Source organism: Caulobacter sp. 602-2, assembly GCF_011043625.1.
Classification (GTDB): domain Bacteria; phylum Pseudomonadota; class Alphaproteobacteria; order Caulobacterales; family Caulobacteraceae; genus Caulobacter.
The window spans coordinates 1-53,519 of sequence record NZ_JAAKGT010000016.1 but is presented as its reverse complement, the minus strand read 5'-3'; the positions used below and the strand labels follow the sequence as shown (position 1 = coordinate 53,519).

At 69.5% G+C, this 53,519-nt stretch carries 55 protein-coding genes and 1 pseudogene (1 of these 56 running past the window's edge); 28 read left to right on the top strand and 28 right to left on the bottom strand.

Annotated elements, in window-relative coordinates:
- From G5B46_RS22360 to G5B46_RS22345, 4 genes are all read right to left on the bottom strand, one after another.
- Positions 1-753, bottom strand: the 5' portion of a protein-coding gene (locus G5B46_RS22360) for a hypothetical protein (RefSeq protein WP_165262601.1). Its footprint begins 615 nt before the window's first position; 753 of the gene's 1,368 nt are visible here — the first part of the coding sequence; its start codon is at positions 751-753; the stop codon falls past the left edge of the window.
- 102 nt (positions 754-855) lie between these two features.
- A complete protein-coding gene (locus G5B46_RS22355) occupies positions 856-2,364 on the bottom strand; it encodes a phospholipase D-like domain-containing protein (RefSeq protein WP_165262599.1) in 1,509 nt (502 codons plus the stop codon).
- A 103-nt stretch (positions 2,365-2,467) separates the two neighbouring features.
- Positions 2,468-2,812, bottom strand: coding sequence for a P-II family nitrogen regulator (locus G5B46_RS22350; RefSeq protein WP_058348648.1), 345 nt, complete (start codon positions 2,810-2,812; stop codon positions 2,468-2,470).
- A gap of 28 nt (positions 2,813-2,840) precedes the next feature.
- Complete coding sequence (locus tag G5B46_RS22345) at positions 2,841-3,656, bottom strand: methyltransferase domain-containing protein (RefSeq protein WP_165262597.1); 816 nt, start codon at positions 3,654-3,656, stop codon at positions 2,841-2,843.
- A 90-nt stretch (positions 3,657-3,746) separates the two neighbouring features.
- On the opposite strand from G5B46_RS22345, the gene gloB reads away from it, so the two are divergent.
- Positions 3,747-4,493 carry a hydroxyacylglutathione hydrolase gene (gloB, locus tag G5B46_RS22340; protein WP_165262595.1) on the top strand — a complete coding sequence of 249 codons (747 nt, stop codon included), beginning with the start codon at positions 3,747-3,749 and terminating at the stop codon, positions 4,491-4,493.
- The gene (locus G5B46_RS22335; RefSeq protein ID WP_165262593.1) at positions 4,490-4,951 is read left to right on the top strand and encodes a cupin domain-containing protein; all 462 of its coding nucleotides are present in this window, start codon (positions 4,490-4,492) and stop codon (positions 4,949-4,951) included. Before gloB ends, G5B46_RS22335 begins: the two co-directional genes overlap by 4 nt.
- Positions 4,952-4,987: 36 nt before the next feature.
- On the opposite strand, the gene G5B46_RS22330 is transcribed toward G5B46_RS22335, so the two are convergent.
- A complete protein-coding gene (locus tag G5B46_RS22330) occupies positions 4,988-6,349 on the bottom strand; it encodes a glutamate--cysteine ligase (RefSeq protein ID WP_165262591.1) in 1,362 nt (453 codons plus the stop codon).
- A 259-nt stretch (positions 6,350-6,608) separates the two neighbouring features.
- Between G5B46_RS22330 and G5B46_RS22325 the strand changes: the two genes are divergently transcribed.
- A complete protein-coding gene (locus G5B46_RS22325) occupies positions 6,609-7,373 on the top strand; it encodes an SEL1-like repeat protein (RefSeq protein WP_165262589.1) in 765 nt (254 codons plus the stop codon).
- Here G5B46_RS22325 and G5B46_RS22320 read toward each other — a convergent pair.
- A complete protein-coding gene (locus tag G5B46_RS22320) occupies positions 7,370-8,089 on the bottom strand; it encodes a 16S rRNA (uracil(1498)-N(3))-methyltransferase (protein WP_165262587.1) in 720 nt (239 codons plus the stop codon). The two genes, G5B46_RS22325 and G5B46_RS22320, sit on opposite strands and share 4 nt — an antisense overlap.
- Positions 8,090-8,136: 47 nt before the next feature.
- On the opposite strand from G5B46_RS22320, the gene ppk2 reads away from it, so the two are divergent.
- Positions 8,137-8,913 (top strand): polyphosphate kinase 2, encoded by a 777-nt coding sequence (gene ppk2, locus G5B46_RS22315; protein ID WP_165262585.1) that lies wholly within the window; start codon positions 8,137-8,139, stop codon positions 8,911-8,913.
- A gap of 172 nt (positions 8,914-9,085) precedes the next feature.
- Here ppk2 and G5B46_RS22310 read toward each other — a convergent pair whose 3' ends face one another.
- Positions 9,086-9,640 carry a redoxin family protein gene (locus G5B46_RS22310; protein ID WP_205691825.1) on the bottom strand — a complete coding sequence of 185 codons (555 nt, stop codon included), beginning with the start codon at positions 9,638-9,640 and terminating at the stop codon, positions 9,086-9,088.
- Between the two features lie 233 nt (positions 9,641-9,873).
- Between G5B46_RS22310 and G5B46_RS22305 the strand changes: the two genes are divergently transcribed.
- Positions 9,874-10,500, top strand: coding sequence for an AraC family transcriptional regulator (locus G5B46_RS22305; RefSeq protein WP_165262583.1), 627 nt, complete (start codon positions 9,874-9,876; stop codon positions 10,498-10,500).
- Between the two features lie 74 nt (positions 10,501-10,574).
- The gene (locus tag G5B46_RS22300) at positions 10,575-11,324 is read left to right on the top strand and encodes an SDR family oxidoreductase (protein ID WP_165262581.1); all 750 of its coding nucleotides are present in this window, start codon (positions 10,575-10,577) and stop codon (positions 11,322-11,324) included.
- 63 nt (positions 11,325-11,387) lie between these two features.
- On the opposite strand, the gene G5B46_RS22295 is transcribed toward G5B46_RS22300, so the two are convergent.
- On the bottom strand, positions 11,388-13,790 hold the full coding sequence (locus G5B46_RS22295; protein WP_165262579.1) for a TonB-dependent receptor: 2,403 nt from the start codon (positions 13,788-13,790) through the stop codon (positions 11,388-11,390).
- 206 nt (positions 13,791-13,996) lie between these two features.
- A complete protein-coding gene (locus tag G5B46_RS22290) occupies positions 13,997-15,442 on the bottom strand; it encodes a S10 family peptidase (RefSeq protein WP_165262659.1) in 1,446 nt (481 codons plus the stop codon).
- Positions 15,443-15,873: 431 nt separating this feature from the next.
- Between G5B46_RS22290 and lpdA the strand changes: the two genes are divergently transcribed.
- Positions 15,874-17,277 (top strand): dihydrolipoyl dehydrogenase, encoded by a 1,404-nt coding sequence (gene lpdA / locus G5B46_RS22285; protein WP_165262577.1) that lies wholly within the window; start codon positions 15,874-15,876, stop codon positions 17,275-17,277.
- A gap of 78 nt (positions 17,278-17,355) precedes the next feature.
- Here the strand turns inward: lpdA and G5B46_RS22280 are convergent, their stop codons facing one another.
- Entirely contained in the window at positions 17,356-18,168 is an 813-nt protein-coding gene (locus tag G5B46_RS22280; protein ID WP_165262575.1) for a hypothetical protein, read from the bottom strand.
- A gap of 261 nt (positions 18,169-18,429) precedes the next feature.
- Between G5B46_RS22280 and G5B46_RS22275 the strand changes: the two genes are divergently transcribed.
- Positions 18,430-18,750 (top strand): hypothetical protein, encoded by a 321-nt coding sequence (locus tag G5B46_RS22275; RefSeq protein WP_165262573.1) that lies wholly within the window; start codon positions 18,430-18,432, stop codon positions 18,748-18,750.
- A gap of 119 nt (positions 18,751-18,869) precedes the next feature.
- Here G5B46_RS22275 and G5B46_RS22270 read toward each other — a convergent pair whose 3' ends face one another.
- Positions 18,870-20,873 (bottom strand): methyl-accepting chemotaxis protein, encoded by a 2,004-nt coding sequence (locus G5B46_RS22270; RefSeq protein WP_165262571.1) that lies wholly within the window; start codon positions 20,871-20,873, stop codon positions 18,870-18,872.
- 276 nt (positions 20,874-21,149) lie between these two features.
- Between G5B46_RS22270 and G5B46_RS22265 the strand changes: the two genes are divergently transcribed.
- Entirely contained in the window at positions 21,150-23,105 is a 1,956-nt protein-coding gene (locus G5B46_RS22265) for a sulfatase-like hydrolase/transferase (protein WP_165262569.1), read from the top strand.
- A gap of 77 nt (positions 23,106-23,182) precedes the next feature.
- Here G5B46_RS22265 and G5B46_RS22260 read toward each other — a convergent pair whose 3' ends face one another.
- From G5B46_RS22260 to G5B46_RS22240, 5 genes are all read right to left on the bottom strand, one after another.
- Positions 23,183-24,370: an acetyl-CoA C-acyltransferase gene (locus tag G5B46_RS22260; protein WP_165262567.1), complete on the bottom strand. Its 1,188-nt coding sequence runs from the start codon at positions 24,368-24,370 to the stop codon at positions 23,183-23,185.
- 106 nt (positions 24,371-24,476) lie between these two features.
- On the bottom strand, positions 24,477-25,196 hold the full coding sequence (locus G5B46_RS22255; RefSeq protein ID WP_165262565.1) for a TPM domain-containing protein: 720 nt from the start codon (positions 25,194-25,196) through the stop codon (positions 24,477-24,479).
- Positions 25,196-25,897, bottom strand: coding sequence for a TPM domain-containing protein (locus G5B46_RS22250; RefSeq protein WP_165262563.1), 702 nt, complete (start codon positions 25,895-25,897; stop codon positions 25,196-25,198). The genes G5B46_RS22255 and G5B46_RS22250 overlap by 1 nt, the downstream gene beginning before the upstream one ends.
- A complete protein-coding gene (locus tag G5B46_RS22245) occupies positions 25,897-26,706 on the bottom strand; it encodes a TPM domain-containing protein (protein ID WP_165262657.1) in 810 nt (269 codons plus the stop codon). The genes G5B46_RS22250 and G5B46_RS22245 overlap by 1 nt, the downstream gene beginning before the upstream one ends.
- A 37-nt stretch (positions 26,707-26,743) precedes the next feature.
- Entirely contained in the window at positions 26,744-27,391 is a 648-nt protein-coding gene (locus tag G5B46_RS22240) for a LemA family protein (protein ID WP_165262561.1), read from the bottom strand.
- 144 nt (positions 27,392-27,535) lie between these two features.
- On the opposite strand from G5B46_RS22240, the gene G5B46_RS22235 reads away from it, so the two are divergent.
- From G5B46_RS22235 to G5B46_RS22190, 10 genes are all read left to right on the top strand, one after another.
- Positions 27,536-27,961 (top strand): hypothetical protein, encoded by a 426-nt coding sequence (locus tag G5B46_RS22235; protein ID WP_240903615.1) that lies wholly within the window; start codon positions 27,536-27,538, stop codon positions 27,959-27,961.
- A 421-nt stretch (positions 27,962-28,382) separates the two neighbouring features.
- Positions 28,383-28,703: a hypothetical protein gene (locus tag G5B46_RS22230; protein WP_165262559.1), complete on the top strand. Its 321-nt coding sequence runs from the start codon at positions 28,383-28,385 to the stop codon at positions 28,701-28,703.
- 149 nt (positions 28,704-28,852) lie between these two features.
- Entirely contained in the window at positions 28,853-29,104 is a 252-nt protein-coding gene (locus G5B46_RS22225; protein WP_165262557.1) for a hypothetical protein, read from the top strand.
- A gap of 218 nt (positions 29,105-29,322) precedes the next feature.
- On the top strand, positions 29,323-29,877 hold the full coding sequence (locus G5B46_RS22220) for a F0F1 ATP synthase subunit delta (RefSeq protein WP_165262555.1): 555 nt from the start codon (positions 29,323-29,325) through the stop codon (positions 29,875-29,877).
- A gap of 61 nt (positions 29,878-29,938) precedes the next feature.
- Positions 29,939-31,471, top strand: coding sequence for a F0F1 ATP synthase subunit alpha (atpA, locus tag G5B46_RS22215; protein WP_165262553.1), 1,533 nt, complete (start codon positions 29,939-29,941; stop codon positions 31,469-31,471).
- Between the two features lie 35 nt (positions 31,472-31,506).
- Positions 31,507-32,382 (top strand): F0F1 ATP synthase subunit gamma, encoded by an 876-nt coding sequence (locus tag G5B46_RS22210; RefSeq protein WP_165262551.1) that lies wholly within the window; start codon positions 31,507-31,509, stop codon positions 32,380-32,382.
- A 52-nt stretch (positions 32,383-32,434) separates the two neighbouring features.
- Positions 32,435-34,057, top strand: coding sequence for a F0F1 ATP synthase subunit beta (gene atpD, locus G5B46_RS22205; protein WP_165262549.1), 1,623 nt, complete (start codon positions 32,435-32,437; stop codon positions 34,055-34,057).
- A complete protein-coding gene (locus tag G5B46_RS22200; protein ID WP_165262547.1) occupies positions 34,057-34,308 on the top strand; it encodes a hypothetical protein in 252 nt (83 codons plus the stop codon). The genes atpD and G5B46_RS22200 overlap by 1 nt, the downstream gene beginning before the upstream one ends.
- The gene (locus tag G5B46_RS22195) at positions 34,308-34,571 is read left to right on the top strand and encodes an ATP synthase F1 subunit epsilon (RefSeq protein WP_165262545.1); all 264 of its coding nucleotides are present in this window, start codon (positions 34,308-34,310) and stop codon (positions 34,569-34,571) included. The genes G5B46_RS22200 and G5B46_RS22195 overlap by 1 nt, the downstream gene beginning before the upstream one ends.
- Positions 34,572-34,902: 331 nt before the next feature.
- A complete protein-coding gene (locus tag G5B46_RS22190) occupies positions 34,903-35,589 on the top strand; it encodes a hypothetical protein (RefSeq protein WP_165262543.1) in 687 nt (228 codons plus the stop codon).
- A gap of 208 nt (positions 35,590-35,797) precedes the next feature.
- On the opposite strand, the gene G5B46_RS22185 is transcribed toward G5B46_RS22190, so the two are convergent.
- Genes G5B46_RS22185 through G5B46_RS22170 form a run of 4 tightly spaced genes read right to left on the bottom strand, consistent with a single transcriptional unit; the run spans position 35,798 to position 39,687 of the window.
- On the bottom strand, positions 35,798-36,547 hold the full coding sequence (locus G5B46_RS22185; protein ID WP_165262541.1) for an alpha/beta hydrolase: 750 nt from the start codon (positions 36,545-36,547) through the stop codon (positions 35,798-35,800).
- A gap of 56 nt (positions 36,548-36,603) precedes the next feature.
- Positions 36,604-37,971 (bottom strand): alpha/beta hydrolase, encoded by a 1,368-nt coding sequence (locus tag G5B46_RS22180; RefSeq protein ID WP_205691824.1) that lies wholly within the window; start codon positions 37,969-37,971, stop codon positions 36,604-36,606.
- Between the two features lie 49 nt (positions 37,972-38,020).
- Positions 38,021-38,512 carry an RNA pyrophosphohydrolase gene (locus tag G5B46_RS22175; protein ID WP_165262539.1) on the bottom strand — a complete coding sequence of 164 codons (492 nt, stop codon included), beginning with the start codon at positions 38,510-38,512 and terminating at the stop codon, positions 38,021-38,023.
- Positions 38,509-39,687 carry a divergent polysaccharide deacetylase family protein gene (locus G5B46_RS22170; RefSeq protein ID WP_165262537.1) on the bottom strand — a complete coding sequence of 393 codons (1,179 nt, stop codon included), beginning with the start codon at positions 39,685-39,687 and terminating at the stop codon, positions 38,509-38,511. Before G5B46_RS22170 ends, G5B46_RS22175 begins: the two co-directional genes overlap by 4 nt.
- A gap of 199 nt (positions 39,688-39,886) precedes the next feature.
- On the opposite strand from G5B46_RS22170, the gene G5B46_RS22165 reads away from it, so the two are divergent.
- Positions 39,887-40,030: a hypothetical protein gene (locus tag G5B46_RS22165; protein ID WP_165262535.1), complete on the top strand. Its 144-nt coding sequence runs from the start codon at positions 39,887-39,889 to the stop codon at positions 40,028-40,030.
- Positions 40,031-40,278: 248 nt separating this feature from the next.
- On the opposite strand, the gene G5B46_RS22160 is transcribed toward G5B46_RS22165, so the two are convergent.
- Positions 40,279-41,670, bottom strand: coding sequence for a S41 family peptidase (locus G5B46_RS22160; RefSeq protein ID WP_165262533.1), 1,392 nt, complete (start codon positions 41,668-41,670; stop codon positions 40,279-40,281).
- A 145-nt stretch (positions 41,671-41,815) separates the two neighbouring features.
- Positions 41,816-42,862, bottom strand: a complete 1,047-nt coding sequence (locus G5B46_RS22155) for a peptidoglycan DD-metalloendopeptidase family protein (RefSeq protein ID WP_165262531.1) — start codon at positions 42,860-42,862, stop codon at positions 41,816-41,818.
- A 67-nt stretch (positions 42,863-42,929) separates the two neighbouring features.
- Here G5B46_RS22155 and G5B46_RS24615 point away from each other — a divergent pair.
- Positions 42,930-43,017: pseudogene (locus tag G5B46_RS24615) on the top strand (hypothetical protein); the annotation flags it as partial.
- A 1-nt stretch (position 43,018) separates the two neighbouring features.
- On the opposite strand, the gene rlmH reads toward G5B46_RS24615, so the two are convergent.
- Both rlmH and rsfS read right to left on the bottom strand, forming a co-directional pair.
- The gene (gene rlmH, locus G5B46_RS22150) at positions 43,019-43,483 is read right to left on the bottom strand and encodes a 23S rRNA (pseudouridine(1915)-N(3))-methyltransferase RlmH (RefSeq protein ID WP_101717025.1); all 465 of its coding nucleotides are present in this window, start codon (positions 43,481-43,483) and stop codon (positions 43,019-43,021) included.
- A 67-nt stretch (positions 43,484-43,550) separates the two neighbouring features.
- A complete protein-coding gene (gene rsfS / locus G5B46_RS22145; protein WP_165262651.1) occupies positions 43,551-43,991 on the bottom strand; it encodes a ribosome silencing factor in 441 nt (146 codons plus the stop codon).
- 155 nt (positions 43,992-44,146) lie between these two features.
- On the opposite strand from rsfS, the gene G5B46_RS22140 reads away from it, so the two are divergent.
- Both G5B46_RS22140 and G5B46_RS22135 read left to right on the top strand, forming a co-directional pair.
- Complete coding sequence (locus tag G5B46_RS22140; RefSeq protein WP_165262529.1) at positions 44,147-44,698, top strand: hypothetical protein; 552 nt, start codon at positions 44,147-44,149, stop codon at positions 44,696-44,698.
- Between the two features lie 7 nt (positions 44,699-44,705).
- Positions 44,706-45,377, top strand: a complete 672-nt coding sequence (locus G5B46_RS22135; RefSeq protein ID WP_165262527.1) for a hypothetical protein — start codon at positions 44,706-44,708, stop codon at positions 45,375-45,377.
- On the opposite strand, the gene G5B46_RS22130 is transcribed toward G5B46_RS22135, so the two are convergent.
- Positions 45,374-46,027 carry a nicotinate-nucleotide adenylyltransferase gene (locus tag G5B46_RS22130; protein ID WP_165262525.1) on the bottom strand — a complete coding sequence of 218 codons (654 nt, stop codon included), beginning with the start codon at positions 46,025-46,027 and terminating at the stop codon, positions 45,374-45,376. The two genes, G5B46_RS22135 and G5B46_RS22130, sit on opposite strands and share 4 nt — an antisense overlap.
- Positions 45,993-47,267 carry a glutamate-5-semialdehyde dehydrogenase gene (locus G5B46_RS22125; RefSeq protein WP_165262523.1) on the bottom strand — a complete coding sequence of 425 codons (1,275 nt, stop codon included), beginning with the start codon at positions 47,265-47,267 and terminating at the stop codon, positions 45,993-45,995. Before G5B46_RS22125 ends, G5B46_RS22130 begins: the two co-directional genes overlap by 35 nt.
- 194 nt (positions 47,268-47,461) lie before the next feature.
- Between G5B46_RS22125 and G5B46_RS24870 the strand changes: the two genes are divergently transcribed.
- The 4 genes from G5B46_RS24870 (at position 47,462) to G5B46_RS22105 (ending at position 49,960) form a co-directional block, all read left to right on the top strand.
- Positions 47,462-48,310 carry an alpha/beta fold hydrolase gene (locus tag G5B46_RS24870; protein ID WP_165262521.1) on the top strand — a complete coding sequence of 283 codons (849 nt, stop codon included), beginning with the start codon at positions 47,462-47,464 and terminating at the stop codon, positions 48,308-48,310.
- 103 nt (positions 48,311-48,413) lie between these two features.
- A complete protein-coding gene (locus tag G5B46_RS22115) occupies positions 48,414-48,818 on the top strand; it encodes a hypothetical protein (protein ID WP_165262519.1) in 405 nt (134 codons plus the stop codon).
- On the top strand, positions 48,815-49,015 hold the full coding sequence (locus tag G5B46_RS22110; protein WP_165262517.1) for a helix-turn-helix transcriptional regulator: 201 nt from the start codon (positions 48,815-48,817) through the stop codon (positions 49,013-49,015). Before G5B46_RS22115 ends, G5B46_RS22110 begins: the two co-directional genes overlap by 4 nt.
- Positions 49,016-49,048: 33 nt before the next feature.
- Positions 49,049-49,960 (top strand): alpha/beta hydrolase, encoded by a 912-nt coding sequence (locus G5B46_RS22105; RefSeq protein ID WP_165262515.1) that lies wholly within the window; start codon positions 49,049-49,051, stop codon positions 49,958-49,960.
- Positions 49,961-50,121: 161 nt separating this feature from the next.
- Here the strand turns inward: G5B46_RS22105 and proB are convergent, their stop codons facing one another.
- Entirely contained in the window at positions 50,122-51,255 is a 1,134-nt protein-coding gene (gene proB, locus G5B46_RS22100) for a glutamate 5-kinase (RefSeq protein ID WP_165262513.1), read from the bottom strand.
- On the bottom strand, positions 51,252-52,316 hold the full coding sequence (gene obgE / locus G5B46_RS22095) for a GTPase ObgE (RefSeq protein ID WP_165262511.1): 1,065 nt from the start codon (positions 52,314-52,316) through the stop codon (positions 51,252-51,254). Before obgE ends, proB begins: the two co-directional genes overlap by 4 nt.
- Before the next feature lie 215 nt (positions 52,317-52,531).
- Here obgE and G5B46_RS22090 point away from each other — a divergent pair, with 215 nt between their 5' ends.
- Positions 52,532-53,491 (top strand): hypothetical protein, encoded by a 960-nt coding sequence (locus tag G5B46_RS22090; RefSeq protein WP_165262509.1) that lies wholly within the window; start codon positions 52,532-52,534, stop codon positions 53,489-53,491.
- Positions 53,492-53,519: the final 28 nt, after the last annotated feature.

Genomic DNA, 53,519 nt, shown 5'->3' with positions numbered 1-53,519 from the left:
GTAGAGGCGCGTGATGATCCTGCCGCCGAAGGAAAGGCCCGACAGCATCATCCTGTCTTCGGGATAGGCGGGGTCGTTGAGCGTCTTTGAAAGCTCGTCCAGGGCGGCGTGCAGGGAGGGGCGGCCCTCGCCGTCGTAGCCGCGCTGGACGCCGATGGCGTTTGCCGTGCGGCCCCGGCTCAGGAACGACGCGGGCGCCGACAGCCCGATCGGGTCGCGATAGTCGCGACCTCGCCAGCCGACCCAGACGCCGATGACCAGCGGCTTGCGAGCGATCAGCTTGGAGTCGTGCAGGCGTTGGACCGTATCGGTCACGCGCCCCATCTGGGCGTAGAACAGGTTCACCTGTCCCGACTGCGCCTGGCAGTCCTTCAAGGGGCGCTCGTCGGCGTTGCCGTTCCAGCCGTGCACATAGGCCGCAAGCAGCACGGGAACACCGCTCGCATGGGCCCGCTGGATACGTCGCTCGATCGCCCGCAACTGGGCCGGCACGGCGAGATAGCCGTCTTCGTTCACCTCGAGCCACGCCTGGTCGTAGGTCATCGGAAAGTAGGCCGAGCGAGCGCAGGGCTGGGTCAGCCAGCCGTCGCCCCGGACTTGAACGGTCCTGGAGCCGGTAGCCAGATCCAGTTCCTCGGGCGTGCAGTCCTTAGAGCCGCAGGCCACGGGGTGATAAGGCTTGTCCGGAACAGTGGTGCAGCCGGAAATCGAGGCCGCTACCAGAACGCCACAGGCACTAGCCGACAGTCGCATCGGTCCCTCCCTGGCAGATTTTGCAAGCTTGAGCTTACATGATCCCGGAAGGGTTGAATTGAACTAATTATGCACCTTTGAGGGTATTTTCGGCGGCGCCCTCTAAAGCTGCAGGTGTTCCGGCGGCTCCGGCGGCGGCGCCGTCAGCCTGGCCAGGTCGTGCTTGAGGCGCTTGCGGCGGCCCCAGGGGCGCCAGGCGTCGTCGGGGGCGATGGCGTCGCCCAGGCTCCAGTCTGCGACGAACTTCTTCATCCCCTTCAGCGGCATGACGCCCACCGGCTCCAGCCGGCGCGGGCCGGTCTTGCCGTCCAGGGCCTCGATGGCGGGGCCAAGGCCGCCGTGCTCGATGAAGGCCTCCAGCACGCTTTCCGTCTCGACCCCCAGGAAGTGGCCGATCAGCCGGCCCAGGAACGCGGCGATGGCCAGGCGCTGGTCCTCGTCGCGGGCCTCGAAGCCGATGTCGCACTCGGTGTCGAGGCCGATCGAGCGGTTGTTGAGGTTGGCCGAGCCCAGGCGCAGCACCCGGTCGTCGGCGACCGCCACCTTGGAATGGACGATGATCGGCGCGCCCTTGGGCGTGCGGGCGCTGAAGGCGAAGAAGCGGCCGTGGACGTCGACCTCGCGCAGGCGGTTGATGGCCGCGGTGCGGGCGCTGTCCATGGTGACCTGGTCGAAATAGCTGGGGCTGCGGGCGGGGCCCACCGTCACCACCTCGGGGCCGTCGGGTTCGGCCAGGCGCTCGGCCAGGGCTTCGACCACGATCGGCGAGGTCAGGTACTGGTTCTCGATATAGATCAGCCACTGGGCCGTGCGGATCATCTCCAGGTGCAGCAGCAGGCACTCGTTGATCTCGGCGTCGCGGCGCCAGTGCGGTTGGGTGCGGGCGATGGCCACCGGCAGGCGGCGCAGCAGCGGCGCCAGGTGTTCGGGCCAGGGCGTCGTCAGCGGGCGCTCGGGCGGATCCAGGGTCTCGCCGGTGGCCTTGCGCCAGCGCTCGGCGAAGAGTTCGGCCAGGGCGCCGGCGACCGGCCCGTCGACCAGGGCGGCGACCTCGTGGCGGGCCGGATAATGGTGGCCGGTCGGCAGGCGGCGGCGCGGATCGTTGTCGAGGTGGGCGGTGGTGTCCCAGCGGTCGACGCCGATGTCGCCGCCGCTGACCAGCGCCGTGACGCCGTCGACCACGACCACCTTCTGGTGGTGGCTGGCGCTGGCCGGCAGGGTGTTGTCCAGCCGGTACTTGACCTTGGAGCCGGCGAAGAAGGCCGCGCCCCGCTGCGGGCCGAACAACTGGGAGGCGGCGATCGGGAACGGCATGTCCCAGGCCAGCACCCGCACGTCCAACGCCGGGTTCAGCGCCGCCTGCCGCCGCAGCAGCAGGCCGATGCGGTCGGCGTGGACGGGGTCCCGGCTCCTCTTCACCCGGTCGGGGTCCAACCGCGTGAGCGGATCGAACACCCAGGCCAGGATCCAGATCGAGTGCTTGGCCGACAGCAGCAGGGCCTTCAGGGCGTCGAAGGCCTCGTCGTTGTCGATGAACAGCGCCAGGCGTTCGGCGGTCTCGACCCGCCAGCAGGTCGAGCCGGGCGTGAAGACGGTTTCGATCTCGGCCATGTCGCCCCTACGCCCGTACTGCCACTGAAACGCACGGGGCAGTGTAAGGCTCCGCTTGTGGCCGCGGCTTGTCCCAAATCATCCCGCCGCGCGTCGCGGCGGATCAGCCGGCGATGGCGGCCGCGTCGCGCTCGCCCGTACGGATGCGCAGGGCCTGTTCCAGGTCGAGGACGAAGACCTTGCCGTCGCCGATCTTGCCGGTGTTGGCGGTGCGCTGCAGGGCCTCGATGACCGCGTCGGCCACGTCGGTGGGCACGGCGATCTCCAGCTTCACCTTCGGCAGCAGCTTCACCTCGTACTCGGCGCCGCGATAGACCTCGGTCTTGCCCTTCTGGCGGCCGTAGCCGCGCACCTCGGTCACCGTCAGGCCCGACGCGCCCGCCTCGGTGACCGCCTCCAGCACGGCGTCCAGGCGGCTGGGCTTGATAACGGCGACGATCATCTTCATGGCGCGAATTCCCCTTTACGCGGCCGGTTTACGGCTGTGTCGGCGACTCAAGGCTAGGCCCTGGCGCCACAGCTTCCAATAGTATTCCGGTCCTTACGGTTCCCGGCGCCTTTCGAACAGGCGCCACGCCGGCCGGCGCGGGCGGCATGACCGGGGCGAACACCCGGGCGCGGGCCCGGCTGCCGCGCGGCTTGACCGCGAAGGTCTGCTTGACCGCTTCCATCAGGATCAGGCCGGCGAAGCGCGGCCAGAGGCGCGCGCCGACCTGCTCGAAGCCCTCGGCCCAGCCGACGGTGAAGCCGGCGGGCGGCGCATAGAGCGCCCGGGTCCAGCCGGCGGGCTCCAGGTCGGCCTCGCGCAGCAGGCTTTCCAGCTGACCGCGGCTGAACGGGCGGCCGTGGCCGAACGGGGTGCCCTCGGCGCGGGCCCAGACGCCGTCGCGCGAGGCCACCGCGACGATCAGGCGGCCGGACGGGGCCATCACCCGCCACAGTTCGCGCAGCACGGCCAGCGGATCGTCGGCCTCTTCCAGTGCGTGGACGGCCAGGATCCGGTCGAACATGGCGTTGGGAAAGGGCAGGGCGGTCTCTTCGACCAGGGCGGCCTGGTTACGCTCGCCCACGGGCCAGACTTCCACGCCCTGCGTCGCGGGCATGGCGGCCACCACCCGGCGGGCCTTGGCGCGGCACTCGTCGAGGAAGGGCGTGGCGTAGCCCAGGCCCAGCACGTCCAGGCCGTTGGCGTCGCCCCAGGCCTCGGCCACCTTGCGGCCGAGCATCTCCCGCGCCACCCGGCCCAGCGGGGCGGCGTAGAAGGCTCTGAGGTCGAGCACGTCGCGGCGCATTGTCTCTCCGTGGCGTCGAGGCCATCTATGTAGGCGGGCGAATCCTCCGCGTCACGCCCGCCGACCCAGTCCGTGACCGAGGCCGATCGCATGCCGCTGCAAATCCACCAGTTTCCCTGCCTCTCCGACAATTACGGCTTTCTCGTGCGCGACGTGGCGACGGGCAAGACCGCCTGCATCGACACGCCGGACGCCGAAGCCATCCTGGTGCAGCTGGAAAAGCTGGGCTGGGAGCTCGACTTCATCCTCAACACCCACTGGCACCCCGACCACGCGGGCGGCAACGAGAAGCTCTATGCCGCCACCGGCGCGACCATCATCGGTCCGCAGGAGGTGACGCGCATCGCGCCGGTGCATCACGAGGCGCGCCCGGGCGAGACCGTTCTGCTGGGCGAGACCCAGCTGGCGGTGATCGACAGCGGGGGCCACACCTTGGGCCATCTTGCCTATTACGACGCCGAAGGCGGCGTGGCCTTTGTCGGCGACACCCTGTTCGCCCTCGGCTGCGGCCGGATGTTCGAGGGCGACCCCGAGCAGATGTGGGCCTCGCTGTCGCGGCTGGCGGCCCTGCCCGACGACACGGTCGTCTACTGCGCCCACGAATACACCGCCTCCAACGCCCGCTTCGCCCTGTCGGTCGACGACGATCCGGCGCTGCGGGCGCGGGCCGACCAGGTGTTCGCCGCCCGCGAGCGCGGCGAGGCCACCGTGCCCACCACCATCGGCCTGGAGAAGGCCACCAATCCGTTCCTGCGCGCCCCGGCGCTGCGGCCGGGCCTTGCGCCCGCCCAGGCCTTCGCCGAGATCCGCGCGGCCAAGGACAGTTTCAAGGGATGAGTGCGATGAGCGTTGCGGGGATTTCGGGCGATCTGGGGGCCAAGGAGATCGTACGCCTGCTGGGCATGCAGCCCCACCCCGAGGGCGGCTGGTACGTGCGCATGTTCGAGGACGCGCCGAACGCCGAAGGCCGCCCGGCCTCGACGGCGATCTACTACCTGCTGGAGGCCGAGCAGATGTCGGCCTGGCACCGCATCGATGCGGTCGAGGTCTGGCACTGGTACGCCGGCGCCCCGATCCGCCTGACCCTGTCGCCGCCCGACGGCGTCGGCGCGACGCCCCACACCCTGGGTCCGGACCTGCGCGCCGGCTGCCGCCCGCAGGTGGTGGTGCCGGTCGGCTGGTGGCAGACGGCCGTGTCGCTGGGGGCCTGGACCCTGGTCGGCTGCACCGTCGCGCCGGGCTTCCGGTTCGAGGGCTTCGAGCTGGCGCCGGAAGACTGGCGGCCCAAGGTCTAGGGCGGAGCCCCCCCTCGGGGGAGGGGGCCTGCCTTCTCAGTAGGCGCCTTCGTCGAACAGCTTGCCGATGTCGCCGCCCCACGGACCGTGGAACTTCTCCAGCAGGCGTTCGGCGGGGGTGACGCCGCTGTCGGCGATCTCTTCCAGTTCGCCCAGATAGATCGTCTCGTCCAGGAAGCCGCCGTTCAGCTGGGCGCGGGCCTTCAGGCCCTGCTTGGCGATGGCGACGAAGTCCTTGGCGACGTCCTGCACGCTGCGGCCGGCGACCTGCGCCTTGAGGCCCAGCTTGGGCACGTCGCGGCGCAGGCCCTCGCGGTCTTCCACCGTCCAGTCCTTGGCCAGGTCCCAGGCCGCCGCCAGAGCCGCGTCGTCGTAGAACACGCCGGTCCACAGGGCCGGCAGGGCGCACAGGCGGCTCCACGGACCCGCGTCGGCGCCGCGCATTTCCAGATAGGTCTTCAGGCGCACCTCGGGGAACGCCGTGGTGGCGTGGTCGGCCCAGTCCTTGAGGCTGGCGCGCTCGCCGCCGACTTCCTCGATCTTGCCGTCGATGAAGTCACGGAACGAGCGGCCGGCCAGGTCGATGTAGCGGTCGCCGCGCTTGGCGAAGTACATCGGCACGTCCAGCATGTACTGGGCGTAGCGCTCGAAGCCGAAGCCGTCCTGGAACACGAAGTCGAGCAGGCCCGTGCGGTTGGGATCGGTGTCGGTCCAGACGTTGGCGCGGGCGGAGAGGAAGCCGTTGGGCTTGCCTTCCGTGAACGGAGAATTGGCGAACAGCGCCGTGGCGATCGGCTGCAGGGCCAGGCTCATGCGGAACTTGGCGACCATGTCGGCTTCGCTCTCGAAGTCGAGATTGGCCTGCACAGTGCAGGTGCGCAGCATCATGTCGAGGCCCAGATTGCCGACCTTGGGCATGTAGTTGCGCATGATCACGTACCGGCCCTTGGGCATGACCGGCACCTCCTCGCGCTTCCACTGCGGCGAGAAGCCGACCCCCAGGAAGCCCAGGCCCAACTCGTCGGCCACGGCCTTGACCTCGTCGAGGTGGCCGCCGGTCTCCTCGCAGATGTCGTGCATGGTCAGCAGCGGGGCGCCGGAAAGCTCGAACTGGCCGCCGGGCTCCAGGCTGACATTGGCGCCGTTGCGCTCAAGGCCGATGATCACATCGCCTTCCATCACCGGCTTCCAGCCGAAGCGCTGCAGGCCCACGAGCAGGGCGTGCACGCCCTTGTCGCCCTCGTAGGGGACCGGCGCATGGGAGCCGAGATAGAAGCCGAACTTCTCGTGCTCTGCGCCGACGCGGAAGGCCGACCTTGGCTTGCAACCCTTGGCGAAATAGGCGGTCAGGTCTTCGAGGGTCAGCGGGCGCTGATCCAGGCTGGCGGTGTCGGCCATCGCCGTCTCCCCTAAAATCGAACGCCACAGGAGGGGAGGGGCCCAATTCCCCCCGACCGCCACGAAACGCGTGGAGCGCAGTTGGGCGCTGTCTTAGCCGACCTCAAGAGGGTCCGCTACAATTAGCGTTACCGTTCGGTCTCGCCGCGACGGGGCGCGGGACGGGCGCGACAAAAATCCTTGTTCTGGGACGGGGCGAAAAACCCTAGACATGGGCCGTGGGCGAGCCTGCCGCGAGGCAGGGGCCGGGAGGGGAAGAATGAAGTTCGCAACGTTGCTCGTCGCCGCGGCCGTGGCCGCCACGCCGGCCCTGGCCCAGGAAGAGACGCCCGGGGCCCAGTACATCGCCGCCGCCCAGGAAGCCGCCAAGGCGGGAAACAAGGACGAGGCCTTTCGGCAGATGGACCTGGCGGCCAAGGCCGGCAATGTGCTGGTCGCCTATTTCCTGGCGCGCGCCTACGAGAGCGGCGGCGACGTGCCCAAGGACGACGGCCGGTCGCTGGCCTATCTGCGGCAGGCGGCCGACGGCGGCCACATGGACGCCGAGTATCGCCTGGGCCTGCGCTACCTGAACGGCCAGGGTCTGCCCGCCGATCGCGACGAGGCCGTCGACTACCTGGTCAGGGCCGATCGGCACGGCTCGATGCCCGCCTTCAACGAACTGGCCAGGATCGCCAAGGCCGAGGACCAGAAGCTGGCCTGCGCCAAGGAGGCGATCGAACGCCTGGGCTACGAGCGCGCCAAGACCACCACGGCCATGTTCGGCAAGGCCAACGAGTATGTGCGCGCGGCAGGCTCGGGCGGCGACTTTGTCGCGCTGTACGGCCCCGACGACGGCGGCATGATCGCCGCGACCCGGTATCGCGCCGTCCGGCTCAAGATCGACGGCTACAGCGTCGCGCGGCCCAAGCAGGTGTCGGGCGGCGCCTCGAGCGTGACCTTCTACGAGTACGAGGGCCGCGGCGCGCCGTCGGCGCAGGGCGCCAAGGACGGCGAGTTCGTGCGCAAGGCCTGCGGGCTCTAGGCGCGCCAATCCCCCGCCGCGGCCTGCCACAGGGTCATGGCGCTGATCGCGGCCGTGTCGGCGCGCAGGATGCGCGGGCCCAGCGACACCGGGGTGACGAAGGGCAGGGCGCGAAGGCGCTCGCGTTCTTCGGGGGCGAAGCCGCCTTCGGGGCCGATCAGGATGGCGGCGGGGCCGCCCGTGCCGGCCAGGGCCTCGATGGCGGGTTTCGCATCGCCGCCCTCGTCGCAGAACACCAGGCGCCGGCTCTCGTCCCAGCCGTCGAGGATCTTGTCGAGCTTCTCGGGATCCAGGATGGCCGGCACGTCGAGGCGGCCGGTCTGCTCGGCGGCCTCCATGGCGATGGCGTCCAGGCGGGCCAGCTTCATGTAGTCGACATTGGTGCGGCGGGTGACCGTCAGGCGCACGCGGCGGGCGCCCAGTTCGGCGGCCTTTTCGACGATGGTCTCGACGCGGCCGCGCTTGACCATGGCGACGACGAGGTCGAGGTCGGGGGGCGTGGTCTGCTCGCGGGTCTGTTCCTCGGCCTTCAGGAGGCAGCCGCGCTTGCCGGCGTCGACCAGGCTGGCGCGCCACTCGCCGTCGGTCCCGTTGAACACGAGGATCTCGTCGCCGACGCCAAGGCGCATGACCTGGACGAGATAGCGCGACTGCTCCTGGGTCGGAGCGATTCCGGCGTCCTTGGACAGCGGCTGGGGCACGAAAAGACGGATCATGCGCTCCTTCTAGCGCAGGTTTCGCTTTCGGGGGTAGGCTCGTTCCCATGAGCAAGGACCGCGACTACGACGAAGAGCTGCGCGACCTTCAGATCGCGCTGATCGCCCTGCAGAAGCACGCCATGGACAAGCAGTGGAAGCTGCTGGCGATCTTCGAGGGGCGCGACGCCGCCGGCAAGGACGGCGCCATCGCCCGCATCACCGAGCACCTGCACCGCCGCCAGACCATCGTCGCGGCCCTGCCCAAGCCAAGCGACCGCGAGGCCAGCGAGTGGTACTTCCAGCGCTATGTGGAATGGCTGCCGGCCTGCGGCGAGGCGGTGATCTTCAACCGCTCCTGGTACAACCGCGCCGGGGTCGAGCGGGTGATGGGCTTTTCCACGCCGCAGCAGCAGGAGCAGTTCCTGCGCGATGTGCCCGGCTTCGAGCGGATGCTGGTCGAGAACGGCATGCGGCTGTCGAAGTTCTGGCTCGACATCGGCAAGGACGTGCAGGCCGAGCGGCTGAAGGCCCGGCGCGACGATCCGCTGAAGGCCTTCAAGACCAGCCCGCTGGACGCCGTCGCCCAGGAGAAGTGGGACGACTACACCGCCGCCCGCGACGACATGCTGACCCGCACCCACACTGAGGCCGCGCCCTGGGTGTGCGTGCGCGCCGACCACAAGAAGGCCGCCCGGCTGAACATCATCCGCTGGCTGCTGCACGCGGCCGCGCCCAGCGGGGCGGCGGGCAAGAAGATCCTCAAGGGCGTGCCCGAGCCCGATCCGGAGGTGATCTTCCGCTTCGAGCCGGCGGCGCTGAGCGACGGGCGGCTGGCGCGGTAGGGGGCGCTTCCTTGGGGACGGCGAGAAATGTGTCATCCCGGCCGGAGGAGCGCGCCAGCGGTCCGTAGAGCCGGGACCTCCCACGCCCGCGGGTTCATCAGCTGCAGGAGATCCCGGCGCTCCGCTTCGCTGCGGCCGGGATGACAATGAAAACGATGAAGCGGAAACCGGCTCAGCCCACCGGCGCGGCGCAGAGGCCGTCCGCGCAGCCATCCGCCGCATCGGCCGATCCAGCGGACGTCGCGACCGCCCCCGACTGCACCAGGGCCTGGACGGCCGCGCCCAGGGTCAGGTCGGGCGGATGGCCGAACAGCTTGTGCACGAGGCGCCCCTGGCGGTCGAACAGCAGCAGGCTGGGCGTGCCCTGCAGGGCGTAGGCGGCCATGGTCTGCGGGATCGGGCCGCCTTTCGGGTCGGGCGCGTCGATCCCGACCGGGAACCTGATGCGGTACTCGTGCAGGAAGGCCTGCAGCGCCGCCGGGGTGTTGGCCTCGTGGTGCTCGAACACCGTGTGCAGGCCGATCACCGCCAGGTCGGACTCGGCGAAGGCTTCGCGCAGGCGCTGGGCCTGGGGCAGGGCGTTGGCCACGCAGCCGGGGCACAGCATCTGGAAGGCGTAGACCGCCACCACCCGGCCGGCCAGGGCGGGCAGGTCGAGCGGGGTCTTGCTGTTGAACCAGCGGCTGGTGGTCAGGGGCGGGGGATTGGTCGTCATCGGGGGCGTCATGGATGGCCTCGTGGCTTGTCGCCGATAGATGGGCGCCTCGCCACGCCGGCCCAGGCCGTGATTGGGACAGGCCGGCTGTGAAATCGACGACCGGAATGTCCAAGACCTCACGGTTATGATGCAATAATTGGAAAAGATAACTTTCCATCATTTCCATTTCGCGATCATTCGAGCCCCGCCATTCTCTCCTTCGACGCCGCGGCCGCCGGGCCCGCCAGGGGAGATTTCAGACCATGTTCGCCACTTCGACGATGACCGCCCGCGCCGCCCAGATCGGTGAAACCTCGCGCAGCTTCGCCCCTCGCGAGGACGTTCAGGCCAGCGCCCTGCCCAAGCGCATCGCCGACCTGCTGCGCGACGCCCAGCGCACCGCCCGCGAGGACCGCGGCCAAGCCGAGCGCCGCATCCAGGAAGCCATGGCCCTGGTCCAGCGCGAGGGCCTGCGCCTCTTGGAAGCCGCCGCGCCGGGCGAGCTGGACCGCGGGGGCCTGGCGCCCTGGCAGATGCGCCGCATCGACGCCCACCTGGCCGCCAATCTCGACGGCTCGGTGCGGGTGACGGATCTGGCGGCGATCGCCAAGCTCAGCGTCAGCCACTTCTCGCGCGCCTTCGCCGCCAGCTACGGCATGGCCCCGCGCGACCACATCCTCAACCTGCGCCTGGAACAGGCCCGCGCCATGATGCTGGACTCGGCCGAGCCGCTGGGCCGGATCGCCATCGCTTGCGGGTTCTCCGACCAGGCCCACCTGTCGAACCGCTTCCGCCGGGCCTTCGACATCAGCCCCAACGCCTGGCGCCGCCAGAACCTGCGCGGCGCGGCGCCTGCCGACATCAATGCCGCCGATCCGGCCTACGCCTGAGCCGACAGCAGGATCCGGGTGGCCGCCCCGCGCCGCCTTTTCCTAGACCTTGGCCTCCCAATCAGGAGGCAAGCATGTCGATGTTGAACAGCAAGGTCGCGATCGTCACCGGCGCGTCGTCGGGGATCGGTCGGGCCACCGCCCTGCGGCTGGCCGCCGAGGGCGCGGCGGTGGTGATCAACGCCCGGGGCGGCCACGCCCTGGAGATCGTCGCCGAGGAGATCCGTGGTCGCGGCGGACAGGTCCATGCGGTCGCCGGCGACGTCGTCGACCCCGCCACCCACGAGGCCCTGGTCGCCGCCGCCGTCGAGCGGTTCGGCGGGCTGGACATCGCCATCAACAACGCCGGCGCGGTCGGTCCCTACGCGCCGCTCGCCGACATCGCGCTGGACGACTGGAACGCCGTGCTGGCCGCCAACCTGACCTCGGCCTTTCTCGGCGCGCGTTCGCAGATTCCGGCCATGCTGGCGCGCGGCGGCGGCAGCTTGGTTTTCGTCTCGACCTTCGTGGGGACCAGCGTCGGCATTCCCGGCATGGCCGCCTACGGCGCCTCCAAGGCTGGGCTGATGGGCCTGGTGAAGGGGCTGACCGCCGACTACGCCGCGCAGGGGATCCGCGCCAACGCCCTGCTGCCGGGCGGAACCGACACGCCGATGGGCGGCGATGCGGCGCAGAAGGAATGGGCTGCGGGCCTGCATGCCCTCAAGCGCATCGCCGACCCCGACGAGATCGCCAGCGCCGCGCTGTTCCTGGCCAGCCCCATGGCCAGCTTCGTCGCCGGTTCGGCCCTCTTCGCCGACGGCGGCAACGCGGCTGTGAAGTAGGGGCCAGGAAAAAGGGGCGGCCCCGCGAGAGGCCGCCCCCGATCTTCGCTTCGAGCCTGGCGCCTAGTAGCTGGCGCGCAGGGTGAAGGCGACCGCGCGGGCGTCGCCCGGGGTGCCGACGACCAGGCCCGAATTGCCCGAGACCACGGTGATGTTCTGCAGGTACTCGGCGTCGAAGGCGTTGCGCACCGACACGAAGGCCTCCCAGCCGCTGTCCGACTGGAAGCCGGCGCGCAGGTTGACGATCTCGTAGGCCTTGATGCGGGTGTACTGCGAGTCCGAGCTGTCGGCGTAGTAGGCCGAGCGGAAGCTGGCGTCGACGCCGGCATAGGCCTCGCCGGTCAGGCGGCCGAGCCTGGTCTTGGTGCGGTACTCGGCGCCGGCCGAGCCGGCCCACTTCGACAGGCCCGGCAGCTCCTTGCCCGACAGGTCGCAGGCGGCGGTGGACGTGCCGATCTTCTCCAGCGGGCAGGGGCCGTTCTTGAAGCTGGCGTACTTGCCGTCGGTGTAGGCCAGGTTGCCGTAGAACTTGAAGCCGCCGATCGAGCGGGTCGAGGCGTCCAGCTCGACGCCGCGCACTTCCACCTTCTCGACATTGGCCAGGTAGCCGCGCAGGGCCCCGGGGCCGCTGTCGACGACGTTGGCCTGGAAGTCCTTCACGTCGGTGGCGAAGGCGGCGAGGTTGGCGGTGACCAGGTTCTCGAACCACTGGGTCTTCAGGCCGACGTCGACGGTGGTGACCTTCTCGGGACGGATCACCGCGGCCGCCAGCGAGGGCGTGCCGGCGCTGGTCAGCGGCAGGGCCGTCATGTTGATGCCGCCCGACTTGTTGCCGCTGGAGACGGTGGCGTAGGCGTTGACGTCCTTGGTCAGCTTGTAGACCACGGCGATCTGGCCCGACCACGCGCCGTCGTCGGTCTTGGCGGTGAAGTTCTGCGGCCGGGCGATGCCCAGGCGGCGGTTGAGCAGCACGGTGTCGGTGGTGACCGAGCCGCCCGTGGTGGTCTGGATGTAGGTCCCGTCCTTCTTTTCCTGGGTGTAGCGAACGCCGGGCGTGACGCTGAGGCGATCGTTGACCTTCCAGGTCAGCTGGCCGAAGGCGGCGTAGCTGGTGGTGTCGATCGTGCTGTCGTTGAACACCGTGTAGCCCTCGAGCAGCGAGGCCGGGGTGTTGGTGGCGGGCAGCAGCCAGTAGGAGGCGTCCGAGCCGTACTCGGTGACGCCGTGGGTCGTGACGTTCTGGTCGAAGTAATAAAGGCCGGCCGTCCAGTCGATCGGGCCGCCGCCGTTGTTGGACAGGCGGAACTCCTGGCTGAACTGCTTCTGGTGCGAGGGGTTGTTGGAGCGGCGGGTGACGTCCAGCGCGGTGTAGTCGCGGTCGTTGCGCGGCTCCCAGTCCCATTCGCGGTGGGCGGTGACCGAGGTCAGGGTGACCGGGCCGAAGTCGTAGTCGGCGACGGCCGACAGGCCGTTGACCCACTGGTCGGCCTGGATCGGGTCGTCGATGTCGGAGATGCGGTCGTAGGGGTTCTTGCTGGCGACCGTGTAGTTCTTGCCGGCGGCCAGGGCCGCGTACTGCTGGGCGACGGGCTTCAGGGTCGTGCCGACGGTGACATAGACCTGGGTGCAGCACTCGGGCTGCTGGACGGCGTAGTCGCCGTAGACCCTGACCGTCAGCTTGTCATTGGGCGTGAACTTCAGCTGGCCGCGATAGCCGGTGCTGGCCCGGGCGTTCTGGTAGCTGTTGCTCTTGGGATTGTAGAGGTCGCCGTCGCGCCAGGTGCCGACGAACGACAGGCGGGCGGCCAGCTTGTCGTTGATCAGGCCGCCGGCGACCGTGGCCTTGAACTGGCGGAAATTGAGGCTGCCGTAGCTGGCCTCGACGTCGGCCTCGAAGTCCTGGGTGGCGTCCAGGGTGGTGATGTTCAGCGCGCCGGCGGTGGTGTTCTTGCCGAACAGCGTGCCCTGCGGGCCGCGCAGCACCTCGATCTGGCGGATGTCGATGAAGTCGAGCGTCGCGGCGCCCGGACGCGAGTTGTAGACTTGGTCGACATAGATGCCGACGCCCTGCTCAAGGCCGTCGTTGGCCAGGCCGTAGGAGGCGCCGAGGCCGCGGATGGTCAGGGCGGTGTTGCGCGGGTTGGGCGACAGCACCTGCAGGGTCGGAACCAGCTGGGTCAGGGCGACGATGCTGTTGACGCCGGTCTGGGTCAGGGTCTCGGCCGAGGTCACCGTCAGGGCGATCGGCACCTCCTGGGCGCTTTCCTCGCGGCGGCGGGCGGTGACGAAGATCTGCCCGACCAGGCTGGCGTCGTCGTTGGCGGCGGGGTCGGCCGCCGGATCGGCCGGGGGGGCGGCGAGCGGCGCGGCGGGCGCCTCGGCCGCCAGGGCCAGGCCCGCGGTGGTGGACAGAAGCGCGCCCAGCAGGGCGGCGCGGCCGAGCCGCTTGGCCGAAAGTGCGATCATCAGAGAGCCCCCTCAATTCGAGATAACGCCATTCGGCGATTGGGCTGCGGTGATATCTACCTATTCCTATCGGTGAAATGGAGAATGGCTCCGCGACCGGCCAGTTTTTCTACGAGGCGGGATGCGGGCCTGCTCGCGGAGCGGACAGGCAAAAGGCCGCCCCGGTTTCCCGGGACGGCCCTGCGAAGTCTCTGAAAGTCGACGACCTAGTTGGCGCCGTACAGCTTCTTGACGTCGGCGCGGAAGGCCGCGCCGCTGTCGGGGCGGCTGTAGAACATGTGGCCGCCGGGATAGTTCGACAGCGTCACGCGGCCGTTGGCCGTGGCCGGCATGGCGTCGACCACCAGGCGCGAGGCGAAGAACGGGCACGACAGGTCGTTGTAGCCGTGGACGATCAGCACCTTAAGCTTCGGGTCGACCGAGACCGACTTGCGCAGGTCGGTCACCGACTCGGTGTCGGGGCCGCGGCCGCGATCCCAGGCCTGGTTCACCTCGCCCGACAGCGCGTCGTAGCGACCCTCGACCTTCCAGCCGACGGTGCGGGTGGTGAAGTCGACGATGGCGCTGGTGGTCGGCGCGATGATCGAGTCGAGGATCGGGTCGTTGATTTCCTGCTCGGGGGCGAACGGGAAGGGGTCCAGCGAGGTGACGTTGCTGTCGTAGCGGCTGCCCAGGCGGCCGGTCTGGCGGAACACCTCGCGCAGGAACGACTGGGTCTCCAGACGCCCGCCGGCGCGGCGCACATAGGTCGGGTCAAGGCCGGTCATGGCCGAGACCTTGGTGGTCAGGCGATCCAGCGCGGCCGGGTCGCTGCCCTTCATCAGGTCGACCATGTATTCGCCGCGGGTGTAGTCCTCGACCTCCTTGATGGCGGCCGGGGTCAGCTTGCCGTCGCGCTCAAGCTTGGCGGCGGCGATCGACGGCAGGGTCCACATCGACGGCAGGGGCGAGATTTCCTGGGCGGTGCGGCCGGCGCTCGACAGCAGCGGCGAGACGAGAACCAGGCCGTTGATCCCGACGCCGTAGTCGGTCTGCAGGGTGTAGGTCAGGCGCGGGCCGCGGAAGCCGCCGTAGCTTTCGCCGACGATGTACTTGGGCGACTGCAGGCGCTCGTTCTTGACCAGCCAGTCGAAGACGATGCGCGACAGGTAGTCGATGTCCTGCTTGACGCCGTAGAAGCGCTTCTTGGTCTCTTCGGGCGTCGTCAGGCTGCGCGAGAAGCCGGTGCCGACGGCGTCGATGAACACCATGTCGGTGAAGTCCATCCAGCTGGCCGGATTGTCCTGCAGGCGGGTGGGGGCCGAGGGGCTGTCGCCCTCGGCGCCGAACTGCACGCGCTTGGGACCCAGCGCGAAGTTCAGATAGACCGAGGCCGCGCCGGGGCCGCCGTTGAAGCCGAAGGTCACCGGACGGTTTGGATCGCGCGGGCCGTCCAGCGTGTAGGCGGTGAACACCACCTCGGCGATCTTCTTGCCCTTCTCGTCGCGCACCGGCAGCGAGCCGACGGTGGCGGTGTAGGACAGCGTCTTGCCGGCCAGGACGGTGGTCTGCTTGACCGACTTGTCGGCCGGGAAGGCCGGCAGTTCGGCGGCCGGGGCCTTTTCAGGCGCGGGCTTGGCTTCCTGGGCCATGACGTTTCCGCCGGCCATCATGCCGATCGCGAGGGCCGCCCCCGCGGTCCACGACTTCCAAGTGCTGAGCAATGTCGCCTCCCGAGCGCCGCCCGGTTCGACCTGAACCGGGGCGCCTTGCCGTCTTGAATTTGGAGCGCGCGCGGCATGGCGGGCTCCGGTGAAGGACGAAATGGCTAGAGCATGGCCAAGCTGTCGGCAAGGACGACGCGGAAAAGTGGGCGGGCGGCAAGAACGTGCCCGCCGGCCGAGCAGGGCGCGCCTGTGCAAGACGCGGGCTGCAAGGCGGAATTTCCCTTTCTGGATCACGCATAAGGGCGAAAAACGGGTTCCGTTTTGTCCCCCGCCGCACTAGGAGTAGCCCCGCCTCGGCAAGGCCTGCCAAAGCGTCTTGCCGACACCATATTCTGTCCGGCGCCGTTCCTGGCGCGTTGCTGCAAGGCGAAGATCCCATGGCCCAATACGACGTCGTCATCATCGGGGGCGGCCCCGGCGGCTACAACGCGGCGACCCGCGCCGGCCAGCTGGGCCTGAAGACGGCCATTGTCGAAGGTCGCGGCAAGCTCGGCGGCACCTGCCTGAACGTCGGCTGCATGCCCTCGAAGGCCCTGCTGCACGCCTCGGAATACTATGAAGCCGCCGCCGGCGGCGAGTTCGCCAAGCTCGGCATCGAAGTGAAGCCGAAGCTGAACCTCGACCAGATGATGGCCCAGAAGGCCGAGAGCGTCGAAGCCCTGACCAAGGGCGTCGAGTTCATCATGAAGAAGAACAAGGTCGAGTACGTGAAGGGCTGGGGCCGCATCGACGGGCCGGGCAAGGTCGTCGTGAAGGCCGAAGACGGCAGCGAACGCATCCTCGAGACCAAGAACATCGTCATCGCCACGGGTTCGGAGCCCACCCCGCTGCCGGGCGTGACCATCGACAACGCCGGCCGCATCGTCGACTCGACGGGCGCCCTGTCGCTGCCGTCGGTTCCCAAGAGCCTGATCGTGGTCGGCGCCGGCGTCATCGGCCTGGAGCTGGGTTCGGTGTGGCGTCGCCTCGGCGCCGAAGTCACCGTCGTCGAGTACCTGGACCGCATCGTCCCGGGCACCGACACCGAAGTTGCCACCGCCTTCCAGAAGATCCTCACCAAGCAGGGCTTCAAGTTCAAGCTGGGCGCCAAGGTCACCGGCGCGGCCGACAAGGGCAAGCAGGCCGAACTGACGCTCGAGCCGGTCGCCGGCGGTCCCGCCGAGACCCTGCAGGCCGACTACGTGCTGGTGGCCATCGGCCGTCGCCCGTTCACGCAAGGCCTTGGCCTGGAAACCGTGGGCATCACCCCCGACAAGCGCGGGATCATCGCCAACGACCACTACAAGACCGGCGTCGACGGCATCTGGGTGATCGGGGACGTGACCTCGGGTCCGATGCTGGCCCACAAGGCCGAGGACGAGGCCGTGGCCTGCATCGAGCTGATCGCGGGCAAGGCCGGCCACGTGAACTACGACATCATCCCGGGCGTCATCTACACCAAGCCGGAAGTCGCCACCGTCGGTAAGACGGAAGACGAGCTGAAGGCCGCGGGCGTCGCCTACAAGGTCGGCAAGTTCCCGTTCCTGGCCAACAGCCGCGCCAAGATCAACCACGAGACCGACGGCTTCGTGAAGGTGCTGGCCGACGCCAAGACCGACCGCATCCTGGGCGCCCACGCCGTGGGTCCCAACGTCGGCGACATGATCGCCGAGATCTGCGTGGCCATGGAGTTCGGCGGTTCGTCGGAAGACGTCGCCCGCACCTGCCACCCGCACCCGACCCGCTCGGAAGCCCTGCGCCAGGCGGCCATGGGCGTCGAAGGCTGGACGATGCAGGCCTAAGGACGGGGCAGGCCTAACGGGCCGCACATCGTCCTGGAGATCGGAAAGCCCCGCCGGCGACGGCGGGGCTTTTTTCGTTCAGCCGACGGCCTCGGCGGTGACTGAAAGCGGCAGCGGCGGGGCGTCGAGCATGCGGGTGTACAGCATGCCGACGCTGGCGTTGCCCTTCGTCAGCGGCGGCATGTGGTCGCCCTGGTAGCCGGTGATGTATTGGCTGACGCCGCTCCAGTCCAAGCCGGCGGGCATGTGCTTGTTGCTGAAGTAGACGGCGACCTCGACGTTGACCCTGAGCGGCTCCGACGAGTGCGGACGGCGCACCAGCACCTGACCCAGCAGGGGCGTCGCGCCCTGCGCCTCCAGCGACTTCGCCGCGATGATGTACTCCCAGGAGCCGGCGGCGCTGCCGTTCACGCCCGAGAGGTTGAGGACCTCGAGGCTGGCGATCGAGCTGGTGGTGGTGTTGGTAATCGTCTGCGAGCTGCCGATCGAGACGCTGGGGCCCGACGGCGAGAAACCGATGCTGCCGTTGAAGGTGTAGCTGATGCTGTCGGTGTAGGTCGTCGTGGTCACCGTCGTGTCGGGCGAGCTGAGGACCAATTCCACGGGCGGCGGCGGTTCGTTGGGCGTGATGAAATCGATGTTGAGGCTGTAGCCGGCGGGCGGGCGGTTGCCCTGGTTGACGCCCAGCGAGCTCTGGCCGACCAGTTCGATCAGGAAGTAGTCGTAGACGTCGGTGCTGTGCGACTGCTGGACCGACATCGACTTGCCCATGACGGAGATCTCGGAGTTCCAGACCCCGACCTGGGCGTTGCCTACCCAGGTGTCGCTCAGAACGTAGCTGATGGCGGCGATGTCGGCGAAAAGGTTGTCGGTCGTGGTCCCGGTCGTCATTGGCGTTTCCCCCAGTGCATGGCGTGGTCAGTGAATGGCGCGGATCGGCGAGCGGCCAGCGTGTGCCGCCCTTCTGATCAATCTCAAATTGCGCCACGGCCTTGGCGACGCAACAGCATCGGCTGGGGACGGCTCAGTTTGAGACGCCTGGTCGAAGTCAGGCCGAACGCATCGCGTCTCGCCGTCACCCGATCCGGTAAGTTGAAGACGCATCCAGGCAATCGGACGTAGAGTGGCGGAGTTCGGCAACGGAGACCCGCCATGCTCTTGTCCACCCTGCTGCTGGCCGTCGCGGTGCAGGCGGCGCCCGTCGATCGGGTCTACACCCTGCCGGAAACGTCTGGCCCCGCGCTCCAGGCCGACGCCCCGCCGCCGCCCGCCCGCATCGAGGACGGCCGCGTGATCCGGCCCGCCAAGCCGGGCTGCCCCCTGAGCAAGGTCACGCCCGCCGACGACGCCAAGGGCGAAGATCGCGCCCGCCCGCTCTCCAAGGAACCCCGCTCGGGCCTGCGCTACGCCGTGATGCGCAGCGTCGATGGCTGCCCGGTGGATGCGCCGATGGCGGTCAGAGACGTCAAGTAGCCCTTCTGCCGTCGGGGGAGAAGGAAGCCTCCTGGCAAACAAAAACCCCGCCGGCTTTCACCGGCGGGGTCTTCAGTTCAGGGAGGATACGCCCCCGATACGCGGGGCGCGTTACGCGATCAGAATTCTTCCCAGTCGTCGCTGCTGGCGGCCGGGGCCGACGAGGCGAAGGCGGCGAGCTTGGCCTGGGCCGAGCGGACCGGATTGACGCCCGGGCGGCTGTCGGCGCCGGCCAGCGACACGGCCGGCTTGGCGGCGGCGGGCGCCGGACGCGAGACCGGCGGCGGCGCGGCGCGGCGGGTCGAACCGCCGCCGGCGGAGACGCGGCGGGCTTCGGCGCCCGAGACCTGGAAGCGCGAGATCATCTGCATCAGGCCGTTGGCCTCGCCCTTGAGCGAGTGGCTGGCGGCCGTCGACTGCTCGACCATGGCGGCGTTCTGCTGGACGGTCTGGTCCATCTGGTTGACGGCGGCGTTGACCTGGTTGAGGCCGGTGGCCTGCTCCTGGCCCGAGGCCGCGATCTCGCTGACCAGGGCGTCGATCTCGCCGACCTTGCTGACGATGGCCTGCAGGGCCTCGCCGGTCTGGCCGACCATCGACACGCCCTGATTGACCTGCTGGCTCGAGGTAGAGATCAGGGTCTTGATCTCCTTGGCGGCTTCCGCCGAGCGCTGGGCCAGGGCCCGCACTTCCTGGGCGACGACCGCGAAGCCCTTGCCGGCGTCGCCGGCGCGCGCGGCTTCGACGCCGGCGTTCAGGGCCAGAAGGTTGGTCTGGAAGGCGATCTCGTCGATCACGCCGATGATCTGGCTGATCTCGGTCGAGGACTTCTCGATCTGCTGCATGGCGTCGACCGCGCCCTTGACGACGACGCTGGAGCGTTCGGCGTCGGTGCGGGTCGAGCTGACCACGCGCGAGGCTTCCTGGGCGCCGGCCGAGCTGCGGCGGACGGTGGCGGTGATCTCGTCGAGGGCCGCGGCGGTCTCTTCCAGGCTGGCGGCCTGCTGCTCGCTGCGGCGCGACAGGTCGTCGGCGGCCGAGGCGATCTCGTCGCTGCCGGCGCCGATGCCGTTGGCGGCGTGGACGATGGTGCGCATCGCCTCTTCCATCTGGGCGATGGCGCCGTTGAAGTCGGACTGCAGGCGCTTGTAGTCGGCCGGGAAGTCGGCGTCGACGCGGTAGGTCAGGTCGCCCTCGGCCAGGCGGTTCAGGCCGGTGGCGATCTCTTCCATGACGAAGGCCTGCTCCTTGGCGGCGGCTTCGCGGACCTGCTCGTTACGGCGGCGCTCGGCCTCGGTCTCGGCGGCGGCGCGCTGCTGGGCGGCCTCGGCGGTGCGCAGGGCCAGGGCGTTGTCCTTGAACACCTGGACCGAGCGGGCCATGGCGCCGACTTCGTCGCGGCGCTGGGCGCCGTTGACGTCGACGTCCACCGAGCCCTGGGCCAGGATCTCCATGGTCTTGGACAGCTGCACCAGCGGGCGCGAGATCTTGCTGCGGCCGATCCACACGGCGAAGACCATGGCGGCGGCGGCCGAAATCAGGCCGAACAGCAGGCTGACGATGATGCCGGCCTGGGCGTCCTTGCTGGCCTTGGCGACGATGGCCTTGGTGTCGTTGGTGTGCTTGTCGGTCCAGTCCGACACGTCCTTGGTCAGCGCGGTGATGTCCGGATCGATCACGGCCATGACCATGATGCCGGCCTCGTTGGCGTCCTGCAGGCCCAGGTCAGCGCCCTGACGGCCGCTGTCGTAGACCTTCTTGAAGCGGTTGCGGAAGCCGGCCACGTCCTTGGCGGTCGAGGGGTCGGCCTTGACCACGGCGTCGAGGCGCTCGTTGCCGCTCTTCAGCGCGTCGTCGATTTCCTGCGAGGCCTGCTTGGCCGCGTCGGACGCGCCTTCGTTGGCCACGGTGCGGTAGGCGGCGTAGCCGATGCTGGCGACGCGGCGGTTGAAGCGGGCCATTTCCAGCTCGGCCGGGGCGCGCTGCTGCACGATGGTCGAGGTGGTGGCTTCCAGCTTCTTCTGCTGCCACACGCCCATGCCGACGCACGCGACGGCGACGACCGCCAGCACGATGGCAGGCAGCATCACCTTGGTGGCGATCTTCAGATCGTCGAGCTTCATCAGGACTGTCCCGCTTTCAGCGTCCTCTCGTGCGCACCGAGCGCGGCGGAGGTGTTTCATCTTTGGATCCACAAAGCAGGGCGCGCGGTAAAAGCGTGGTTAAGCGCGGCGTTTTCGCCAACCCGCGCGACTCCTTGTCGCAGGGTGAACGACGGTTTCTCGGTTCGGCGAGACATCAGCGAAAGCGCCGTTCTGTGAAGGCGAGCACAGTCCTGTCACAACTTCGGCGTCAGCTTCCCGACATTCGGGCCGTCACGTGTCCGAGGGGAGGCCGACATGACCACGCGACCCAACATCCTGCTGATCACCTGCGACCAGTATCGCTTTCCGCGCTTCTGCTACGGCGCCGCTCACGGCCTGGCCGAGGGTCTGAAGGACGTGCTGGGCTTCCAGCCGCTGAAGCCGGGCAACGACTACATCCAGCACTTCCCGGGGCTTGCGGCCCTGCGCGACAACGCCGTGCTGCTGGCCAACCACACCATCGCCGCCAGCGCCTGCACGCCCAGCCGCACGGTGATCTACACCGGCCAGTACGGCACGCGCACCGGCGTCACCCAGACCGACGGCCTGTTCAAGAGCGGGGACTCGCCGAACTTCCCGTGGCTGGCGCAGGACGGCATCCCGACCCTGGGCGACTGGATGCGGCAGGCCGGCTACACCACCCACTACTTCGGCAAGTGGCACGTCAGCGACCCGGCTCGCCACACGCTCGAGGACTACGGCTTCGACGACTGGGAAGAAAGCTGGCCCGAGCCGCACGGGGCGGCGATCAACAACCTGGGCCTCTATCGCGACGCCGGCTTTTCCGACACCGCCTGCGCCTTCATCCGCCGCCAGGCCCTGGCGGTGAACTACGACCGCGCCGTCGCCACCGCCCAGTCGCACGACCCCTACGCCTCGGGTCCCGATCCGGCGGACCTGAAGCCGTGGTTCGCGGTGGCCTCGTTCACCAACCCCCACGACATCGCCACCTATCCGGCCGTGATCGGCCAGGCCCTGCCCAAGCCCGACGACAGCGGCGTGCAGGGTATCTTCCAGCCGCTGACCGTGCCGCTGCAGGGCCAGCGCACCCCGCCGCCGACGGCGGGCACGGCGACCATCCCGCTCAATCCCGGCGGTTTCGACCCGGACTGCGGTCACGTGCCGCCGACCTGGGACGAGGACCTGTCGACCAAGCCCTCGGCCCAGCACGACTACGCCTGGAAGATGGGCCTGGCGCTGAACGCCAAGACCGGTTTCAACGTCGCGCGCGGCATGGGGATCACCGATACCGACAAGGCCCTGGAGGCGGCGGCCGACATCGCCCTGCAGGGGCCGATCCCGTTCCAGCTGACCAGCGACCCGCGCGGCGGGGTCAAGGCTTTCGTCCAGCTCTATGGTTGGCTGCACAGCGTGGTCGACGTGCACATCGCCGCGGTGCTGGAGACGCTGGAGGCCACGGGCCAGGCCGACAACACCATCGTCGTCTTCCTCACCGACCACGGCGAGATGGCCGGCGCCCACGGCATGATGCTGGAGAAGTGGCACACCGCCTATCAGGAGGTGCTGCACGTGCCGGTGGTCGTGCGCTTCCCGCCGGGCCTCGCGCCCCAAGGCCTGCCCGACGGGGTCCCACTGGCCAAGGAGGCCCTGACCAGCCACGCCGACATTGTGCCGACCATCCTTGGCCTGGCCGGGGTGGGCGAGGCCGAGCGCGACGCCATCGCTTCCGTGCTGGCCAAGACCCGGCCGACGCCGCCGCTGCCGGGCGCCAACCTCGCGCCGCTGATCCGCGGCGAGACCGACCGGGTGATCGAGCCCGACGGCAACGAGCGTCTGGGCGTGCTGTTCATCACCGACGACGAGATCACCGCCCCCTCGCCGCCGCTGAACAACCCGCACAACACCAAGTGCGAGAAGGAGTACGCGGTGTTCGACGCGGCGGTGGAGAAGGTGCGCAAGGGCAACCCCGCGCGGCCGCCGGTCGATATCGCTCCCGGCTCGGTGCGCCAGCCCAACCACGTGCGTTCGGTGCGCACCCTGACCCACAAGCTGACCCGCTATTTCGACCCGTCGGGCCGCGTTGGCCAGGAGTGGGAGATGTACGACCTGGTCGCCGACCCCAACGAGACGACCAACCTCGTCCATGTGCAGGCCGACCCGCCCAAGGCGCGGCTAGACCCGGCGCTGCAGCCGCAGGTCGACCGCCTGGCGGCCCTGCTGGCGGCGCTGGAGGCGCGCGACCTCAGCTGAGGACGCCCCGAAACGACATCACCCCGGAGGCGGACCTCCGGGGTGATTGAGCTCTCTTCTCTATGTTCCGATCGAGATCAGAAGATCTCGAACAGGCCGGCGGCGCCCATGCCGCCGCCGATGCACATGGTCACGACGCCCAGCTTGGCCTTGCGGCGCTTGCCTTCCAGCAAGAGGTGGCCGGCGCAGCGGGCGCCGGTCATGCCGAAGGGGTGGCCGATGGCGATTGAGCCGCCGTTGACGTTGTACTTCTCGGGATCGATGCCCAGGCGGTCGCGGCTGTAGAGGCACTGGCTGGCGAAGGCCTCGTTCAGCTCCCAGATGTCGATGTCGTCGACCTTCAGGCCGTGGCGTTCCAGCAGGCGCGGCACGGCGAACACGGGGCCGATGCCCATCTCGTCGGGCTCGCAGCCGGCGATGGCGAAGCCCTTGAACAGGCCCAGCGGTTCGAGGTTGCGGCGGGCGGCCTCCTTGGCCTCCATCACCACCACGGCGGCCGCGCCGTCCGACAGCTGGCTGGCGTTGCCGGCGGTGATGAAGTTGCCCGGACCCTTGACCGGCTCCAGCTTGGCCAGGCCTTCGAGGGTGGTTTCAGGACGGTTGCACTCGTCCTTGGTGACGACGTAGTCGACCAGGCTCTCTTCCTTGGTCTCCTTGTTGACCACCTTCATCTTGGTGGCCATCGGCACGATCTCGTCGGCGAACAGGCCGGCGGCCTGGGCGGCGGCGATCCGCTGCTGGCTGCGCAGCGAGTATTCGTCCTGGTACTCGCGGCTGATCCCGTAGCGCTTGGCGACGATGTCGGCGGTGTCGATCATCGCCATCCACAGGGCCGGCTTTTCCTTCATCAGCTTGTCTTCGGTGATGTGGAAGCGGTTCATGTGGCCGCCGCCCTGCACCAGCGAGATCGACTCCACGCCGCCGCCGATCGCCACCGGCGCGCCGTCGTTGCGCACGTAGTTGGCTGCGGTCGCGATGGCCTGCAGGCCCGACGAGCAGAAGCGGTTGACGGTCTGGCCCGAGGTGGTGACCGGCAAGCCGGCCCAGATGGCGGCGTTGCGGGCCACGTTCATGCCGGTGGCGCCTTCGGGACCGCCGCAGCCCAGCACCACGTCCTCCACTTCCGGGCCGTCGAGGCCGGCGCGGCTGACCGCGTGCTGGATGGCGTGGCCGGCCATGGCCGCGCCGTGGGTGTTGTTGAAGCCGCCGCGATTGGACTTGGCCAGGCCCGTCCGGGCGTAGGAGACGATGACCGCTTCGCGCATGGCGCTTCTTCCCTGTTTAAACGTTAGTTTGAATTGCCGGCACCGTAGGCCGGAAATTCGCCGGGGGGAAGATCACGTAAGCGTAAGGCGCCGCGCGGGCTCGGCCTCAGTAGCGGCCCCATTGGATTCCGGCCTTGTGCTTGCGCCGCAGGTGGGGCGGCAGCCGGGCCTCGATGCGGTTCAGCCAGATCCCGCCGCCGATCAACAATAGCAGGCAGGCCGCGATGACGCCGGCGCCGACGCCGCTGGCCGCCTCGTCCTCGTTGACGCGGGCCTGGAGGCGTTCGTCGGCGGCCTGGGACAGGCGGCGAGCTTCCTCGTCGGGCAGGGACAGCTGGCTCAGCGCGGCGTCGGCGCCGGCCAGCACGGCCCCGGTGGCGTCGGCCTGGCTCACGAGCCCGTCACCCACCCTCTTGCGATGGACGGCGTCGAGCAGTTCGGCCCCCACGCCCTCGCCGAACACGTCCGCCAGGTCGTGGCCGACGACGATCGCTTCGCCGCCGTTGTGGGCGCCGATCACCAGGATGACGCCGTTGGCCTTGTCCGCCGGCGAGATCGCCCAACTCCGCTCCAGAAAGTCGGCATGGTCTTCGATCGAGAAGCGGCCGGGATGGCCCAGCACCACGACGGCCAGCCGGCGGCCGGTGCGCCGTTCCAGGTCGGCGATGCGATGCTTGAGGTCATCGGCCTGTTGAGGCGACAGGACCTCCACCTGCTGGACGAGCGATCCGTTCCAGGTTTCGAAGCGAACGTCGTCTGCGGCATGGGCGCGCGACGCCAGGCTCAGGACCGCGACGGCGGCCAGGGCGAGAAAAGGTCGGATCATCAGTTCAGTATGGTCGGGGCGTCAGGCAGTTCGTTGCGGTTGTCGCCGCCCGTGCGCGGCGCGTGCTCGGCCAGGATCGCGCCGGCGCGGCCGACGGCGGCGACGAAGCCGTCGGCGGTCCGGCCGGCCTTCAGGCCCGCCACGAGGTCGGCGACGACGCCGGACCAGGCGTCCTTGGGGGCCAGGCCGTGGACGCCCTCGTCGGCCAGCACCTCGACGCGATGCTCGGCCAGGGCGGCGAAGATCAGCACGCCGGTGCGGCCTTGCGTGGCGCGCAGGTCGCTGGACAGGAAGTAGTCCATGGCCGCTCGCCGCACCCGTTCGGCCGGGCTCTCGCCGGTGGGCAGCCGGGCCCGCAGCGGCGGGATCGACAGCACGGCCGCCGCCAGGGCGAACACGGCCGCCTGCAGGGTCAGATAGACCAGCAGGGCCGACAGGATCGCGCCGTCCTGGGCGGCTGCGTGGCCGACGCTCCAGCCGCCGAACAGGCGGGTCAGCCACTCGGGCCGCAGGCCGGCCAGCAGGCCGAAGGCCGGCAGCAGCAGGGCCGCGCCCGCCGCCCACGCCAGGACGGGAGCGGGGCGGTCGGGCTCGATGCGCGGCGCGATCACGCAGCGGATCTCGCCGATCGTGCCGGCCTCGGCGGCGCGCACGGCGTCGGCGATCCGCAATTGGTCGGGGCGGGAAAGAATGTCGTTCATCACCAGCTCCCCGAGGATCCGCCGCCGCCGAACGAGCCGCCGCCGCCGGAGAATCCGCCGCCACCGCCGCCGCTGCTCCAGCCGCCGCCTCCGCCGCGGTTGCTGCTGGTCAGGGCGTTGATCAGGATCCAGGGCAGGGCCTCGCCCACCGCCGAACCCAGGCCGCTGCGGCGATAGCGGCGACGGCCGAACATCGCCCGCAGGATCATGACGGCCACGATGAAGACGATGAAGATCGCCACCACCGGCACGCCGCCGCTATCGTCCTGTCGCTCCGCATCCGCCGCCTGGGCGACCTGGGCCCTGGCCTCGCCGTCGGGCAGCGACAGCTGCTTCACCAGGGCGTCGGTCCCGGCGACGATGCCGCCTTCCATGTCGCCGGCCTTGAAGCGCGGCAGGATGGCGCTCTGGATGATGACGCTGGACAGGGCGTCGGTCAGCACCGGCTCCAGGCCGTAGCCGACCTCGATGCGGACCTTGCGCTCGCTGGGCGCGACGATCAGCAGGGCGCCGGTGTTCCTGTCCTTCTCGCCGATCCCCCAGGCGCGGCCCAGCTGGTAGCCGTAGTCCTCGATCTCGTAGCCCTGCAGGCTGGACAGGGTGGCGACCACCAGCTGGCGGCCGGTCTGCTTCTCCAGCGTCGCCAGCTCGTCGGCCAGCTTCTGCTCGGCCGCCGGCGACAGGATGCCGGCCTGGTCGACGACCCGGCCGCTCAGCGGCGGAAAGGTCGGGGCGGCGAAGGCGGCGGCGGCGAGAAGCAGGACGACGAGAAAGGCCAGGGGAGCGGCCAGCCAGCGCCTCCCCCGCATGCGGGGGAGGCGCTGGGCCGAGGCGAGGTTCGTCACCCTAATGCGCCGGCGCCGGCTGGGCCGGGGCGGCGGGCGCGGCCGGGGCGTCGAAGCTGACGGTCGGGGCGGTCTGGGCCGCGGCCGAGGCCTCGAACAGCTGGGCGGGCTTCTGGCCGCCATAGACGGTCTTGGCCCAGAGGATGGTCGGGAAGGTGCGCAGGCTCGTGTTGTAGACCCGCGCGGTCTCGTTGTAGTCGCGCCGCGCGATCGTGATGCGGTTCTCGGTGCCTTCCAGCTGGCTCTGCAGGGCCAGGAAGTTCTGGTTCGACTTCAGGTCCGGATACTGCTCCTGGATCACCATCAGGCGGCCCAGCACGCCGGTCAGCTGGTCCTGGGCGGCGGCGTACTTCTGGAAGGCGGCCGGGTCGGTGATGGTCGAGGCGTCGACCTTGACCTGGGTGGCGCTGGCGCGAGCGGCCGTGACCGAGGTCAGGACGTCCTTTTCCTGGGCCGCGTAGCCCTTCACGGTGGCCACCAGGTTGGGGATCAGGTCGGACCGGCGCTGATACTGGTTCTGCACCTCGGCCCAGGCGGCCTTGGTCTTCTCGTCCTGGGTGGGGATGGTGTTGATCCCGCAGCCGGCCAGGGTCACGGCCAGGGCGGCGGAGGCAAGGGCCAGGCGGGCCGGCGAACGCAGCTGCGACATGAAGGCTCCCTCGTGGGGCGGCCCGCGGCCGCCGATCGCATTTATATGGCCCCGTCTCCGGCTCTCGTCATCCGCGTATCGGATTAACTCGCGTCCATCCGGGGCTTAACTTCCTTTTGAGGAGACGGGCGCAGGATCGCCGCCATGATCCTGATGGTCGCCTTCGCCCTGGTGGGAGCCCTGCTCGGGCTCTTCTGGCGCCCCCGCTTCCTGGGGGTGGTCATCGCCGTGGTCTTGGCCGCCGTCATCCAGGGCGTGGCCGCCTGGTCGCTGCAGATCCTGTCCGAGCAGGTCAATCGCGAGCATATTCTGGTCCAGCTGCACGCCGTCTTCGGCGAGACCGCCATCGACTTCGCCGGGCCGGTGCTGGCCGCCGCCGTCGGCGCGGTGTTCGCCGCCCTGCTGGGCGGCCTGACCGACGCCCGCCGCCCGCCCGTGGTGGTCACCGCCGACGGCATCCGCCGCCAAGCCGGCAAGGACGGCCGTTTCGCCCGCATGGACGGCATGGTCCAGGATCGGGCCATCCACGCCAAGGCCGAGAGCCGGATCGACTCCATCCTGGGGCTGTAGAGCGCCGAGCGCGCTCTCTTCTCCGCCCGTCATTCTTTTCTTCCCGTCATTCCCGCCCTCGTGGCGGGAACCCCTCTGTCAGCCGCAAGGACGGGAGGGGCGGCGCGCCGAGCACGCCGTTGGCGCTTCACGTGCGAGCGGAGCCAGGGTTTCCCGCCACAAGGGCGGGAAAGACGGGATATCGGGGGCCTCTCGGTCGTCCCCACACCCCCAAAAATCTCAGTTTCGAAAAAATATGCGCACGCGAACGAAAATCGGCTTGCGCGATTTCTGAACGCTGATATCTAAGCAGTGCTTAGTTCGGTTTCGCGACGCCGGTGGGGATAACTGGCGTCCACATCCCACGGGACCGACCGGCCAGTACAGCTTAAGCCGCGATCATCGATCTTTCCATCATCCCCGAAGCTGGAGGGCTTTTCCCATGAAGCTCCGCGCCCTGGCGGCTGTCGCCGCCCTGTCCGTTTCCGCGCTCGTCGCCGCGCCCGCCCTGGCCGATGGCCGCCTGGCGGTCACCCTCGAAAAACCCGTCTCCGCCAAGACCAAGATCGTCGCCGGCGGCGCGGTCTTCGTCTGCGAGGACGCCGCCTGCGTGGCCACCTCGGCCCCGTCGCGGGCCCTCAGCGTCGCTTCGTGCAAGGCGCTGGCGAAAGAAGCCGGCCGCGTCTCGGCCTTCGGCGGCGACGCCAAGGCCCTGGCCGCCGAAGAGCTGGAGCGCTGCAACGCTTCGGCCAAGGCGGCCTGATCCCGCTCTATTCGTAAGCGTACCCGGAGACGTCTTTCTCTCTGGCTGTTTCCTCGACCATTCGCCTGATGGGGCGGCGGATCGCTTCCGCCGCCCTTTTTCTTTGTCCTGTCTTTCGTCTTCGTCCGCGCAGGGATTAGATCGTCGCCATGACCCAGCCGCTGACCGTCCAACTCGAAGACGCCCTGCGACAGGCCGCCGGCGCCGACGCCGCGCCGGTGTCGGTGACGATCGACTATGCAGGCCGGGGCAGGGCAGGCCAGGGCGGCGCGGGCCTTTCGGCGCGCGGCTGGATCGAGCGGGCCACTCGCAGCCTGGTGTTCGCCCAGGCCGAGGCGCGCGCCGCCGACGGGACCCTGGCCGGGGCGGCCTCGGGCGTGTTCCGCCGCGTCAACGTCTGACGGATAAACACATTTTTTCGCGAACTTGGCCGAACACGATCACCTCGGCTTGGTTGCGACTGCGAACACCCCGTGTTATCAGGCGCCGGGCTTCGGGAAGGGCAGCGTGAATGCGCGGGCCGCCCGTGCGCTTTTCTCAAGCGCGATCAAGTCTTTAAGCCGGGGAGAGGGGGGAGCTTCTCTTCCGCGGCGATTGCAACGCACACCGGGCGGAACAAGTGGCGGACGAAACCAAGGCGACGGATGCGGGTCAGCGTTATGCGCAGTCCCTGTTCGAACTGACGATCGAAGGCGGCAACCTGGCGAAGGTCGAAAGCGACCTGAAATCGCTGAAGGGCATGATCGCCGATAGCGCCGACCTGCGCCGCCTGCTGGATTCCCCCGCGTTCTCGGCCGAGGACAAGGCCAAGGGCCTGACCGCCGTCGCCGTGAAGGCCGGTTTCGACCTGCTGACCGCCAAGTTCCTGGGCCTGATCGCCACCAACGGCCGCGCGGTCGAACTGGTCGGCGCGATCAACGCCTTCGTGGCCCTGTCGGCCAAGCACCGCGGCGTGGTCGCCGCCGAGGTCACCTCGGCCGCCCCGCTGAGCGCCGCCCAGCTGAAGGCCGTCACGGCCGCCGTGTCGAGCGCGCTCGGCCAGACCCCCGAAATCTCGACCCGCGTCGACCCGTCCATCCTGGGCGGCGTCAAGGTGCGCGTCGGTTCCCGACTGTTCGACGCTTCGGTTCGTTCGAAGCTCGATTCCCTGAAATTCGCCCTCAAGCGCGCCTAAGCGTATAACCGCGCAAAAACGTACGTACGCAGAGAGCCTCAAGAAAGAGCCCGACCCAGCCATGGATATCCGCGCCGCCGAAATCTCGGCCATCCTCAAGTCGCAGATCGCCAACTTCGGCGAGGAAGCCGCCGTCTCGGACGTCGGTCAGGTCCTGTCGGTGGGTGACGGCATCGCCCGCATCTACGGTCTGGACAACGTCCAGGCCGGTGAAATGGTCGAGTTCCCCAAGGCCGGCGTGAAGGGCATGGCCCTGAACCTCGAGCGCGACAACGTCGGCGCCGTGATCTTCGGCGCTGACGCCGAGATCAAGGAAGGCGACGAAGTCCGCCGCCTCGGCGAGATCGTCGACGTGCCGGTCGGCAAGGGCCTGCTGGGCCGCGTCGTCAACCCGCTGGGCGAGCCGATCGACGGCAAGGGCCCGATCCAGTACACCGAGCGTCGCCGCGTCGACGTGAAGGCCCCGGGCATCATCCCGCGCAAGTCGGTGCACGAGCCCGTGCAGACCGGCCTGAAGTCGATCGACACCCTGATCCCGGTCGGCCGCGGCCAGCGCGAGCTGATCATCGGTGACCGTCAGACCGGCAAGACCGCCGTCGCCGTCGACACCATCCTGAACCAGAAGGCCGCCAACGCCGGCAAGGACGAGAGCGCCAAGCTCTACTGCGTCTACGTCGCCATCGGCCAGAAGCGTTCGACCGTCGCCCAGATCGTCAAGACGCTCGAAGAGCAAGGCGCCCTGGAATACACCATCGTCGTGGTGGCCTCGGCCTCGGAGCCGGCCCCGCTGCAGTACCTGGCCCCGTTCGCCGGCTGCGCCATGGGCGAGTGGTTCCGCGACAACGGCCTGCACGGCCTGATCATCTATGACGACCTTTCCAAGCAGGCCGTCGCCTACCGTCAGATGTCGCTGCTGCTGCGTCGTCCGCCGGGCCGCGAAGCCTATCCGGGCGACGTGTTCTACCTGCACTCGCGCCTGCTGGAACGCGCCGCCAAGCTGAACGAAGACAACGGTTCGGGCTCGCTGACGGCTCTGCCGATCATCGAAACCCAGGCCAACGACGTGTCGGCCTACATCCCGACCAACGTGATCTCGATCACCGACGGCCAGATCTTCCTGGAAACCGACCTGTTCTACCAGGGCATCCGCCCGGCCGTGAACGTCGGCATCTCGGTGTCGCGCGTCGGTTCGTCGGCCCAGATCAAGGCCATGAAGCAAGTCGCCGGCGCGATTAAGGGCGAGCTCGCCCAGTATCGCGAAATGGCCGCCTTCGCGAAGTTCGGCTCGGACCTGGACGCTTCGACCCAGAAGCTGCTGGCCCGCGGCGAGCGTCTGACCGAGCTGCTGAAGCAGCCGCAATACGCGCCGCTGTCGGTCGAAGAGCAGGTCTGCGTGATCTACGCCGGCACCCGCGGCTATCTCGACAAGATCCCGACCTCGTCGGTGCGTCGCTTCGAGACCGAGTTCCTGGCCCGCCTGCACAGCGCCCATCAGGACCTGCTGACCGGCATCGCCACCAAGAAGGCCCTCGACAAGGACCTGGAAGCGTCGCTGAAGAGCGCGCTCGACAGCTTCTCGTCGACCTTCGCCTAAGCCCCCTCGGAACCGCTCGGAGAGAGTAGCGCCGAATGGCCAGCTTGAAGGAAATGCGCAATCGGATCTCGAGCGTCAAAGCGACGCAAAAGATCACGAAGGCGATGCAGATGGTGGCGGCTGCCAAGCTGCGCCGGAGCCAGGACGCGGCGGAAGCCGCCCGTCCGTACGCCCGGCGTCTGGCAAGCGTCATCGCCAACCTCGCGACCGGCGTGTCGGGCGACGGCGCTCCGGCGCTGCTGGCCGGCACCGGCCGGGACGATCGTCACCTGGTGGTGGTGGCCGCGGCCGACCGCGGCCTCGCCGGCGGCTTCACCTCGTCGATCGTGCGCGCGGCCCGCGCCCACATCGACGGGCTGATCGCCCAGGGCAAGGACGTGAAGATCGTCTGCGTCGGCAAGAAGGTGACCGCCCAGCTGAAGCGCCCGTACGGCGACAAGGTGGTGGATAACTTCGACCTGTCGTCCTACCGCCAGCTGACGCTGTCGGTGGCCCAGCCGATCGCCGACGTCGTCACCAAGCTCTACGAAGCCGGTGAGACCGACGTCGTCACCCTGTTCTACAGCCGCTTCAAGTCGGTGGTGCAGCAGGTCCCGACCGCGCTGCAGCTGATCCCGGCCGTGGTCGAGGGCGGCGAGCCCGCGTCCGGTCCGGCCGCGGTCTACGAGTACGAACCCTCGGAAGAGGCCATCCTCGAGACCCTGCTGCCGCGCAACCTGACGGTCCAGATTCTGTCGGCGCTGCTCGACAACATGGCCGGCTTCTACGCCAGCCAGATGACGGCGATGGACAACGCCACGCGGAACGCGGGCGACATGATCAAGCGCTATACCCTCGAGTACAACCGTTCCCGCCAGGCCCAGATCACCAAGGAGCTGATCGAGATCATCTCCGGCGCCGAAGCCGTCTGATCTAGCCTAACGCCAAAAACGCACGCAGAGACGCACGAAAGACCCGCACGCCATGGCCAAGACCCCTGCTAAGGCTCCCGAAGCCGCCGCTGAAAAGCCGGCCGCCGCCAAGAAGCCCGCCGCCACGAAGGCCGCCGCCGCCCCGGCCGCTGCTGCTGCTCCCAAGGCTCCGGCCGCCAAGAAGCCGGCCGCCCCGAAGGCCGCCGCTGCTCCGAAGGCCGCTGCTCCCGTCGCCGGCGAAGCCACCGGCAAGCTGGTGCAGATCATCGGCGCCGTCGTCGACATCGAGTTCACCGGCGCCCTGCCGGCCATCCTGAACGCCGTCGAGACCACCAACCAGGCCACCGGCCAGCGTCTGGTGTTCGAAGTCGCCCAGCACCTGGGCCAGAACACCGTCCGCGCCATCGCCATGGACGCCACCGAAGGTCTGGTCCGCGGCCAGCCCGTGCGTGACACCGGCGAAGCCATCCGCGTTCCGGTCGGTCCGGGCACGCTGGGCCGCATCATGAACGTCATCGGCGAGCCGATCGACGAGCAGGGCCCGATCCAGTCGGACCTGTCGCGCCCGATCCACCGCGACGCCCCGACCTTCGCCGAGCAGACCAACACCGCTGAAGTGCTGGTCACGGGCATCAAGGTCATCGACCTGATGTGCCCCTACACCAAGGGCGGCAAGATCGGCCTGTTCGGCGGCGCCGGCGTCGGCAAGACCGTGACGATGCAGGAACTGATCAACAACATCGCCAAGGCTTACGGCGGTTACTCGGTTCTGGCCGGCGTGGGCGAACGCACCCGCGAAGGCAACGACCTCTATCACGAGATGATCGAGTCGAACGTCAACGTCGACCCGAAGGCCAACAACGGCTCGACCGAAGGCTCGCGCTGCGCCCTGGTCTATGGCCAGATGAACGAACCGCCGGGCGCCCGCGCCCGCGTCGCCCTGACCGGCCTGTCGATCGCGGAATACTTCCGTGACGAAGAAGGCAAGGACGTGCTGCTGTTCGTCGACAACATCTTCCGCTTCACCCAAGCCGGCGCCGAAGTGTCGGCTCTGCTGGGCCGCATCCCGTCGGCCGTGGGCTACCAGCCCACCCTGGCCACCGAGATGGGCAACCTGCAGGAGCGCATCACCTCGACCAACAAGGGTTCGATCACCTCGGTCCAGGCCATCTACGTTCCCGCCGACGACCTGACCGACCCGGCCCCGGCCGCTTCGTTCGCCCACCTGGACGCCACCACCGTTCTGTCGCGCGACATCGCCGCCCAGGCCATCTTCCCGGCCGTCGACCCGCTGGACTCGACCTCGCGGATCATGGACCCGCTGGTCATCGGTGAAGAGCACTACACCGTGGCTCGCCGCGTCCAGGAAGTCCTGCAGCAGTACAAGGCCCTGAAGGACATCATCGCCATCCTGGGCATGGACGAGCTGTCGGAAGAGGACAAGCTGATCGTTTCGCGCGCTCGCAAGATCTCGCGCTTCCTGAGCCAGCCGTTCCACGTCGCCGAGCAGTTCACCAACACCCCGGGCGCCTTCGTCGAGCTGAAGGACACCATCCGCTCGTTCAAGGGCATCGTGGACGGCGAGTACGACCACCTGCCGGAAGCCGCCTTCTACATGGTCGGCCCGATCGAGGAGGCCGTCGCCAAGGCTGAAAAGCTGGCGGCGGACGCCTGATGAACGAGGAAGACGGCGATCTCGGCCACTTCTGCTGCGAGGAGCTGGAGGACGCGGTGTCTTCGGACGCCGAGGCCTCCCTCATCGAGCACGACAGCGGCCTGATCCTGTTGAACCTGGGTCAGCGGGAAGCCGATGGTGAGACGGGCACGGTCCTGACCACCATCCGCTTCTGCCCGTTCTGCGGCACCGAGATCCAGACCGACGAAGACATCGAAGCGGCCCTGGGCGCCGTGGAGACCTACGACTGATGGCCAAGCTGCACTTCTCCCTCGTCGCGCCCGAGCGCGAACTGTTCTCGGCCGATGTCGACCAGGTCGACGCGCCGGGCGCGGAAGGCGATTTCGGCGTCCTGCCGAACCACGCCCCGTTCATGACCACGCTGCGCGAGGGCCGGGTGACGGTGCGCGACGGCTCGACCGTCAAGCTGTTCGACATCCAGGGCGGTTTTGCGGACGTCGGTCCCGACGGCTTCACGATCCTGGCCGAACACGCCGTGGAAGTGGCCTCGTAAGAGCCGCTTCTCTCGGAAGATTTGAGAGCGCCCTCGCCGGAAACGGCGGGGGCGTTTTTGTTTGTTCCCTCTCCCCTTGTGGGAGAGGGTGGCCTTGCCAAGCAAGGTCGGGTGAGGGGTCTCTCAGACCTCTCCGGACAAGCCTTTGGACCCCTCATCCGACGACCTTCGGCCGCCACCTTCTCCCGCAAGGGGAGAAGGATCGAAGCTCTCGATCGAAAAAATTACGTTTGTGACCCCATCCCCGCCGTAATCGGCCACCATAAGGGTTGCGAGGGAACGCTTGTCGGTTTTAATGCCGACCTCCAAGTCTCTAGGGGATATCCGACCTATGCGCCTTGCGCTCGCCAGCCTGATCGCCCTCGGCGTCGTTTCGACCGCCGTCGCCCAGGAGCAACCCGCTCCCGCCGCCGCCCCGGCTCCCGCCCCGGCCGCCGCGCCCGTTGATCAGGCCGCGCCTGCCGATCAAGCCGCGCCCGTCGTCCCGGCGCCCGCCGCCGGCACCCCGGAAGCCGCCGCCGCCGCGGCCGCTCCGGAAGCGGTGCGTCCGCCGCCGCCGACCGATCCGGTCTCGGTGAAGATCCTCAGCGTCCTCGACACCATCTGCAAGCCGGCCGTCGTCGGCGGCGACTTCAACGCCCTGGCCAAGGCCGCGGGCTTCAAGAAGAAGAAGGACCTGTGGACCCTGGACCTGGGCAAGCCCTACCAGATCGTCCTCGACAACCCGGGTTCGAACAAGAACGTCTGCACCCTGAACGTCCAGCACGCCCAGGGTCCGGACCAGGCCCAGCACCTGGCCACCGCCCTGCACGACTGGGCGACCTGGGAGAACAGCCCGCAGCTGAAGCTGATCCGCAACGACCAGCTGGTCACCGACGTCAAGCGCCTGACCGTGACCTGGGACAACAACGCCGCCGGCGGCAAGGCCGGTCTGGTCTACGTCCGCATCAAGAAGCTGGACGACAGCTCGGTCGGCAAGAACTTCGAACAAGCCCAGATCCTCTACACCACCCAGTGATGGTCAGAGGCTCGTCGAGCTGAAACGCGAAAGGCGCGGAGGGTGACCTCCGCGCCTTTTTCTTTGGAACCTCCCCCTCTGGGGGAGGCGGCCGAAGGCCGGAGGGGGGACGTTTTCAGCTTTCGCGGCGGCGGATCAGTTTTGCGACACGCCCCCCCATCGATCGCTGCGCGATCGCCTCCCCCCCCTGGGGGAGGTTCCTTGTGGATCAAGCCGCCGCCCGGTCCTCCGCAGCGATGAAGTCCAGGCACAGCGCCGCCACGGCTTCCCAGCCCGGCTCGCCGGGCAGCCAGTGGCTCATCTCGGGGAACTCGTGGAACGCCCCGCCCAGGCGGGCGGCGGTCTGGCGGACGGTGGCGGGGGGATGGACGACGTCCTGGCCGCCGGCGATGGCCAGCACCGGGGCCTTCACCGGGCCAGGGCTGGTGGTCATGAAGGGATCCAGCCACCAGTTCAGCGTCTCCCACAGCGCGCGGCCGCTTTCCGAGGTCATGCGGGCGTAGAGCGCCCGGCGCTTTTCGCGCGGCAGGCGGTCGAGGCTGTAGCGGCGCACGACGCCGTAGTCGGGCGCGATGGCCTGCAGCCAGTAGGGGCCCAGCGTATAGAGGCTGACGGCCGAGACCGCTTCTTCCAGGCTCGCGCCATGCACGCCCCAGGGCGGGGAGGGGGCCAGCAGGATCAGGCGCTCCACCGGCGCGCGGCCGGCGGCCAGCTGGGCCACCAACCCGCCCATGGAGTGGCCGATCAGGATCGGCGGCCGCTCGCACGTGCGGATCAGGCGGGCGATCTCGCGGGCGTAGTCGCTCATCGACAGGCCGACGACCGAGCCGCCGGGTCCGCGCCCCGGCAGGTCGGGCGTGAGCACCTTATGACCGGCGGCCTCGAACGGCTCTCGGAAGCTGTCGAACGTCCAGCCGCCGCAGAAGGCGCCGTGGACCATGATCACCGGAGCCTTCACGCCCGCCTCTTAGGTCAACTCCGCTCGTGTGACTGATACGAGCGTTTCAATGGAGCCTACACGCTCTTCTTGCCGCGTGGCGAAGTTTTGGCGGGCGTCGTTGTCGCAGGCTTGGGTTTGGATGCGGGCTTGGCGGCGGCCTTGGGCTTGGCAGGGGCCTTGGCGGTCGGGGCTTTGGCTTCCGTCGTCGGCTTGGCGGCCTTGGTTTTCGGGGGCTTGGCTACAGGGGCGGCCTCGGGCGCGGCCTTGGCTTTCGCGGGGGCCTTCGCCGGAGCTTTCGCAGCGGTCTTGGCCGGTTCCGGCGCGGGCGCGGGCTTTGCGACCGCCTTGGCCTTTGGAGCGGCCTTGGCGGGGGTCTTGGCCGGTTTCGCGGCCGGAACGGGCGGGGTTTCCGCGGGAGGCGCCGCCTTGGCCTTGGCGGCCGCCGCCTTGGCAGGAGCCTTCGGCTTGGGCGCGGCCTTCGCCGCCGGCTTGGCGGCCGGTTCGGCGACGACGGCCTTGGCCTTGCTCGGCGTCTTGGCCTTGGCGGGCGCCCGGGGCTTGGGCGCCGGCTCCACGGCCGGCGCGGCCGCCGGTTCGGGCGCTGCGGCGACCGGAGCCGGGGCGGGTTCGGGCTTGGCCTTGGGCGGGGCGGCCGAGGCCGGACCCAGGCCCTTTTCCGACAACCAGGACTGCACCGCGCCCAGCAGGGCCTCGCTGCCCGGCTCGTCGATCAGCCAGTGGGCGTGGTCGGGATACTCGCGATAGTCGGCCCCGGCGTACTTGCGGCCGACCAGGCGGACGTCCTCGACGGGCGTGGTGCGATCGCGCGCGCCGGCCAGCACCAGCACCGGCACGGTCACCTTGGCGGCGTCGACATGCACGGTGCGCGAGGGATCGCGGTCGGGATAGGCCAGGTCCTGCAGCACCCGGCCCGAGTCGTAGACGGCCGTGGCGTAGAGGGCGTCGTGGCGGGCGGCCGGCACGGCGTTGACGACGCCGAACTTGAAGCCGGTCTTCCACATTTTCACCGGCTTGGGCGCGCCGCCCTGGGTCAGCACGGCGTTGAGGAAGGTGATGATCGGCGACAGCTTGGGCTTGCCGCGCGCGTCGGCCGGCGAGGCCGGCGCGAACAGCACGATGCCCGAGGCCAGGCCGCTTTCGGCCAGCTTCTGGGCGATCAGCCCGCCCATGGAGTGACCGAAGACGATCGGCTTCACCCCGTCGCGGGCGGCGGTCACGGCGGCCGCCGCGCTCAGCTCGGCGACATAGTCGGCCAGGGACAGGCCGGCCAGGTCGGGCGAGGGCGGCCCCGCCGTGCGCAGGGCGGGCCGGATGGTCGGCGTTTCGACCGCGTAGCCCGCCTTGCGGAAGGTATCGGCCACCGGCGCCCAGCTGTCGCCGGTCATGCCATAGCCGTGGATCATCAGGATGGTTCTGCTCAAGCCCGCGCCTCCGAACCCCATGAAGGGCCGGCGCGCTGAGCCTTCGGTGTCAGGCGGTGCGCGCGAACCCCGAGAAAGCGGCGACCATTCGTTCGTAGACGCCGCGTTTGAAGGGTACGATTAGTTCGGGCGTTTCGTCGAGAGCGCCCCAGCGCCAGGCGTCGAACTCGATGTCGCCATGGGCCGCCAGGTCGATCTCGCCCTCGTCGCCGGTGAAGCGGAAGGCGAACCACACCTGCTTCTGGCCAAGGTACCCGCGCGCGCGCTTGGTCCCCATGAACTCGGGCGGATAGTCGTAGGTCAGCCAGCCTTCGGTGCGGCCCAGCAACTGGGCGGACTTCACGCCGGTCTCTTCGTAGAGCTCGCGGCGGGCGGCGGTTTCCAGGTCTTCGCCCTCGTCGACGCCGCCCTGCGGCAACTGCCAGTTATAGGGCGGCTCCTGCTTGTGGCGCATGCCCAGCCAGACCCGGCCGTCAGTGGGATGGAAGAGGGCGACGCCCACATTGGGGCGGTAGAGCGAAAGGTCGATCTGCGCGGTCATCGCTTGGCGATAGCCGAAGCCGGCGCCAGTTGCACGCCCCGCGCATTGAGGCCGCCGGCCCAGTTGCGCACTTGGCTGATCGTCACCGGATAGGCGAAGCCCACGCCCAGCGACTGGCCGCGGGCGCTGGCGCCCGATTCCAGGGCCCGCAGCTGGCCCTCGATGGCCTCGGCCGACAGGTCGTCGTCGATGCCGCGTTCGGCCGAGGCGCGCGGGATCGGGCCGCCGCGACGGGCGGCCGCGCCGTCGTCGACGAAGGCCAGGCCCCGGGCCTTCAGCGCCGTGGTGAAGGTGGCCATGGCCGGGTCGGAATCCAGGAACTTCGAGCCCAGATAGTTGGTCAGGCCGAAATAGCCGGTGGCGCGCGACATCAGCCATTCCAGCTTGCGCACGGTCTCGTCGGGACGGTTGGCGGCGATCAGGGTGTAGGGGCCCGGATCGTTGGCCGGATAGTCGTTGGGCTCCATCGGCGTCTCGAGCAGCACCTCGTGCCCGTGCGAGCGGGCCAGGTCGATCCAGCCCTGCAGCCCTTCGGCATAGGGGGCGAACGACAGGGTGATCTCGGGCGGCAGGGTCTCGATGGCGGCGCGGGTGGTCTGGGCGTTGAGGCCGAGGCCCCCGATCACCAGGGCCACGCGCGGGCGGCCGTCGGGCGTGAACGGACGGGCATAGGCTTCGGCGACCGTGCGGCCGTCGGGCGCGATCACCGGCAGCGGGCCGCCGCCGGGGCCAGGAACCGACAGGCCAGGCAGCGGGGCCTGGACCAGGGCGCCGCCCGACGGGGCGGGCGCGGCGGCCAGGTCCGTGAAGTCTTCGGGCGCGGCGTCGGCCTGGGCGTGGCGGGCGAAGGGCTGGGCCGACAGGTCCATCTGGCCGGGCAGCAGCGGGGCTTCCTCGTCGCCTTCGGTCGAAAGCGCCTCGCGCCAGCCGTCGGGCGCGCCCTTGGTGGCGCCGATCTCCGACAGCGACAGGCGGATCACCGGAGCGCCGGCCTTGGGGTCGCCGGTCACCAGCACCAGCACCGCCAGGCTCAGCAGGAACAGGAAGGCTGCGCCGCTGGCGCCGATATAGGGATTGGCCGCGGCCGCCATCAGGCGCGCGCGCAGGTCGCCGCCGTCGGCGGGTTCGGGCGCGGCGGCGGTGTAGGCGGGCTTGCGGGAGAACACGGCGGCCATGGGATGGGCTTAGCGGGCAAGCTTCCAAGATATGGTTAACAGGGTTCGCCCAAACCTGCGGCGAAATGGCGGATCGCTGCTTTTCTCAGCGAAGCGCGGCGCGGAAATGACCGACAGGCGAGGTTGGACGCAAAAGCGGTGGCGAGACCTTTCCGCCGGTCGATCCTCGGGCGCAAGCTTCTCGTGAGGAGACCTCGCCATGAGCCTGACCGAGTTCGCCCGCTTCTCCGATCCCTCGCGCGCCGAAGACCGCGCCGTGTGCCTGGCCGCCGTGTTGCGGGCCGGGGCGGGGCTGGTCGTCGGCCTGGCCGTGGTGGTGATCGCGGCGTTGGGGATGGCCTAGAAGAACCTCTCCCATGGGGAGAGGGAGGGGCCCGCGCCGAAGGCGTGGGAGGGTGAGGGGCTAAACCGCCTGCGGTCCCATCACTCTTCGACCCAGCCTCATCTGGATAGGCTTAAACCCCTCACCCTCCCATGCTGCGCATGGGCCCCTCCCTCTCCCTATGGGAGAGGTTCAGAAAAAGGGGGAGAAGGACGAAAAAAGCCGCCCATCTTTCGACGGGCGGCTCGTTCTCGCGGGCTCGAAAGCCCTTACTTCTTCTCGACCGGAGGCTTGCCGCCAGCGGCTGCGGCCTTGGCGGTGACCTCGGCGATCTTCGGCTGCGGCTTGGGCAGCTTCGGCACGGCCTCGACCGAGCCGGCCTTCAGCACGGCCAGGGCGCGCGACAGCTGGAAGTCGTCCTTCTTCTCGTCGAAGCCGGCCGGCGGCGCTTCGGCCGGCACGTGGGCGCCCTTGCGGGTCTTGCCCTCGTCGGCGTTCAGCGCGTTCTTGAAGCTGGCCTCGCTGAACCACACGCGGTTGGCGATGTCCTGGGCCTGGTCCTTGGTCTGGGCCACTTCCAGGTCGGGCTCGATGCCGGTCTTCTGGATCGAGCGGCCCGACGGGGTGAAGTAGCGGGCCGTGGTCAGCTTCAGGGCGCCGTCGGCGCCGCCGCGCAGCGGGATCACGGTCTGGACCGAGCCCTTGCCGAAGCTGGTGATGCCGACAAGCTCGGCGCGGTGGCGGTCCTGCAGGGCGCCGGCGACGATTTCAGCCGCGGACGCGGAGCCCTGGTTGATCAGCACCACCATCGGCAGGCCGTTCAGGATGTCGCCCGGGGTGGCGTTCAGGCGCTGGATGTCGCGCGGATTGCGGCCGCGCTGGCTGACGACCTCGCCGCCTTCCAGGAACAGGTCGGCCACGCCGCGCGCCTGGTCGAGCAGGCCGCCCGGATTGTTGCGCAGGTCGAAGACCAGGCCCTTCATCTTGGGGTTCTTGGCCTGCAGGTCCTTGATCGAGGCCGACAGGGCGTCGGTCGACTTTTCGTTGAAGCCGGGCAGGCGCACATAGCCGTAGTCGCCTTCCATGCGGGCGATGGCGGCCTTGGGCTTGATGACCTCGCGCACCAGCTTGACGTCGAACGGGTCGGTCTTCTCGCGGGCGATGGTGATGGTCACCGTCTCGCCGGCCGGGCCGCGCATCTGCTTGACGGCCTCATTGACCGTCAGGCCCAGAACCGACTGGCCGTTGACGGCCGTGATGTAGTCGCCGGCCTGGATCCCCGCGCGATCGGCGGGCGTGCCGTCCATCGGCGAGATGACCTTGACCACGCCTTCCTCGCTGGTGACCTCGATGCCGAGGCCGCCGTACTCGCCGCGCGTGGTGTCCTGCATGTCCTCGAAGCTGTCGGGCGACAGGTAGCCCGAGTGCGGGTCGAGGCTGGTCAGCATGCCGTCAAGCGCGGCCTCGATCAGCTTCTTGTCGTCGACTTCGGTGACGTACTGGTCCTCGACGGTGGCGAGCACGTCGCCGAACAGTTCGAGCAGCTTGTAGGTCTTGGCTTTCTGCGAGGGGATGGTCGCTTGGGCGATCGGGCTGACATAGGCCATGGTCCCCGCGCCGAGGACAAAGGCCGAAACACCGATGAGCAGGTACTTGCGCATAAGGCCTGAAAGGCTCCCTTGCGGCGCGGGCGCCGCGTCCGATACTCAAGAGCGGCGCGAACGCCGCGTTCGATAGTCCGGCCCCGTCCATCCCCGACGCAGGCCGCGCGTCATGATGAACGCCCATCATTGCTGAAAAAGTCGTCTACCGCGACTCTTGCTTGAGCCAGCGTCCCGGGTCGGCCGGAACGCCGTTCTCACGCACCTCAAGATAGAGCTCCGGCTCCAAAGGTCCACGGTCCGTCATGCGTCCGAGGGCGGCGCCGGCTGCGACCGATTGTCCGGGCGCCACCGAAACGTCGGCCAGGCCCGCCATGACCAGATGATAGGCACCCTGGGCGCGGACGATCACCACCATGTCCCAGCCGTTCAGCGGGCCGGCGTACTCGACCACGCCGGCGGCGGGGCTGCCGACGGCCTGGCCCTTGGCGGTGCGGATCGACAGGCCCTCGGCCTTGCCGCCGACGGGCTGGGCGTCGCCCCAGCGGCGCACCACCTCGCCGGGGGCCGGAGCCCGCAGCGTCAGCGGGCCGGTGGCCGATCCGGTCGACAGGCCGTCGGTCAGCGCGCCCAGGGTCTGGCGTTCCTGGTCGGCGGCGATGGCGTCCTGGGCGTAGGCGCGCTCCAACTGGGTCTTCTCGACGATCATCCGCTCCAGCTCGCCCCGGCGGTCGGCCATGGCGCTCTCGGCGGTGAACAGCTGCTCGGAGGCGGCGGCGGCCTCGCGGCGCAGGGCCCCGACGGCGCGGGCCTGGCGGGCGTAGGCGTCGGCGCGGGCCTGCAGGTCGGGCGTCATGGCGCGGATCAGGATCGCCGCCCGCACCGCGTCGCGGGCGTCGCCGGGATTGACCAGCAGGGCCGGCGGCGGGTTGCGGCGGAAAAGCTGGAGGGCGCTGAGCAGCCGGGCCAGCTGGCCCCGGTCGCGGCCCAGCTCGCCGATCAGCGCCGACTCCCGCCGGTGCAGGGTCTCCAGCCGGGCGCGCTTGACGTCGACGTCGGCCCCGGCCGAGACCTGCTGCTGGTTCAGCCGGGAAAGCTCGGCCCGCAGGTCCTCGATCTCGCGGCGGGTGTCGGCCGCCTGCTGCAGGTCGCGGGTGCGCTGGTCGCCGATCTGCTGCGCGACGACGGCCCCGGCTCCGGCGAGGAGCAGGGCGCAGGCGCTGACGGCGGCGATCGCGAAGCGGCGGGGCATTGCGTCCCTATCTGCCTGAGGGCGCGGCGGTTTCAAAGGGGCGGTCGGTGCGTCCTTCGAGGCTCGGCTGCGCCTCGCACCTCAGGATGAGGAAGCTATTGCACTGAATTCCTCATCCTGAGGCGCCCGCGCAGCGGGCCTCGAAGGACGCAGGGCTCAGTCCCGGTGATAGGGCGAGCCGGCCAGGATGGTGGCGGCGCGGTAGATCTGTTCGGCCAGCATGGCGCGGGCCAGGGCGTGGGGCCAGGTCTGGGGGCCGAAGGCCAGCAGCTCGTTGGCCTGCGCCAGGATCGACGGGTCCAGCCCGTCGGCGCCGCCGATCAGGAACACGATCCGGCGCTGGCCGTCGTCGCGCAGGCGCTCCAGGCGGCCGGCGAAGGCGCGCGAGGTGTGGACCTTGCCGTGCTCGTCGCAGGCGACGACATAGGCGCCTTCCAGGTGCGGGCGCAGCACCTCGGCCTCGGCGGCCTTGCCCGGCTTGCGGGCTTCGACCTCGAGGATCTCGACGGGACCCAGCGCCAGGGCGCGGCCCGACGCGGTGGCGCGGGACGCGTAGTCCAGCGCCAGCTGCGCCTCGACCATGCGGCCGAGCTTCCCGACGGTGAGGATGGTGATCTTCATTTTGGGAGAGCAGGGCGGAGAACCCCGCTCCGAGCGATGCTCAGGAGCGGGGCCTGCCCGGAGGAGATCAGTTCGACGAGGCGGCCGGCATGCGGTGCGGCGCGTCGACGGCCCAGATCTTCTCGATGTTGTAGAAGCTGCGCACTTCGGGGCGGAACAGGTGGACGACGACGTCGCCGGCGTCGATCAGCACCCAGTCGCAGTGCGGCAGGCCTTCGACCCGGGCCTTGCCCAGGCCATGGTCCTTCAGCGCGCGCAGCACGTGGTCGGCGAGAGCGCCGACGTGACGATGCGAGCGGCCCGACGCCACGATCAGGCTGTCGGCCACGGAGCTCTTGTCCGTAAGGTCGATGTGGACGATGTCCTGGGCCTTGTCGTCGTCGAGGCGGTCCAGGATCAGGCGCTCCAGCGCCTTGATGTTCAGGTCCGTACTGAGCGTCGGATTTTCAGTCGAGGATTCGGCACCAGCCGGTCCCTCGTGCGCCGTCGGCGCGGGGTCGCTACGCAGCGGAATGCTCCTTATTGGCTTCGCGCAAAGCCCCTCATAGCACGGAAAGACTCGAAACGTGAGGGGGATCGTGGTCGCAGGGGCGATGGGCGGCGACCGCTGGCCTTGCCGCTCGCGGCGCGATAGAGCTTGGGGCGGGGTTCGAGGGGGCGTTGATGAAGTACGAAGCCGCGGGCAAGGCCCGGTTCCAGATCGACCTGGACGAAGGCCAGACCATCCGGATCCGGGCGGTCAGGCAGGTCTTTCCCCTGCTTTTCCTGCCGGTGTGGTTGGCGGGTTGGACCGTCGGCGGGATCGTGGCGATCCACCAGCTGCTCACCGAATTCGAGCCCTTCCTCGCCATCTGGCTTTGCGCCTGGGTCCTCGGCTGGGTGTTCGCGGCCGGGACCCTGGTCTGGATGATCGGCGGGGTGGAGACCCTGCGCGTGGTCCAGGGCGACCTGGAGACGGCCATGGTCTGCGGGCCGTGGTCGCGCCGGAAGCTCTATCAGGGGGCGGTGATCCGCGACCTCAAGCCCTCGCACCAGGATCCGATGCTGGCCCGTTTCCAGTTCAGCGGCCCGTTCGCCATGAAGGCCATGGGCGCGATCCAGTTCAGCTATGGCGCGCGGAGCGTCCGGGTGGGCCAGGGCCTGGACGAGACCGAAGCTCAGTTGCTGGTCGAGCACCTGCGCAAGCGGCTGCCGGCGCAAGCGGCGGCGGCCTGAAGCGGCGATGCGCAAGCTGGCTCTTGTCGCCCTGCTGCCCGTCCTGGCCGCGCCGCCGACACTGGCAGCCGAGCCGCCCCTGACCCTGAAGGCATTGCGCGCCCTGTCGCCTGAGCAGGTCATCGCCCGCGCCTTCGCCTCGTCCCTCGAGACGGAGCCTCAGGCCACGGTCACCGACACCCTTCCCGACAGCTATGCGCTGAGCACGGTCGAGACCCCTCTGGCGCTGCGCCCGGTCGCCGACCGCGTGTGCCGTCAGCAGGTCCTGACCTTCCGGTTCGCGCCCCTGTCCGCCACAACGACGCGCGCCATCGATCCGCCGTCCGTCGTCGACCGGCTGACGGTCGTCGAGCACTATCGGCTGGTCGCGCCGGGGCGTTCGGATTGCGCCGGCGCCGCCTGGCCGCCGTTCAAGGCTTCGTCCGACATCGTGGCCGGCAACGGCGTCCGCCGGCTGGAGGCGTTGCTGGCCGCGCCCGAGCGCTGGCGGTTCAGCTGCGTTCAGCCCGGCTGCGACCTTTCGAAGATACGGATCCAGGACCTGCGCAGCATATGGGGCGAGCGGGACGGCGAACTGACCCTCAACGGCGAGATGGCCGGGCGGACCAGTTGGGCGATCATGATGTCGGCGCAGGACGACGTCGCCACCCTGTGGACCGGGCCGACGCCGCCGAGCTAGCCCTTGGTCTGGCGCGCCCGCAGGGCCGTGGACGAGGCGAAGTTCAGCGGGCCGGTGAGATAGACCCAGGCCGGAACCTCGGCGTCGGCGATGGTCGCCGCGGCGCTGGCCGGGCGGCGGGCGAAGGCGAAGCGGCGAGCGGCCGGCGAGCTTCGCGCCTTGAGCGCCGCCCATGGACGCGAGACCACGGCGACCGGGACCTCGCGCATGATCTGGGTCCAGCCGCGCCAGCGGTGGAAGGTGGCCAGGCTGTCGGCGCCCATCACCCAGACGAACTTCACGCCCGGGAAGCGGGCCTTTAGCACCCGCAGGGTGTCGATCGTGTATTGCGAGCCCAGCCGCGTCTCGGCGTCGGAGACGATCATGCTGGAGCCGCGCGCCCAACGGCGGGCCTCGTCCATGCGCTCGGCCAGGGGCCTGGTCTCGCGCGAAGATTTCAGAGGGTTCTGCGGCGAGACGAGCCAGATCACCTTGTCCAGGTTCAGGCGATGCAAGGCGGTCTCGGCCACGTGGGCGTGGCCCTCATGCGCCGGGTTGAAGCTGCCGCCGAACAGCCCGACGCGCATGCCCGGCTCCAGATGGAAGCCGAGGCGATGGGCGCTGGGGCGGCCGGCTTCAGGGACGAGTCTGGCCGGTCCCGCGAACCACATACTTGAACGTCGTCAGTTGCTCGGCCCCGACCGGGCCGCGGGCGTGAAGCTTGTCGGTGGCGATGCCGATTTCGGCCCCGAAGCCGAACTCGCCGCCATCGGCGAACTGGGTGGAGGCGTTGACCAGCACGATGGCGCTGTCGACCTGGCCGATGAAACGTTCGGCCGCGGCCGTGTCCTCGGTGACGATCGCGTCGGTGTGGCCCGAGCCGTAGGTCGCGATGTGCCGAGCCGCGCCGTCGACGCCGTCGACCACGGCCACGGCGATGATCGGCGCCAGGTACTCGGTGGTCCAGTCCTCGACCGCAGCGGCCTTCAGTTCGGGCTCGATGGCGCGGGCGGCCGCGTCGCCGCGGATCTCGCAGCCGGCCTTGATCAGCACGTCGGCGATCGGCGGCAAAAGCTTGCCGGCCGCGGCGCTGTCGATCAGCAGGGTCTCGGCCGAGCCGCACACCGACACGCGGCGCATCTTGGCGTTCAGCACGATGTCGGCGGCCTTCTTCAGGTCGGCGGCTTCGTGCACGAAGACGTGGTTGAGGCCTTCCAGGTGGCCCAGCACCGGGGCGCGGGCCTCGGCCTGGACGCGGGCGACCAGGCTCTTGCCGCCGCGCGGGATGATCAGGTCGATCGACCGGTCCAGACCCGACAGGATGGCGCCGACGGCGGCGCGGTCGGTGGTCCTGACCATCTGCACCACGTTGGCCGGCAGGCCGGCGGCGGCCAGGCCCTTGAGCACGGCGGCGTGGATGGCGAGGTTGGACTCGATGCACTCCGAACCGCCGCGCAGGATCACGGCGTTGCCCGAGCGCAGGGTCAGGGCCGCGGCGTCGGCCGTCACGTTGGGACGGCTTTCGTAGATCATGGCGATGACGCCGATCGGCGTGCGCACGCGGGCGATGTCCAGGCCGTTGGGGCGCTGCCAGCGGGCGGTCTCCACGCCCAGCGGGTCGGGAATGGCGGCCACGGCCTCGACGCCGGCGGCCACGCCTTCCAGGCGCGCCTCGTTCAGCATCAGCCGCTCGATCATCGGCGGGGTCAGGCCGTTGGCGCCGGCCTTCTCCAGGTCGCGGGCGTTGGCGGCCAGGATGGCCGGGGCCTCGGCGCGGATGGCGGCGGCGATGGCGACGAGGGCGGCGGTGCGCTGGGCTGGCGTGGCGAGGCGGAGCGCGCGCGCGCCCTCGCGGGCCGCCTGGCCCATCGCCCTCATCGTCGCCTGCAGGCCCCCGGCCGCGTCGTCCATGGCTCGTCCGTCCCCGGATATGCTCAGATTGAGGCTTACCTAGGCTCTTTGGGGGCTCGGGGAAATGGCCAATTGCTGGCGGAGCGCCGAGAAAGCCTGTCAGCGCGGGTGCAGGCCTTGTGCGGCGTTCGTCTTCGGGTTGAATGGCGGTGAAGCTTTGCCGGAGCGGTCCGCGGCTTCCTAGGAGATCGCCGGTGATCCGTCGCACCCTGTCCCTGCTGGCCCCCGTCCTGGTCTTGTCGCTGAGCGCCTGCATCACCGTGAACATCGGCCAGAGGGACGTCGTCCCGCCCTTCGACGGCGCCCAGCCGGCCGGGGCGCCGCTGTCGGCGGCCGCCATTCCCGGCGCGCAGGTGGCCGTCGGCACGGTTCCATTCGCCTCGGGCGAGATCCACTACGTCTTGGCGAAGGCCGACCCCGCCCGGCCGCTGGTGGTGTTCTGCGGCGGCAACATGTTCAGGGAAAGCGCCGGCGGGGCCTCGCGCGGCGCGGTGCTGGGGCGGTTCGGCGACGTCCTGATGTTCGACTATCCGGGCCGGGGCCAGTCGACCGGCGCGCCGACGCGCCAGGCCTTCGAGGCCGCCCGCGCGCCCCTGGCCCGCAAGATCGAGGCCATGGCGGCGCAGCGGACCGGCGGGGTGATCTTCTGGGGCCATTCGCTGGGCGGGACCTACTGCGCGGCCCTGGCCGCCGAGACCAAGGTCGCGTCGAGCCTGGTGATGGAGGGCAGCTTCGCCTCGATCGAGGACATCGCCGACGCCATGGCCGGGGCGGCGCGGCCGCTGGTGCGCCTGCGGATCGATCCGGGCGCCATGAACTACAAGGCCCCCGAACTGCTGAAGGCCTATCCGGGCAGGATCGTCGTCGCCGCCTCGCGTCAGGACGAGACCATTCCGTTCAAGGCCTCGCGCCGCCTGGCCGCGCGCCTGGAGGCGCAGGGCAGGGCGGTGACCTTCGTGCCGCTGGCCCAGGGCAAGCACTCGCGCTTCTACCTGGAGCCGGCCTACGGGCCGGCGATGACCGCGGCGATCGCCGCGCCGTGATGTCAGTACGGCCTGACATGAAGTCATGATCTCCTGACATGATGTCAGGTTGACATTACATTTTGATGCTGTCAGGTTTGCCTTACATCAACGGGAGGCAGCCATGCTGGCCATCGGCAAGTTCCACAGCTCGGCGCATCGGCGCTACGTGATCCGCACCATGGCGTTCATGATCCCCTATGTGCTGGTCAATATGGGCGCGATCTTCGGGGCGTTCGACGACATCAGGACGCCGGTGGCGGCCTGGGCGCTGGCGCTGGTGGTTTCGGCGCCGGTGGTCGGCCAGATCTGGGCCACCCTGGCGTTGATGGCCGAGTCCGACGAGTTCGTCCGCGCCCTGGTCGCCCGCCAGTTCATCGTCGCCTCGGGCGTGGCCATGGCGCTGTTCTCGGTGTGGGGCTTCGGCGAGAGCTACGCCCACGCGCCGCACCTGCCCGGCTGGCTGATCTATCCGCTGTTCTGGGCGGTGTTCGGCGTCGTCTCGCCGTTCATCCGGAGCACGCGATGAAGAACCGTCTGAAGCTGCTGCGCGTCGAGCGCGGCTGGACCCAGGAGCAGCTCGGCCAGGCGCTCAGCGTCTCGCGCCAGGCGGTCAACGCCCTGGAGACCGAGAAGCACGATCCGTCGCTCGATCTGGCCTACCGCATCGCCGCCATCTTCGAGCGGCCGATCGAAGAGATCTTCGAGAACCCGCACGTCCGCTGAGGACGTTTCCAGAGACTCAAGGAGACCCAGTCCATGTCGCTCGCCTTTCTCGGCGGCCGCGCGGTCGCGCGCGCCTGCATCATCGTCCTGGCCGCCCTGCTGGGCCTCGGGATCGCCATTTCCGTCGCCCGGGCCGAGCCGGCCTTCACGAGCGACCGGCTGTCGGTCGAGGTGGTCGGGCAGGGGCCTGACGTGATCCTGGTTCCGGGCCTGGCCTCCTCGCGCGAGGTGTTCCGGCCGCTGGCCGACCGGCTGAAGGCCACGCATCGCGTGCATCTGGTTCAGCTGTCGGGCTTCGCAGGCCAGCCCTGGACCGGCGGCGAGGGCCCGTTCGTCGACCCGGCGGTCGAGGCCCTGGCGGCCTATGTCCGCTCTGCCGGTCTGGCTCGGCCAGCGGTGATCGGCCACTCGATGGGCGGACTGTCGGCCCTGCTGCTGGCCCAGCGCAATCCGCAGCTGGTCGGCCGGGTGATGACGGTCGACACCCTGCCGTTCTACAGCGCCATGTTCGGCCCGACGGCCACGCCGGCCAGCGCCAGGCCCTTCGCCGACCGCATGGCGGCGGGGGTCCTGTCGGCTAGCCCCGAGGCCTTCGCCGCCCAGCAGGCGGCCGCCGCCAAGGGCCTGTCGCGCACCCCGGCCATGCAGGAGGCCATCGTCGCCTGGTCGCTGGCCTCGGATCGCCAGGCGGTGGCCAAGGCGATCTTCGAGGTGATGACGCTGGACGCCCGTCCGGGCCTGGCGGCGATGAAGGTTCCGGTCACCGCGCTCTACGCCGCCGACGCCGAGGGCGCCCTGCCGCCGGCCGTGGTCGGGGCGCTGTGGATGCGCGAGTACGACGCTCTGCCGGGCGTGAAGCTGGTCCGCGTCGAAGGCAGCCGCCACTTCATCATGGCCGACCAGCCCGAAGCGTTCGCCAAGGCGGTGGAGAGGTTCCTGAAGTAGAGGACCCTCCCCCTGAAGGGGGAGGTGTCGCCGAAGGCGACGGAGGGGGAAGTCTCTTGGAGATTGGCCGGTTCAGCGGAAGCTGAAAACGCCCCCCCTCCGGCCCTCCGGGCCACCTCCCCCAGAGGGGGAGGATCTTTGGCTCGGCGACTGAGGGGGGCTTACCCCCCCACCGCCAGGTCGTCGGCGTGGATCATCGGGCCTTCGGTGAAGCCGAGCTCGGCCTCGATGGCGTCGCTGCGCAGGCCGGCGATCCGTAACGCGTCGGCGCTGTCGTAGCGCACGAGGCCGCGGGCGACCTCGTGGCCGGTCTCGTCGCGCACGCGCACGGCGTCGCCCTTTTCGAACGGACCCTCGACGGCGCGCACCCCGGCGGCCAGCAGGCTCTTGCCGGTCTTCAGGGCGGCTGCGGCGCCGGCGTCGACCGTCACCCAGCCCTGCGGGGCCAGCGAGCCGGCGATCCAGGCCTTGTAGGCGGCGGCGGGCGAGGCGGCGGCCTCGATCAGGGTCGCGGGCGCGCCCTCCTCGATGGCGGCCAGCGGACGCGGGCGCGAGCCCAGGGTGATCAGGGTGGCGCAGCCGGCCGCGCGGGCGATGCGGGCGGCGGCGATCTTGGTGGCCATGCCGCCGGTGCCCACGCCGGCGGCGGCGTTGGCGCCCTCGGCCATGGCGGCGATCGCCGGCGTGATCTCCGAGACGCGCGGAATGTGGGTGGCGGCCGGGTCGCGGCGCGGGTCGGCGGTGTAGAGCCCGTCGATGTCCGACAGCAGCACCAGCAGGTCGGCGCCCGCCAGCTGGCCGACGCGGGCGGCCAGGCGATCGTTGTCGCCGTAGCGGATCTCTTCGGTGGCCACCGTGTCGTTCTCGTTGACGACGGGAACCACGCCCAGCGACAGCAGGGTCTCGACCGTGGCGCGGGCGTTCAGCCAGCGGCGACGGGTCTCGGTGTCGTCGCGGGTCATCAGGATCTGGGCGACGCCGACGCCGTGCGGCTCGAACGCCTCCTCCCAGGCCCGCATCAGGAGGCTCTGGCCGGCGGCGGCCGCGGCCTGCTTTTCCGGCAGGGTGATCTTGCGGCCCGAAAGACCCAGGCGCCGGCGTCCCAGCGCCCCCGCGCCGGACGAGACCACCACCACCTGCTTGCCGGCCGCGCGCAGGGCCGCGGCGTCGGCGCAGAACGCCTCCAGCCAGCCCTTGTTGGCCGCGCCGGTGGCGGCGTCGACCAGCAGGGCCGAGCCGACCTTGAACACGATCCTCCGGGCCTGGCCCAGAGGTCCCCCGACCCCCAGGTTCACGGCTGCCAGCCCCCCGGCGTCTCCTCGATGTGGTCTTCGTCTTCCTCGATCTCGGCCACCGCGTCGCCGCGGCGCACGCGCACCTGGCGATAGGCCGCGCGCAGCAGCTCGGTGACGCCCTCGCCCGACACGCCGGAGATCAGCATCGGCTTGACGCCGGCCACGGCTTCCAGCTCGGCCTGCTTGGCCGCGCGGGTCTCCTCGTCCAGGGCGTCGATCTTGTTCAGCGCCAGGATCTCGGACTTGACCGCCAGCTCGTCGCCATAGGCCTCGAGCTCGCCGCGGATGGTGGTCCAGGCGCCGACGATGTCGTCCTGGGTGGCGTCCACCAGGTGGATCAGCGTGGCTGAACGCTCGACGTGCCCCAGGAACCGGGTGCCCAGGCCTGCGCCTTCCGACGCGCCCTCGATCAGGCCGGGGATGTCGGCCAGCACGAAGCGCTCGCTGGTCGACAGGTCCACGACGCCCAGGTTCGGGGTCAGGGTGGTGAAGGGATAGTCGGCGATCTTCGGCTTGGCCGCGCTGGCCGCCGCCAGGAAGGTCGACTTGCCGGCGTTGGGCAGGCCCACCAGGCCGACGTCGGCGATCAGCTTCAGCCGCAGCCACAGCCAGCGCTCTTCGCCTTCCTGGCCGGGATTGGCCCACATCGGGGCCTGGTTCACCGGACCCTTGAAGTGCAGGTTGCCCCAGCCGCCGTTGCCGCCCTTGGCCAGCAGCACGCGCATGCCCGGCTCGTCGAGGTCGACGATCAGGGTCTCCTTGTCCTCTTCCAGCACCTCGGTGCCGACCGGGACCTTCAGCACGATGTCGTCGCCGGCGGCGCCGTGGCGCTGGCGGCCCATGCCGTGCACGCCGGTGCCGGCCTTGAAGTGCTGCTGGTAGCGATAGTCGATCAGGGTGTTGAGGCCCTCGACGGCCTCGATCCAGATGTCGCCGCCGCGACCGCCGTCCCCACCGTCGGGGCCGCCGTATTCGATGTACTTCTCGCGTCGGAAAGAGACCGACCCGCCGCCGCCGTTGCCGGAGCGGATGAAGATCTTGCATTGATCCAGGAATTTCATGGGCGTCTTTTGTCCCAACACGGGTTTCGCGTCGAGCGAAATGGACTTGGCGCAACCTGTGGAACGCGCGACCAAGCGCCGCCCGTGTCGATATTGCGACAAAGAAGCGCTGCCTTGAACGCTGTTCGGCGTCGTGACGAAATGTTAAACACGGAGTGCGACAAACGGTCCCGGGGCGAAAATTCTCTATTTCTCGTGGAGGGGGAGGGCGTCCGTTGTCGACGGAAGCGAACGTCAGGGATGAACTCGATCAGGACCTCAAGGACCTGACGCTGCAGACGCTATGCCGCAAGTATGCGGGCGAAGCGTCGATCCACCGGAACATCCTGATGAGCCGCGGCACCGGCGTGACCGGGACGTGGCGCGATTTCCGCGCCTTCCTCGGCGACATCGGTCCCAAGCCGTCCGAAAACCACGTGCTGGTGCTGATCAACCGGCTCGAGCGCACCTATGGCCCCGGCCGCGCCCGCTGGATGACGCCCGACGAGCAGTCGACGCACGAGGCCGAGTTCGACCGCGTCCAGGCCGAGAAGAAGCGCGAGGCCCAGAAGCTGGAGCACGAGGCCGCCGCCATCCGCCGCGCCAAGGCCCCCAACGCCCCCAATTTCGGTCAGTTCACGCCGATGGCCGGCCAGCAGGTCAGCTTCACCGACGTGGCCAAGAAGCTGAACATCCCGGTCGCCGCCCTTTCGAAGACCATGGCCGGCGGCCGCAGCGCCGACGAACTGGTCAAGCGCGCGGCCAGCGCCGCCGAGGTGATCAACACCGAAGCAAGCTGGCTGCCGCCGGATCCGGCCCGCAAGGCCAACTTCTTCGAGGCCTTCCGCATCTGGCACATGCAGGTGCAGCCGCAGTTCAGCCGCGCGGCCACGCCGACCTTCCTGTTCCTCTACATCGCCCTGCCGGTGATGAAGGAATGCCGCGACGAGCTCGTCGACCTGAACCTGTGGAACCCGCTGGGACAGCGCGCGCTAACCGCCCGCGACAACCACATCTCGTGGAAGAAGTACTGCGAGTTCATGCCGCGCGCGCAGGTGGCGATGATGGAGATCCCCATCTACGCCACCTATTCGCTGCTGAGCGATCTGGACGCCCTGTGCGAGCGCATCGTCACCGCCGAAAAGCGCTTCCGCGAAGGCCCGCAGAAGGTGATCCACACGCATAGGGCGGCGTAGAGCCGGCCGTAAGGAACCTCCCCCTGTG

What these genes read in the sequence shown, in the direction of transcription:
- G5B46_RS22305 (WP_165262583.1), top strand. Translation starts at nt 9,874, where the DNA reads ATGTTCGCCACTTCGACGATGACCGCCCGCGCCGCCCAGATCGGTGAA.
- gloB (WP_165262595.1), top strand. Translation starts at nt 3,747, where the DNA reads ATGCCGCTGCAAATCCACCAGTTTCCCTGCCTCTCCGACAATTACGGC.
- G5B46_RS22135 (WP_165262527.1), top strand. Translation starts at nt 44,706, where the DNA reads ATGCGCAAGCTGGCTCTTGTCGCCCTGCTGCCCGTCCTGGCCGCGCCG.
- G5B46_RS22290 (WP_165262659.1), bottom strand. Translation starts at nt 15,442, where the DNA reads ATGATGGCCGGCGGAAACGTCATGGCCCAGGAAGCCAAGCCCGCGCCT.
- G5B46_RS22190 (WP_165262543.1), top strand. Translation starts at nt 34,903, where the DNA reads ATGCGCCTTGCGCTCGCCAGCCTGATCGCCCTCGGCGTCGTTTCGACC.
- G5B46_RS22300 (WP_165262581.1), top strand. Translation starts at nt 10,575, where the DNA reads ATGTCGATGTTGAACAGCAAGGTCGCGATCGTCACCGGCGCGTCGTCG.
- G5B46_RS22140 (WP_165262529.1), top strand. Translation starts at nt 44,147, where the DNA reads ATGAAGTACGAAGCCGCGGGCAAGGCCCGGTTCCAGATCGACCTGGAC.
- lpdA (WP_165262577.1), top strand. Translation starts at nt 15,874, where the DNA reads ATGGCCCAATACGACGTCGTCATCATCGGGGGCGGCCCCGGCGGCTAC.
- G5B46_RS22160 (WP_165262533.1), bottom strand. Translation starts at nt 41,670, where the DNA reads ATGCGCAAGTACCTGCTCATCGGTGTTTCGGCCTTTGTCCTCGGCGCG.
- G5B46_RS22125 (WP_165262523.1), bottom strand. Translation starts at nt 47,267, where the DNA reads ATGGACGACGCGGCCGGGGGCCTGCAGGCGACGATGAGGGCGATGGGC.
- G5B46_RS22165 (WP_165262535.1), top strand. Translation starts at nt 39,887, where the DNA reads ATGAGCCTGACCGAGTTCGCCCGCTTCTCCGATCCCTCGCGCGCCGAA.
- G5B46_RS22130 (WP_165262525.1), bottom strand. Translation starts at nt 46,027, where the DNA reads ATGTGGTTCGCGGGACCGGCCAGACTCGTCCCTGAAGCCGGCCGCCCC.
- G5B46_RS22115 (WP_165262519.1), top strand. Translation starts at nt 48,414, where the DNA reads ATGCTGGCCATCGGCAAGTTCCACAGCTCGGCGCATCGGCGCTACGTG.
- G5B46_RS22320 (WP_165262587.1), bottom strand. Translation starts at nt 8,089, where the DNA reads ATGATCCGTCTTTTCGTGCCCCAGCCGCTGTCCAAGGACGCCGGAATC.
- G5B46_RS22280 (WP_165262575.1), bottom strand. Translation starts at nt 18,168, where the DNA reads ATGACGACCGGGACCACGACCGACAACCTTTTCGCCGACATCGCCGCC.
- G5B46_RS22330 (WP_165262591.1), bottom strand. Translation starts at nt 6,349, where the DNA reads ATGGCCGACACCGCCAGCCTGGATCAGCGCCCGCTGACCCTCGAAGAC.
- G5B46_RS22195 (WP_165262545.1), top strand. Translation starts at nt 34,308, where the DNA reads ATGGCCAAGCTGCACTTCTCCCTCGTCGCGCCCGAGCGCGAACTGTTC.
- G5B46_RS22105 (WP_165262515.1), top strand. Translation starts at nt 49,049, where the DNA reads ATGTCGCTCGCCTTTCTCGGCGGCCGCGCGGTCGCGCGCGCCTGCATC.
- G5B46_RS22170 (WP_165262537.1), bottom strand. Translation starts at nt 39,687, where the DNA reads ATGGCCGCCGTGTTCTCCCGCAAGCCCGCCTACACCGCCGCCGCGCCC.
- rlmH (WP_101717025.1), bottom strand. Translation starts at nt 43,483, where the DNA reads ATGAAGATCACCATCCTCACCGTCGGGAAGCTCGGCCGCATGGTCGAG.
- G5B46_RS22200 (WP_165262547.1), top strand. Translation starts at nt 34,057, where the DNA reads ATGAACGAGGAAGACGGCGATCTCGGCCACTTCTGCTGCGAGGAGCTG.
- G5B46_RS22260 (WP_165262567.1), bottom strand. Translation starts at nt 24,370, where the DNA reads ATGCGCGAAGCGGTCATCGTCTCCTACGCCCGGACGGGCCTGGCCAAG.
- obgE (WP_165262511.1), bottom strand. Translation starts at nt 52,316, where the DNA reads ATGAAATTCCTGGATCAATGCAAGATCTTCATCCGCTCCGGCAACGGC.
- G5B46_RS22350 (WP_058348648.1), bottom strand. Translation starts at nt 2,812, where the DNA reads ATGAAGATGATCGTCGCCGTTATCAAGCCCAGCCGCCTGGACGCCGTG.
- G5B46_RS22325 (WP_165262589.1), top strand. Translation starts at nt 6,609, where the DNA reads ATGAAGTTCGCAACGTTGCTCGTCGCCGCGGCCGTGGCCGCCACGCCG.
- G5B46_RS22310 (WP_205691825.1), bottom strand. Translation starts at nt 9,640, where the DNA reads ATGACGCCCCCGATGACGACCAATCCCCCGCCCCTGACCACCAGCCGC.
- G5B46_RS22240 (WP_165262561.1), bottom strand. Translation starts at nt 27,391, where the DNA reads ATGTCGCAGCTGCGTTCGCCGGCCCGCCTGGCCCTTGCCTCCGCCGCC.
- atpD (WP_165262549.1), top strand. Translation starts at nt 32,435, where the DNA reads ATGGCCAAGACCCCTGCTAAGGCTCCCGAAGCCGCCGCTGAAAAGCCG.
- G5B46_RS22235 (WP_240903615.1), top strand. Translation starts at nt 27,536, where the DNA reads ATGATCCTGATGGTCGCCTTCGCCCTGGTGGGAGCCCTGCTCGGGCTC.
- G5B46_RS22255 (WP_165262565.1), bottom strand. Translation starts at nt 25,196, where the DNA reads ATGATCCGACCTTTTCTCGCCCTGGCCGCCGTCGCGGTCCTGAGCCTG.
- G5B46_RS22225 (WP_165262557.1), top strand. Translation starts at nt 28,853, where the DNA reads ATGACCCAGCCGCTGACCGTCCAACTCGAAGACGCCCTGCGACAGGCC.
- G5B46_RS22175 (WP_165262539.1), bottom strand. Translation starts at nt 38,512, where the DNA reads ATGACCGCGCAGATCGACCTTTCGCTCTACCGCCCCAATGTGGGCGTC.
- atpA (WP_165262553.1), top strand. Translation starts at nt 29,939, where the DNA reads ATGGATATCCGCGCCGCCGAAATCTCGGCCATCCTCAAGTCGCAGATC.
- ppk2 (WP_165262585.1), top strand. Translation starts at nt 8,137, where the DNA reads ATGAGCAAGGACCGCGACTACGACGAAGAGCTGCGCGACCTTCAGATC.
- G5B46_RS22210 (WP_165262551.1), top strand. Translation starts at nt 31,507, where the DNA reads ATGGCCAGCTTGAAGGAAATGCGCAATCGGATCTCGAGCGTCAAAGCG.
- G5B46_RS22345 (WP_165262597.1), bottom strand. Translation starts at nt 3,656, where the DNA reads ATGCGCCGCGACGTGCTCGACCTCAGAGCCTTCTACGCCGCCCCGCTG.
- G5B46_RS22250 (WP_165262563.1), bottom strand. Translation starts at nt 25,897, where the DNA reads ATGAACGACATTCTTTCCCGCCCCGACCAATTGCGGATCGCCGACGCC.
- G5B46_RS22265 (WP_165262569.1), top strand. Translation starts at nt 21,150, where the DNA reads ATGACCACGCGACCCAACATCCTGCTGATCACCTGCGACCAGTATCGC.
- G5B46_RS22335 (WP_165262593.1), top strand. Translation starts at nt 4,490, where the DNA reads ATGAGTGCGATGAGCGTTGCGGGGATTTCGGGCGATCTGGGGGCCAAG.
- G5B46_RS22230 (WP_165262559.1), top strand. Translation starts at nt 28,383, where the DNA reads ATGAAGCTCCGCGCCCTGGCGGCTGTCGCCGCCCTGTCCGTTTCCGCG.
- G5B46_RS22110 (WP_165262517.1), top strand. Translation starts at nt 48,815, where the DNA reads ATGAAGAACCGTCTGAAGCTGCTGCGCGTCGAGCGCGGCTGGACCCAG.
- G5B46_RS22245 (WP_165262657.1), bottom strand. Translation starts at nt 26,706, where the DNA reads ATGCGGGGGAGGCGCTGGCTGGCCGCTCCCCTGGCCTTTCTCGTCGTC.
- G5B46_RS22295 (WP_165262579.1), bottom strand. Translation starts at nt 13,790, where the DNA reads ATGATCGCACTTTCGGCCAAGCGGCTCGGCCGCGCCGCCCTGCTGGGC.
- G5B46_RS22155 (WP_165262531.1), bottom strand. Translation starts at nt 42,862, where the DNA reads ATGCCCCGCCGCTTCGCGATCGCCGCCGTCAGCGCCTGCGCCCTGCTC.
- G5B46_RS22270 (WP_165262571.1), bottom strand. Translation starts at nt 20,873, where the DNA reads ATGAAGCTCGACGATCTGAAGATCGCCACCAAGGTGATGCTGCCTGCC.
- G5B46_RS22355 (WP_165262599.1), bottom strand. Translation starts at nt 2,364, where the DNA reads ATGGCCGAGATCGAAACCGTCTTCACGCCCGGCTCGACCTGCTGGCGG.
- G5B46_RS22275 (WP_165262573.1), top strand. Translation starts at nt 18,430, where the DNA reads ATGCTCTTGTCCACCCTGCTGCTGGCCGTCGCGGTGCAGGCGGCGCCC.